This window comes from Agromyces sp. NPDC058104 (assembly GCF_042884835.1).
Lineage (GTDB): Bacteria > Actinomycetota > Actinomycetes > Actinomycetales > Microbacteriaceae > Agromyces.
On the sequence record NZ_JBHVTD010000004.1, the window covers coordinates 114,842 to 171,316 of the forward strand.

General features: G+C 72.8%; 53 protein-coding genes and 1 tRNA gene (2 of these 54 only partly in view). 19 read left to right on the forward strand and 35 right to left on the reverse strand.

Annotated features, from left to right (window positions below; translation table 11 throughout):
- The 10 genes from atpA to ACFVTH_RS18010 form a co-directional block, all read right to left on the reverse strand.
- Nucleotides 1–246: the beginning of a F0F1 ATP synthase subunit alpha gene (gene atpA, locus ACFVTH_RS17965; protein ID WP_387093925.1), read on the reverse strand. The gene continues 1,395 nt to the left of window position 1, outside the view; 246 of the gene's 1,641 nt are visible here — the first part of the coding sequence; the start codon lies at nt 244–246; its stop codon lies off the left edge, out of view.
- Nucleotides 247–338: 92 nt separating this feature from the next.
- On the reverse strand, nt 339–1,133 hold the full coding sequence (locus ACFVTH_RS17970; protein ID WP_387093928.1) for a F0F1 ATP synthase subunit delta: 795 nt from the start codon (nt 1,131–1,133) through the stop codon (nt 339–341).
- Nucleotides 1,134–1,136: 3 nt separating this feature from the next.
- Nucleotides 1,137–1,700, reverse strand: coding sequence for a F0F1 ATP synthase subunit B (locus ACFVTH_RS17975; protein ID WP_386941939.1), 564 nt, complete (start codon nt 1,698–1,700; stop codon nt 1,137–1,139).
- A gap of 28 nt (nt 1,701–1,728) precedes the next feature.
- The gene (atpE, locus tag ACFVTH_RS17980; protein ID WP_122937972.1) at nt 1,729–1,962 is read right to left on the reverse strand and encodes an ATP synthase F0 subunit C; all 234 of its coding nucleotides are present in this window, start codon (nt 1,960–1,962) and stop codon (nt 1,729–1,731) included.
- Nucleotides 1,963–2,007: 45 nt separating this feature from the next.
- A complete protein-coding gene (gene atpB / locus ACFVTH_RS17985) occupies nt 2,008–2,805 on the reverse strand; it encodes a F0F1 ATP synthase subunit A (RefSeq protein ID WP_386942152.1) in 798 nt (265 codons plus the stop codon).
- 163 nt (nt 2,806–2,968) lie between these two features.
- A complete protein-coding gene (locus ACFVTH_RS17990) occupies nt 2,969–3,451 on the reverse strand; it encodes a hypothetical protein (protein ID WP_386941938.1) in 483 nt (160 codons plus the stop codon).
- A gap of 27 nt (nt 3,452–3,478) precedes the next feature.
- Nucleotides 3,479–4,684 (reverse strand): MraY family glycosyltransferase, encoded by a 1,206-nt coding sequence (locus tag ACFVTH_RS17995; RefSeq protein WP_386941937.1) that lies wholly within the window; start codon nt 4,682–4,684, stop codon nt 3,479–3,481.
- Nucleotides 4,681–5,514 (reverse strand): L-threonylcarbamoyladenylate synthase, encoded by an 834-nt coding sequence (locus ACFVTH_RS18000; protein ID WP_387093932.1) that lies wholly within the window; start codon nt 5,512–5,514, stop codon nt 4,681–4,683. The genes ACFVTH_RS17995 and ACFVTH_RS18000 overlap by 4 nt, the downstream gene beginning before the upstream one ends.
- Before the next feature lie 88 nt (nt 5,515–5,602).
- Complete coding sequence (locus ACFVTH_RS18005) at nt 5,603–6,433, reverse strand: ABC transporter permease (RefSeq protein WP_387093935.1); 831 nt, start codon at nt 6,431–6,433, stop codon at nt 5,603–5,605.
- Nucleotides 6,430–7,341: an ATP-binding cassette domain-containing protein gene (locus ACFVTH_RS18010; protein ID WP_387093938.1), complete on the reverse strand. Its 912-nt coding sequence runs from the start codon at nt 7,339–7,341 to the stop codon at nt 6,430–6,432. The genes ACFVTH_RS18005 and ACFVTH_RS18010 overlap by 4 nt, the downstream gene beginning before the upstream one ends.
- A gap of 137 nt (nt 7,342–7,478) precedes the next feature.
- Here ACFVTH_RS18010 and ACFVTH_RS18015 point away from each other — a divergent pair, with 137 nt between their 5' ends.
- On the forward strand, nt 7,479–8,450 hold the full coding sequence (locus ACFVTH_RS18015) for a TetR/AcrR family transcriptional regulator (RefSeq protein WP_387093941.1): 972 nt from the start codon (nt 7,479–7,481) through the stop codon (nt 8,448–8,450).
- A gap of 30 nt (nt 8,451–8,480) precedes the next feature.
- Here ACFVTH_RS18015 and prmC read toward each other — a convergent pair whose 3' ends face one another.
- Entirely contained in the window at nt 8,481–9,329 is an 849-nt protein-coding gene (prmC, locus tag ACFVTH_RS18020) for a peptide chain release factor N(5)-glutamine methyltransferase (RefSeq protein ID WP_387094235.1), read from the reverse strand.
- Between the two features lie 118 nt (nt 9,330–9,447).
- On the opposite strand from prmC, the gene cysK reads away from it, so the two are divergent.
- Both cysK and epsC read left to right on the forward strand, forming a co-directional pair.
- Nucleotides 9,448–10,383: a cysteine synthase A gene (gene cysK, locus ACFVTH_RS18025; RefSeq protein ID WP_386941932.1), complete on the forward strand. Its 936-nt coding sequence runs from the start codon at nt 9,448–9,450 to the stop codon at nt 10,381–10,383.
- A gap of 4 nt (nt 10,384–10,387) precedes the next feature.
- Nucleotides 10,388–10,966 (forward strand): serine O-acetyltransferase EpsC, encoded by a 579-nt coding sequence (gene epsC / locus ACFVTH_RS18030; RefSeq protein WP_387093944.1) that lies wholly within the window; start codon nt 10,388–10,390, stop codon nt 10,964–10,966.
- A 131-nt stretch (nt 10,967–11,097) separates the two neighbouring features.
- On the opposite strand, the gene ACFVTH_RS18035 is transcribed toward epsC, so the two are convergent.
- The 9 genes from ACFVTH_RS18035 to ACFVTH_RS18075 all read right to left on the reverse strand — a co-directional run bounded on the left by ACFVTH_RS18035 (nt 11,098) and on the right by ACFVTH_RS18075 (nt 23,503).
- Nucleotides 11,098–12,252, reverse strand: a complete 1,155-nt coding sequence (locus ACFVTH_RS18035; RefSeq protein ID WP_387093947.1) for a hypothetical protein — start codon at nt 12,250–12,252, stop codon at nt 11,098–11,100.
- Nucleotides 12,253–12,364: 112 nt separating this feature from the next.
- Nucleotides 12,365–13,438: a peptide chain release factor 1 gene (gene prfA / locus ACFVTH_RS18040; protein WP_387093950.1), complete on the reverse strand. Its 1,074-nt coding sequence runs from the start codon at nt 13,436–13,438 to the stop codon at nt 12,365–12,367.
- A gap of 7 nt (nt 13,439–13,445) precedes the next feature.
- The gene (rho, locus tag ACFVTH_RS18045; protein ID WP_387093953.1) at nt 13,446–15,614 is read right to left on the reverse strand and encodes a transcription termination factor Rho; all 2,169 of its coding nucleotides are present in this window, start codon (nt 15,612–15,614) and stop codon (nt 13,446–13,448) included.
- A 476-nt stretch (nt 15,615–16,090) separates the two neighbouring features.
- Nucleotides 16,091–17,041: a homoserine kinase gene (thrB, locus tag ACFVTH_RS18050; protein ID WP_387093956.1), complete on the reverse strand. Its 951-nt coding sequence runs from the start codon at nt 17,039–17,041 to the stop codon at nt 16,091–16,093.
- On the reverse strand, nt 17,038–18,135 hold the full coding sequence (gene thrC, locus ACFVTH_RS18055; protein WP_386941927.1) for a threonine synthase: 1,098 nt from the start codon (nt 18,133–18,135) through the stop codon (nt 17,038–17,040). The genes thrB and thrC overlap by 4 nt, the downstream gene beginning before the upstream one ends.
- Nucleotides 18,132–19,442: a homoserine dehydrogenase gene (locus tag ACFVTH_RS18060; RefSeq protein WP_386941926.1), complete on the reverse strand. Its 1,311-nt coding sequence runs from the start codon at nt 19,440–19,442 to the stop codon at nt 18,132–18,134. The genes thrC and ACFVTH_RS18060 overlap by 4 nt, the downstream gene beginning before the upstream one ends.
- Entirely contained in the window at nt 19,439–20,851 is a 1,413-nt protein-coding gene (gene lysA, locus ACFVTH_RS18065; protein ID WP_387093959.1) for a diaminopimelate decarboxylase, read from the reverse strand. The genes ACFVTH_RS18060 and lysA overlap by 4 nt, the downstream gene beginning before the upstream one ends.
- 144 nt (nt 20,852–20,995) lie before the next feature.
- A complete protein-coding gene (locus ACFVTH_RS18070; RefSeq protein WP_387093962.1) occupies nt 20,996–21,799 on the reverse strand; it encodes a DUF2993 domain-containing protein in 804 nt (267 codons plus the stop codon).
- Nucleotides 21,800–21,829: 30 nt separating this feature from the next.
- Entirely contained in the window at nt 21,830–23,503 is a 1,674-nt protein-coding gene (locus ACFVTH_RS18075) for an arginine--tRNA ligase (RefSeq protein ID WP_387093964.1), read from the reverse strand.
- Between the two features lie 40 nt (nt 23,504–23,543).
- Between ACFVTH_RS18075 and ACFVTH_RS18080 the strand changes: the two genes are divergently transcribed.
- The 9 genes from ACFVTH_RS18080 (at nt 23,544) to ACFVTH_RS18120 (ending at nt 33,071) form a co-directional block, all read left to right on the forward strand.
- Nucleotides 23,544–24,161 (forward strand): iron ABC transporter ATP-binding protein, encoded by a 618-nt coding sequence (locus tag ACFVTH_RS18080; RefSeq protein WP_387093967.1) that lies wholly within the window; start codon nt 23,544–23,546, stop codon nt 24,159–24,161.
- Nucleotides 24,161–25,357, forward strand: a complete 1,197-nt coding sequence (locus tag ACFVTH_RS18085; RefSeq protein ID WP_387093970.1) for an ROK family protein — start codon at nt 24,161–24,163, stop codon at nt 25,355–25,357. Before ACFVTH_RS18080 ends, ACFVTH_RS18085 begins: the two co-directional genes overlap by 1 nt.
- A 77-nt stretch (nt 25,358–25,434) precedes the next feature.
- Nucleotides 25,435–25,507: transfer RNA gene (locus tag ACFVTH_RS18090), tRNA-Arg, on the forward strand.
- Nucleotides 25,508–25,652: 145 nt separating this feature from the next.
- Complete coding sequence (locus ACFVTH_RS18095; protein WP_387093973.1) at nt 25,653–27,197, forward strand: hypothetical protein; 1,545 nt, start codon at nt 25,653–25,655, stop codon at nt 27,195–27,197.
- 41 nt (nt 27,198–27,238) lie between these two features.
- Nucleotides 27,239–29,230: a TPM domain-containing protein gene (locus tag ACFVTH_RS18100; protein ID WP_387093976.1), complete on the forward strand. Its 1,992-nt coding sequence runs from the start codon at nt 27,239–27,241 to the stop codon at nt 29,228–29,230.
- Nucleotides 29,231–29,318: 88 nt separating this feature from the next.
- The gene (locus ACFVTH_RS18105; protein WP_387093978.1) at nt 29,319–30,053 is read left to right on the forward strand and encodes a PspA/IM30 family protein; all 735 of its coding nucleotides are present in this window, start codon (nt 29,319–29,321) and stop codon (nt 30,051–30,053) included.
- A gap of 101 nt (nt 30,054–30,154) precedes the next feature.
- The gene (locus tag ACFVTH_RS18110; RefSeq protein ID WP_387093981.1) at nt 30,155–31,006 is read left to right on the forward strand and encodes an arginase family protein; all 852 of its coding nucleotides are present in this window, start codon (nt 30,155–30,157) and stop codon (nt 31,004–31,006) included.
- Between the two features lie 113 nt (nt 31,007–31,119).
- The gene (locus tag ACFVTH_RS18115) at nt 31,120–32,631 is read left to right on the forward strand and encodes a dihydrolipoyl dehydrogenase family protein (protein ID WP_387093984.1); all 1,512 of its coding nucleotides are present in this window, start codon (nt 31,120–31,122) and stop codon (nt 32,629–32,631) included.
- A complete protein-coding gene (locus tag ACFVTH_RS18120) occupies nt 32,628–33,071 on the forward strand; it encodes a Fe-S oxidoreductase (RefSeq protein WP_387093987.1) in 444 nt (147 codons plus the stop codon). The genes ACFVTH_RS18115 and ACFVTH_RS18120 overlap by 4 nt, the downstream gene beginning before the upstream one ends.
- Here the strand turns inward: ACFVTH_RS18120 and ACFVTH_RS18125 are convergent.
- The 12 genes from ACFVTH_RS18125 to ACFVTH_RS18180 form a co-directional block, all read right to left on the reverse strand.
- Nucleotides 33,034–33,996: a siderophore-interacting protein gene (locus tag ACFVTH_RS18125; RefSeq protein WP_387093990.1), complete on the reverse strand. Its 963-nt coding sequence runs from the start codon at nt 33,994–33,996 to the stop codon at nt 33,034–33,036. The genes ACFVTH_RS18120 and ACFVTH_RS18125 overlap by 38 nt on opposite strands.
- Nucleotides 33,997–34,037: 41 nt before the next feature.
- Entirely contained in the window at nt 34,038–36,152 is a 2,115-nt protein-coding gene (locus ACFVTH_RS18130; RefSeq protein ID WP_387093993.1) for an iron ABC transporter permease, read from the reverse strand.
- Nucleotides 36,124–37,095: an ABC transporter substrate-binding protein gene (locus ACFVTH_RS18135; protein ID WP_387093996.1), complete on the reverse strand. Its 972-nt coding sequence runs from the start codon at nt 37,093–37,095 to the stop codon at nt 36,124–36,126. The genes ACFVTH_RS18130 and ACFVTH_RS18135 overlap by 29 nt, the downstream gene beginning before the upstream one ends.
- 73 nt (nt 37,096–37,168) lie before the next feature.
- Nucleotides 37,169–38,038, reverse strand: a complete 870-nt coding sequence (locus ACFVTH_RS18140; RefSeq protein WP_387093998.1) for an ABC transporter ATP-binding protein — start codon at nt 38,036–38,038, stop codon at nt 37,169–37,171.
- A 57-nt stretch (nt 38,039–38,095) separates the two neighbouring features.
- Nucleotides 38,096–39,520 (reverse strand): amidase, encoded by a 1,425-nt coding sequence (locus tag ACFVTH_RS18145; protein ID WP_387094001.1) that lies wholly within the window; start codon nt 39,518–39,520, stop codon nt 38,096–38,098.
- A gap of 96 nt (nt 39,521–39,616) precedes the next feature.
- Entirely contained in the window at nt 39,617–40,195 is a 579-nt protein-coding gene (locus ACFVTH_RS18150) for a GNAT family N-acetyltransferase (protein WP_387094004.1), read from the reverse strand.
- 63 nt (nt 40,196–40,258) lie between these two features.
- On the reverse strand, nt 40,259–40,954 hold the full coding sequence (locus tag ACFVTH_RS18155) for a uracil-DNA glycosylase (RefSeq protein WP_387094238.1): 696 nt from the start codon (nt 40,952–40,954) through the stop codon (nt 40,259–40,261).
- Nucleotides 40,954–41,670: a Type 1 glutamine amidotransferase-like domain-containing protein gene (locus ACFVTH_RS18160; RefSeq protein ID WP_387094007.1), complete on the reverse strand. Its 717-nt coding sequence runs from the start codon at nt 41,668–41,670 to the stop codon at nt 40,954–40,956. The genes ACFVTH_RS18155 and ACFVTH_RS18160 overlap by 1 nt, the downstream gene beginning before the upstream one ends.
- Nucleotides 41,667–42,182, reverse strand: coding sequence for a phosphoribosyltransferase (locus ACFVTH_RS18165; protein ID WP_386941906.1), 516 nt, complete (start codon nt 42,180–42,182; stop codon nt 41,667–41,669). Before ACFVTH_RS18165 ends, ACFVTH_RS18160 begins: the two co-directional genes overlap by 4 nt.
- A gap of 54 nt (nt 42,183–42,236) precedes the next feature.
- Nucleotides 42,237–43,004, reverse strand: coding sequence for a potassium channel family protein (locus ACFVTH_RS18170; protein ID WP_387094010.1), 768 nt, complete (start codon nt 43,002–43,004; stop codon nt 42,237–42,239).
- A gap of 2 nt (nt 43,005–43,006) precedes the next feature.
- A complete protein-coding gene (locus ACFVTH_RS18175; RefSeq protein ID WP_387094012.1) occupies nt 43,007–43,795 on the reverse strand; it encodes an SDR family oxidoreductase in 789 nt (262 codons plus the stop codon).
- A gap of 112 nt (nt 43,796–43,907) precedes the next feature.
- Nucleotides 43,908–45,413, reverse strand: a complete 1,506-nt coding sequence (locus ACFVTH_RS18180; RefSeq protein ID WP_387094014.1) for an agmatine/peptidylarginine deiminase — start codon at nt 45,411–45,413, stop codon at nt 43,908–43,910.
- A 209-nt stretch (nt 45,414–45,622) separates the two neighbouring features.
- Here ACFVTH_RS18180 and ACFVTH_RS18185 point away from each other — a divergent pair, with 209 nt between their 5' ends.
- The 6 genes from ACFVTH_RS18185 to ACFVTH_RS18210 all read left to right on the forward strand — a co-directional run bounded on the left by ACFVTH_RS18185 (nt 45,623) and on the right by ACFVTH_RS18210 (nt 52,657).
- Nucleotides 45,623–46,723: an acyltransferase family protein gene (locus ACFVTH_RS18185; protein ID WP_387094017.1), complete on the forward strand. Its 1,101-nt coding sequence runs from the start codon at nt 45,623–45,625 to the stop codon at nt 46,721–46,723.
- Between the two features lie 118 nt (nt 46,724–46,841).
- A complete protein-coding gene (locus ACFVTH_RS18190; protein ID WP_387094020.1) occupies nt 46,842–48,164 on the forward strand; it encodes a bifunctional o-acetylhomoserine/o-acetylserine sulfhydrylase in 1,323 nt (440 codons plus the stop codon).
- A 113-nt stretch (nt 48,165–48,277) separates the two neighbouring features.
- Nucleotides 48,278–49,483, forward strand: coding sequence for a homoserine O-acetyltransferase (locus ACFVTH_RS18195; protein WP_387094023.1), 1,206 nt, complete (start codon nt 48,278–48,280; stop codon nt 49,481–49,483).
- 109 nt (nt 49,484–49,592) lie between these two features.
- Nucleotides 49,593–50,750 carry a sensor histidine kinase gene (locus ACFVTH_RS18200; protein ID WP_387094026.1) on the forward strand — a complete coding sequence of 386 codons (1,158 nt, stop codon included), beginning with the start codon at nt 49,593–49,595 and terminating at the stop codon, nt 50,748–50,750.
- Entirely contained in the window at nt 50,747–52,006 is a 1,260-nt protein-coding gene (locus tag ACFVTH_RS18205) for a hypothetical protein (protein ID WP_387094029.1), read from the forward strand. Before ACFVTH_RS18200 ends, ACFVTH_RS18205 begins: the two co-directional genes overlap by 4 nt.
- Nucleotides 52,007–52,657, forward strand: coding sequence for a response regulator (locus tag ACFVTH_RS18210; RefSeq protein WP_386941898.1), 651 nt, complete (start codon nt 52,007–52,009; stop codon nt 52,655–52,657).
- Between the two features lie 89 nt (nt 52,658–52,746).
- On the opposite strand, the gene ACFVTH_RS18215 is transcribed toward ACFVTH_RS18210, so the two are convergent.
- From ACFVTH_RS18215 to ACFVTH_RS18225, 3 genes are all read right to left on the reverse strand, one after another.
- Entirely contained in the window at nt 52,747–54,018 is a 1,272-nt protein-coding gene (locus ACFVTH_RS18215; RefSeq protein ID WP_387094032.1) for an MFS transporter, read from the reverse strand.
- 91 nt (nt 54,019–54,109) lie between these two features.
- On the reverse strand, nt 54,110–54,436 hold the full coding sequence (locus ACFVTH_RS18220) for an MTH1187 family thiamine-binding protein (RefSeq protein WP_387094035.1): 327 nt from the start codon (nt 54,434–54,436) through the stop codon (nt 54,110–54,112).
- Nucleotides 54,437–54,470: 34 nt separating this feature from the next.
- Complete coding sequence (locus ACFVTH_RS18225; protein WP_387094037.1) at nt 54,471–55,730, reverse strand: glycosyltransferase 87 family protein; 1,260 nt, start codon at nt 55,728–55,730, stop codon at nt 54,471–54,473.
- 96 nt (nt 55,731–55,826) lie between these two features.
- On the opposite strand from ACFVTH_RS18225, the gene ACFVTH_RS18230 reads away from it, so the two are divergent.
- Nucleotides 55,827–56,475 carry the 5' portion of a transporter substrate-binding domain-containing protein gene (locus ACFVTH_RS18230; RefSeq protein ID WP_387094040.1) on the forward strand. Its footprint extends 209 nt past the window's final position, so the window shows 649 of its 858 coding nt (coding positions 1–649); the start codon lies at nt 55,827–55,829; its stop codon lies beyond the right edge, outside the window.

A 56,475-nucleotide genomic window follows, 5' to 3' on the forward strand; every position in this document is an offset into this window, starting at 1 on the left:
CTCGCCGAGCACGACGACGCCGATCTCGTCTTCGTCGAGGTTCTGCGCGAGGCCGAGCGTGCCGTCCGCGAAGCGCACGAGCTCGTTCGCCATGACGGAGGGCAGGCCCCCGACGTGGGCGATGCCGTCGCCGGCGTCGGTGACGTAGCCGACTTCGGTCTTCTGCGCCTGGCCCGGCTCGTACGACGAGACGAACTCCGAGAGAGCCGAACGGATCTCGTCGGGGCTGATGGAGAGTTCTGCCATTGCCATTTCCTTTTCTGGGCCGAGCCTCATGGGCACCGGATGCAGTGTGTTTGTCTGGCGGCGCTGGACGCCGGTCGTGGTTTCAACCGGCGTCAGCCGGCAAGCTTCTGCCGCAGGGAGCTGAGGCGGCTGGCGACGCTGCCGTCGATGACGTCGTCGCCGATCTGGACGCGGACCCCGCCGAGGACGGCGGGATCGACGATCGTGTCGAATCGGATGGGGCGGCCGGACTGGGCCGAGAGGCCCTGCTCGAGCCGGGCGAGCTGCTCGGCCGAGAGCGGTGCGGCCGAGGTCACGGTCGCGATGTCGAAGCCGCGCTGGTCGGCGACGACGGATGCCGCGTGCCGAAGGGCTTCGCCGATACGACGACCACGGGGCTGCTGCACGAGGTGCCGCACGATCGCGACGGTCTGCGGTGCGGCCTTGCCGCCGAGCAGCCGGTCGACCACCTTCGTCTTGGCGTCGGCCGCACTGAGCTTCGACCCGAGCGCGAGCTCGAGTTCGGAGTCGGACGCGACCGCACGGTCGAACGCGAAGAGCTCGGCGTCGATGTCGACGCCCTTCGCTGCCGAGTCGGCCGCGATGCGGTAGCCGAGGTCCTCGAGGCCGGCGAGGAAGTCCTCGCCGGAGGACCAGCGGCTCGACGCTGCGGTGACGACCAGCGACACCGCGGCGCCAGGCAGCTGCTCGCCGAAGACGCGCTCGATGAGCGCGCGCTTCTGCGAGGCATCCGCTTCGGCGTCGGTGAGCGCCGTGCGCAGCTGCGACGACGACCCGATCACCCGGCCGGCGGCGAGGAGGCCCTCGGCGACGTCAAGCTCGGCCCGGCCGAGCTCGGCGAGCGCAGCCCGCGACCCGGCCAGGGCCTCTCTCGTAGCGCTACCCATGGGTTACTTCTTCCCTCCGGCGGTGGCCTCTGAGGCCTCCAGGTCGGCGAGGAAGCGGTCGACGACCGCGGTCGCCTTCGCGTCGTCGGAGAGCGACTCGCCGATCACGCCGGAGGCGAGGTCGATCGCCAGGGTGCCGACCTCGGAGCGGAGCGAGACGAGCGCGGTCTGGCGCTCGGCCTCGATCTGCGCCTGGGCGCTCGCGGTGACGCGGGCGGCCTCGGCAGTGGCGGTGTCCTTCGCCTCGGCGACGATCTTCTTGCCGTCCTCGCGGGCCGTCTCGCGGATGCGACCGGCCTCGGTGCGGGCGTCGGCGAGCTGCGCCGTGTACTCCTCGAGGGCGGCCTCGGCCTTGCGCTGGGCCTCGTCGGCCTTCGCGATGTTGCCCTCGATCGCCTCAGCACGCTCGTCGAGCAGCTTCTGGACGCGCGGGAGCACGTACTTCCAGAAGAAGACGAGGATGATGACGAAGCAGACCGACGACCAGATGATGTCGTACCACTCCGGAATCACCGGGCTGTGGGTCTCGCCACCCTCGGTTGCAGCGCTCAGTACTGCATGAAGCACATTGGCCTCCTCAGTTGCGGCGGGTGGATCAGACGAAGATGAAGTAGGTCGCGATGCCGATGAAGGCGAGCGCCTCGGTGAAGGCGATACCGATCCACATCAGGACCTGGAGGCGGCCGGCCAGCTCGGGCTGGCGAGCGACGCCTTCGATGGTCTTGCCGACGACGATGCCCACGCCGATGGCCGGGCCGATCGCCGCGAGGCCGTAACCGACGGTCGCGATGTTTCCATCAAGGGCGGCGAGAACGGTGGTTGCGTCCACGTTGGGTTTCCTTTCTTAGGGAATGTTCTGGGCGGGTGCCCGGGCTCAGTGCTCTTCTGCGACCGCGAGCTGGATGTAGACCGCGGTGAGAAGTGCGAAGACGTAGGCCTGCAGGACGGCGACGAGGACCTCGAACAGCGTGAACGCGAGTCCGAAGGCCAGGGTGCCGGCGCCGACGATGGTCCACCAGCCGCTGAGCTGGAAGACGAAGAACTGCGTGGCTGCGAAGAAGAGCACGAGCAGGAGGTGACCGACGATCATGTTCATCATGAGTCGCAGGGTCAGCGTGATGGGCCGGATGATGAAGGTCGAGATGAACTCGATCGGCGTGACGATGATGTACACCGGCCACGGCACACCCGCGGGGAACAGCGAGTTCTTGAAGAAGTTCTTGGGGCTCTTCTTGACGCCCGCGTAGATGAAGGTGATGTACGCGACGATCGCGAGCACGAGCGGCACGCCGATGACGGAGGTGCCGGCGATGTTCAGGAACGGGATGACACCGGTCAGGTTCATGAACAGGATCATGAAGAACATCGTCGTGAGGATCGGCAGGAACCGCTTGCCGTCCTTCTTGCCGAGCAGGTCGTCGGCGATGTTGACGCGAACCATGTCGAGACCCATCTCGACGAGGCTCTGGAAGCGGCCGGGGACGACCTTCATGCGACGGGTCGCGAGCCAGAACACCAGGAAGAGCGCGATGACCGCGACCCAGCGCACCAGGATGATGCGGTTGATCTCGAAGGGGGTGTCTTCGAAGAGCAACGGACCCGGGAAGAACTCGTCGATCGACGGACCGTGGAACTCACCGTCTTCGGTGGCAGTCGGAACCAGCAGGTTCAGAGCGTGTGCTAGCAGCGCTTTCTCCTGTTTCGGGGCGTGGAGCTCGGCTCTCGCGACGACGAACATGGACCTCGGTTCGCCCATGCGTGATGGCGGCAGAACCGTGGGGGGATCGGGAATACTCTAGCAAGACTTCTACGAGCAGACGAATTCAGAACCCGGTTCAGTCGTCTTCGGGTGCTTTCGGCAGTTCGACGTCGCTCGCGTAGGGCAGACGGGACTTCGCGACGACGAGCACGTCGACCACGAGCGAGGCCAGGACGCCCGCCACGAGGCTCAGGAACAGCACGGTCGTGTCGAGCCACGCGGCATCCCGCAGGAGCACGACGAGCACGATGAAGACGATGAACTTCAGGAGCCACCCGCCGAGCACGATGCCGAAGAACGCGCCCACGAACAGGTCGCTGCCCGAGAAGCGGTTGGCGAGGAGGATGCTCGCCGCGGTGATGCCCATGAACACCACCGCCATGGTGGTGCCGATGAGGGCGCCCCAGAGGCCGGGGAGGCCGGCGAAGACGAGGCCGAGCACCGAGCTCACCACGAGGATCACCGCGGCGAGCAGGCCGCCCCAGGCGAGGGCGCGGCGGAGCACCGGGTTCGAGGTCGGCGTGCGGTCGGCGGGCTGTGCGGGACGTGCGTCGGTCATCATGCTCCAGTCGGGGGTCGCCCGATTCTACCGAGCCGGACCTTCGAGTTCGTCGGCCGCGGCCGGAGTCGTCGCGGGGCGCTCCTCCGCGGCGATCGTGAGGCGCTTGCGACGGCCGAGCGGCGCGAGCGTGATCACGGCGCAGACGAGGAAGCCGACGCCGAGGAAGACGAACGCCCACGCGCTGTCGACGCCGAAGTACGTCGGCAGCACGTAGGTGAGGAGGCACCCGACGCTGGCGACCGCCGTCCACCCGTAGAGGATGAGCACGGCGTTCAGATGCGAGTGCCCCATGTCGAGCAGGCGGTGGTGCAGGTGCTTGCGGTCGGCGGCGAAGGGCGACTTGCCGGCGCTCAGGCGCCGCACGACGGCGAGCCCGAAGTCGAGCAGCGGGATCACGAGCACCACGAACGGCAGCAGGATCGGGATGAAGGCGGCGAACAGGTTCTCGAAGCCGACGCTCGCCGGGTTGATCGTGCCCGTCACGGCGATCGCCGCGGTTGCGGTCAGGAGTCCGATGAGCAGCGCGCCGGCGTCGCCCATGAAGAGCTTGGCCGGGTGCCAGTTCAGCGGCAGGAAGCCCGCGCACGCGCCGACCACGATGACCGCGAGGAGCGACGCGAGGTTGAAGTAGTTGAGCGGCGAGGTCTGCTGCACGAGGAGGTACGTGTAGAGGAAGAACACGCCGTTGGCGATGAGCGAGACGCCCGCCACGAGCCCGTCGAGCCCGTCGATGAAGTTGACCGCGTTCATCACGAGCACGATGACGAAGACGGTGATGGTGGCGCTCAGCCACGACGGGATGAGCGTGATGCCGGCGATCGGCAGCGACACGATCGTGACGCCCTGCCAGGCGATGAGCCCGCCGGCGATGAACTGGCCCGCGAGCTTCGTCGTCCAGTCGAGGTCCCAGATGTCGTCGGCGACGCCCATCGCCACGATGAGGAGCGCGGCCCCGAGGATCGCGAGCATCTGCCCCGGGTTCTCGAAGATGATCGAGACGTTCGAGAACCGCGACACCCCGAGGCTCGACACGAAGGCCGCCGCCCCGATCGCGACGACGATGCCGACGAACATCGCGATGCCGCCGAGCCGCGGGGTCGGCCGGGTGTGCACGTCGCGCTCGCGGATCTTCGGGTACAGCCGGTACTTCAGGCTGAGCTTCCAGACGACGATCGAGCCGCCGAAGGTGACCAGCGCGGCCAGCAGCGCGAGCGAGAGGAAGAGGGTCATGAGGCGGCGGTGCCCGCCTCATCGGCGTCGCCCGCGGGTACGGATGCCTCGGGACCGTCCGACCCGGGGGCGGCCTCAGTCGATGCGGTCCCCTCGGCTGCCGCCGGGTCGGAGCCCGCCTCGGCGACCGCGGCGCGCTCGGGCTCGAGCAGCTCCTCGCCGACGACCGCGGCGATGCGCTCGCGCGAGATCACCCCGGCGCGGACGATCCGCAGCACTCCCCCGTGCTCGCCGAGGCCCGTGGCATCCACGATCGTCGAGGAGGTGTCGCCCGGGCGCTCGCCGATCGCCTCGTAGCCCGAGCCGGCCTCGCCGCCGTCGAGGTAGACGGCGACCGACTCGCCGAGCATCTCCTCCGCGCCGGCGGCCGTCGTCGCCGACGGCAGGCCCGAGAGGTTCGCCGAGGAGACCGCGAGCGGGCCCGTCTCGGAGAGCAGTTCGAGGGCGATCGGGTTGGCGGGCATGCGCAGCGCGACCGTGCCGCGGGTCTCGCCGAGATCCCACTGCAGCGAGGGCTGCGCGCGGAGGATGACCGTGAGCCCGCCCGGCCAGAACTCGCCGACGAGGTCGCGCACGGCGGGCGGCACCTCGCTCGCGAGGGCGTCGAGCGTCGGCAGGCCGGGGATCAGCACCGGCGGCGGCGAGGTGCGCTCGCGACCCTTCGCCTCGAGGAGGCGGGCGACGGCCTTCGCGTCGAAGGCGTCGGCAGCGACGCCGTAGACCGTGTCGGTCGGGATGACGACGAGTTCGCCGCGCCCGATCGCCCCGCGGGCGAGTCGCATGCCGGTGAGCAACTGGGAGTCGACCGAGCAGTCGTAGATGGCAGTCATGACCTGCCGATTCTAGACCAGCCCGGCCGGGCGTTCGGATGCCCCGGGCCGAGTGCGGCCCGGGGCATCCGGCCGGCCGGCGGATCGCTCAGCGACGACCCGCCTTGCGACGGAACAGCCACGCCCCCCAGACCGCCGCGACGACGATGATGAGCGCGCACCAGCCGACCGCCCACCATGCCGAGTCGCCCATCGGGGTGCCGAGCAGGAGCGAGCGGATCGTCTCGATCACCGGCGTGATGGGCTGGTTCTCCGCGATCCACTGGAGCCACTCGGGCATCGTGTCGACCGGCACGAAGGCGCTCGACAGGTAGGGCAGGAACAACAGGATGAAGCCGTAGCCGCTCGCCGCCTCGGGCGAGGCGGCGGCGAGGCCGATCGCCGCGAACAGGTAGGTGATCGCGAGGATGTAGAGCGCGACGACGCCGATGACGCCGAGCCACTCCAGCGGCGTCGCGGTCGGGCTGAACCCGACGAGGAGCGCGACCCCGATCACCACGGCCGTCGCGATGAGGTTGCGCACGAGGCTCTCGACGACGTGGCCCGTCAGCACCGCGCCGCTGCGCAGCGGCATCGTGCGGAAGCGGTCGATGATGCCGGTCGTCATGTCGCGCGACACGGAGATCGCGGTGCCCGAGGCGCCGAATCCGGCGCAGAGCAGGATGATGCCGGGCACGACGTAGTCGACGTAGCCGCCCGAGGGGTCGATCGCGTTGCCGAACACGAAGGTGAACAGCAGCATGAGCATCGTCGGCAGCACGACCGCCATGAGGAGCGCCTCGACGTCGCGGACGGAGTGGATGAGGCTCCGCCCGATGAAGACACGCTCGGCGGCGAGGCCGCGCAGGCGCGGGCGGAGGGCGGGTGCGGTCGCGGGTGCGGGCGGGTGCGCCGTCGTGGGCGCGGTCGCGGTGGTCATCTCGACTCCATGAGCTCGGGGGTGGATGCCTCGGCGCCGGCCGTGATCGCGAGGAACACGTCGTCGAGGCTCGGACGGCGGATCGAGACCTGAACGCCGTCGGCGCCGGTCGCGATCGAGGAACGGTCGAGCTCGTCGACGGCCGCACGCAGGCCGTGCACGGTGCCGTCGGTCGGGATCTCGCGGACGAGCACGCCGTCGGCGTCGCGCAGCTCGACGACGTCGCCGCCGATGCGGGCCTTGAGCTCGTCGGCCGTGCCCTCGGCGGCGACCCGGCCCCGGTCGAGCACGGCGATGCGGTCGGCGAGGCGGTCGGCCTCCTCGAGGTACTGGGTCGTGAGGAACACCGTGGTACCGGCGTCGGCGAGGGTGCGGATGACCGCCCAGAGCTCCTGGCGACTGCGGGTGTCGAGGCCGGTCGTCGGTTCGTCGAGGAACAGCACGGGCACGTCGACGACGAGGCTGAGGGCCAGGTCGAGGCGCCGGCGCATGCCCCCCGAGTAGGTGCCGACGCGGCGGTTCGCGGCCGCCTCGAGGTCGAAGCGCCGCACGAGCTCGTCAGCCCTCGCCTTCGCCGCGCGCCGGGAGAGTCCCGAGAGCCGGCCCAGCATGACGAGGTTCTCGGTGGCGGTGAGCACCTCGTCGACGGCGGCCGACTGGCCGGTGAGCGCGATGCGCTGCTGCACCTCGCCCGGCCGCCGTGCGACGTCGTGCCCCGCGACGACGGCGGTGCCGGCGTCGGGTGCGACGAGGGTCGTGAGGATGTTGATCGTCGTGGTCTTGCCCGCCCCGTTCGGCCCGAGGAGCGCGAAGACGCTCCCCCGCGGCACGGCGAGGTCGAGCCCCGCGAGCACCTCGGTGCGGCCGAACTGCTTGCGGAGACCGCGGACGTCGATGGCGAGTTCCATCGCTGTACTCCGTTCGTCTCGGGTCTGCACCGGAGCCTCAGTCGGCTGCGTATGGCGCAAACTGTTTATGTGATGCACTGTTGTTTAAGTAATACACAGTTCTAGACTGTCGTCAAGCACCCACGAACTGGAGCCCGATGAGCGACGAACTGCGAGCCGACCCCGAACTCCCCCGCGGCGTCGCGCTGGCCTGGGGCGTGGCCGCGCACCCGCAGCGCGGGCCCAAGCGCGAGCTCTCGATCGAGCGCATCGTCGACGCCGCGATCGAGATCGCCGACGCCGAGGGGCTCGGCGCCGTCTCGATGAGCCGCGTCGCGGCCTCCCTCGGCTTCACGACGATGTCGCTCTACCGCTACGTCACGAGCAAGGACGACCTGATCCTGCTCATGCAGGAGGGCGCGGTAGAGCCGCCCGTGCCCGACGAGTCCGTGCAGCGCAGCTGGCGCGAGGGGGTGACCGCCTGGGTGCTCGCGATGCGGGCGGCGTACCGCGAGCACCCGTGGCTCGTCGACATCCCGATCTCCGGGGCGCCGATCACGCCGAACAGCCTGCTCATCGTCGACTGGTTCCTCGGCGAGGTGCGCGAACTCCCGCTGAGCGACGGCGAGAAGATGTCGGCGCTCCTCCTGCTCACGAGCTACGCGCGTGCCACGAGCGCACAGGACCGCGACCTGCGCGCCGCCGCCCTCGCCGCCGACGACCCGGCCGACGTCACCGGCGAGAACGCCTTCGCCGCACTGACCGAGCTCGTCACCCCCGAGCGGTTCCCCCACCTGAGCCCGCTGCTGGCGGCCGGCGGCTACGTCGCCGAGCCGGGCACCCACCCGGGCGACACCGACGACGACTTCTCATTCGGGCTCCTCCGCATCCTCGACGGCATCGAGCATCACGTCGACCGCCTCGGAGGGCCGTCGCCCGAGGCTCCCGAACCGCTCGCCGAGCTGCCCGCGCAGCTCGACCTCCCGCGCGACCCCAAGGTGCGCGAGGCCGCGAAGGCGAGGCGCGAGGCCGAGAAGGCGGTGCGCGAGGCGCAGAAGGCGCTGCGCGAGGCGCAGAAGCGCGAGCGCGAGTCGATCAAGCACGCCCTCGAGCGCGAGAAGCACAGGTAGGCGCCGGCCGAGCGGCGACCGACTCCGCGCTCAGCGGAGCGCGGTCGTCGCGCGGTCGCGCCCCGTCAGGTCGCGGTGATGCGCGACGGCGCGCCATCCGTCGGCCTCGAGCAGCGCCGCGATCTCGGCCGACTGCGCCTCGCCGTGCTCGATCACCAGCATGCCGCCCGGCCGCAGCAGTGCGAGCGCGCGCTGCGAGAGCACCCGCACGACGTCGAGGCCGTCGGCTCCCCCGTAGAGCGCACGCTCGGGGTCGTACAGCCGCACCTCGGGGTCTCGGGGAATCGCGCCCAGCGGGATGTACGGCGGGTTGGAGACCACGACCGACACCCGGCCGTCGAGCTCGGGCAGTGCGGTCGCGAGGTCGCCGAACACGAGCTCGAGGTTCGGCGCGCCGACCTCGTCGACGTTGCGCCGCGTCCACGGGAAGGCCTCGGGCGAGTTCTCGACCGCCCACACCTTCGCGTGCGGCACCTCGGTCGCGAGGGCGAGCGCGATCGCGCCGCTGCCCGAGCCGAGGTCGATGCCGATCGGCTCGGGGTCGGCGACCGCGCGCAGTGCGTCGATGCCGATCTGGGCGACGCCCTCGGTCTCGGGGCGCGGCACGAACACCCCCGGCCCCACCGCGAGCTCGAGCGAACGGAACGCGGCCCGCCCCGTGAGGTGCTGCAGCGGCTCGCGCCGGGCACGACGCTCGGCGAGCGCGGCCAGCTCCGCGGCATCCGCCGCCGAGAGCCCGCCGCCGATCACGAGGCGCGCCTGCACTCCGCCGCGACTGAGTCCGAGCACGTGGCCGATGAGGAGTTCGGCGTCGACCTCGGGGTCGGGCACCCCTGCCGCGGCGAGCGTCCTGACGAGCTCGTCGCGCACCTCGCGCAGCGGTCGGGCGGCCTGGTCCTCTGGTGCATCCACGCAATGGAATGTAACGCACCCCCACCGCCCCGGCCGCCCCAATAGGCTGAAGGCGCCCGCACCGCCCCTCGAGAAAGGCCTGCCCATGGCTCAGATCTACGACAACATCACGCAGGCCTTCGGTCGCACCCCGCTCGTGCGCCTGAACCGCCTCACCGAGGGGGCCGGCGCGACCGTGCTCGCGAAGCTCGAGTTCTACAACCCCTCCGCGAGCGTGAAGGACCGCCTCGGCGTGGGCATCGTCGACGCCGCCGAGGCCTCGGGCGCGCTGCAGCCCGGCGGCACCATCGTCGAGGGCACGAGCGGCAACACGGGCATCGCCCTCGCCCTCATCGGCGCGGCGCGCGGCTACAAGGTGATCCTCGCCATGCCCGAGACCATGTCGAAGGAGCGCAAGTCGCTGCTCAAGGCCTACGGCGCCGAGCTCGTGCTGACGCCCGGCTCCGAGGGCATGAAGGGCGCGGTCGCGAAGGCCGAGGAGATCGCCGCCGCGACTCCCGGCGCGATCCTCGCCCGCCAGTTCGAGAACGAGGCGAACGTCGAGATCCACCGCCGCACGACCGCCGAAGAGGTGTGGAACGACACCGACGGCGGCGTCGACATCTTCGTCTCGGGCATCGGCACCGGCGGCACCCTCTCGGGCACCGGCCAGGTGCTCAAGGAGCGCAAGCCGGGCGTGAAGGTGGTCGGCGTCGAGCCCGCCGAGTCGCCCATCCTCAACGGCGGCGCCCCCGGCCCCCACAAGATCCAGGGCATCGGCGCGAACTTCGTGCCCGACATCCTCGACCGCGACGTCTACGACGAGATCATCGACGTGAACATCGACCAGGCCGTCGCGACGGCGCGCCTGCTCGGCACGCAGGAGGGCATCCTCGGCGGCATCTCCTCGGGTGCGACGGTGCACGCCGCGCTCGAGCTCGCCAAGCGCCCCGAGAACGACGGCAAGACGATCGTCGTCATCGTCGCCAGCTACGGCGAGCGCTACCTGTCGACCGTCCTGTACGAGGGTCTGCTTGACTGATCAGGTGCCGATGTTCAGACGCCTGAGAGAAGACCTCGCGACCGCCCGTGCGCACGACCCCGCTGCACGGAGCGGTCTCGAGGTCTTCCTCGTGTATTCGGGCCTCCACGCGATCTGGGCGTACCGCCTCGCCCATCGCCTGTGGCGGGCGCGGTGGCGGTTCCCGGCCCGGGTGATCTCGCAGCTGACGAGATTCCTCACCGGCATCGAGATCCACCCCGGGGCGACCATCGGCCGTCGCTTCTTCATCGACCACGGCATGGGCGTCGTGATCGGCGAGACGGCCGTCATCGGCGACGACGTCATGCTCTACCACGGGGTCACGCTCGGCGGGAAGGCCCCGCGCAACACCCCGCCCGGCACGAAGCGCCACCCGACCCTCGACGACGGCGTCACCGTCGGCGCCGGCGCTAAGATCCTCGGCGACATCACGATCGGCGCGTGGAGCGCGGTCGGCGCGAATGCCGTCGTCACCCGAAGCGCTCCCCCGCACTCGCTCGTCGTCGGCGTGCCCGCGACGGTGCGACCGCTCTCGCACCAGACCGCCGACGCCGCCCGCGGCGTGCACGACTGGCACATCTGAGGCCCGCGGCCGCCCGTGCGCCTCGCGCATTCGGTCTGCGCCACTTCTGGAGCCTTCGCGCCACGACGGCTGGCGCAGAGGCGGCAGAAGTGGCGCAGACCCCAGACCTCGCGTGCGAGAGCCAATGCGCCTCAACCGTTGATTCGTCGGCCGGTCGACCTGGGCAGACCCGCGTCGATCAGGATGTCGCGAAGCTCGTGCGTGCGCCACGCCTGGCCCCAGTCCCACCGGGCGCATCGCCAGCCCGTTGCGGCGCGCACCTCGTCCTCCCGACGCTTCTCCGCTCCCACGATCTCAGCGACGGAGCGCCGATCGCCCCTACGTCGCGCGGTGCCGAGATACTTGCCGTCGCCATCGGCCTCACCCCAGACCGCGTGTTCGGGCCAGGCGAAATCGAGGTGGGCGATCGCGCCCGTGCGTCGGGTCACTTGGAACTGCAACTGCGGAGGTGGGAAGCCGAGCTCCTCGATCCGATGGCGGCTGAGCGACTCGAGCGGAGTCTCCGAGCGGTCGGTCGCACGATCGAGCACCGCTGCGACCCGCCGACTGCCCGGGAACGGCAGCATCGAAGCGAACGCGGCGCGCAATCGGCCGATCGTGCAGTACGGCTCGCCACCGAACCGGGGAACGTAGAGCGCTGCATCGACCATCGCCAGTGCGGTCAGCAGTGGGCAGCTCCGCGAAACCTCGATCAGCGTGTCGACGAGCCCGGTGACCGTTGCGCCGTCCGCCGAGCGCATGAACTCCGCCTGCGGCCGCCTGACGATCTCCACGACGCCGTTGCGGCGGCGACCGGAGCGTGAAGCCGCGAGCACGACGACGTCTGAAGCCTCTCGTCCCACGACCGGCGATCCGGTGAGCACCGCTGCGGTGATTCCGGCGAACACCACGCCCGGCCGCTGCTCGGCGACCGCGAGCGCCCGCGCACGGTGCATCTCGATCCAGGACAACCGGGCGAGGCGCTCGGATTCGAGGTAGACGCCGCGGCGCACCGGCGTGAGTTCGCCCGCGTCGCGGGCCCCGAGGAGCGCGGCGGACACCCCGACGTCAGCCGCGCGGCGCGAGGTCATCAACCCGCCGGCGCCGCGCGGCAACAGGCCCGCGCGCGATGTCGACATGACCGAAATTCTCGCGCCGCATCGGCGGAGCCGCCCCCGATGCCGTGGCCCCGGCGACCTCCCGCCCCGATCCGCACCTGTGAAGAAGTAGTCCCGGTCGTGGCGATGCGCCAGTTCGGACGCTGCTGCGCCACTTCTGCTGGCGCACGAGTCGTCGAAGTGGCGCACGCAACGCCAGGCGCGAGTGCGCGGGCGCGCTCGCGCCGGCAGGCGGGAGCACGTGCGGAAACGATGGATGCCACGGGGTCAGCCCCGTGGCATCCGATCTGCGTGTGCTCGATCAGTCGTCGCGACCGGCGAGCTGCGCCTCCTCGTCGGCCTGGATGGCCGACTCGATGAGCGGGTCGAGCGCCCCGTTCATCACCTGGTCGAGGTTGTACGCCTTGTATCCCGTGCGGTGATCCGCGATGCGGTTCTCGGGGAAGTTGTACGTGCGGATCCGCTCCGAGCGGTCCATCGAGCGGATCTGCGACTTGCGCGCGTCGGACGCCGCGGCGTCGAGCTCCTCCTGCTGGCGCGCGAGGATGCGGGCGCGCAGCACGCGCATCGCCGCCTCGCGGTTCTGCAGCTGCGACTTCTCGTTCTGCATCGAGACGACGATGCCGGTCGGGAGGTGGGTGATGCGCACGGCCGAGTCGGTCGTGTTCACCGACTGGCCGCCGGGACCCGACGAGCGGTAGACGTCGATCTTGAGGTCGTTCTGGTTGATCTCGACCTCTTCGGGCTCGTCGACCTCGGGGAAGACGAGCACGCCCGTCGTCGAGGTGTGGATGCGGCCCTGCGTCTCGGTGACGGGCACGCGCTGTACGCGGTGCACGCCGCCCTCGTACTTGAGGTGCGCCCAGACGCCCTGCGACGGGTCGCTCGCGTTGGACTTGATCGCGACCTGCACATCTTTATAGCCGCCGAGGTCGGACTCGTTGCGCTCGAGGAGCTCGGTCTTCCAGCCCTTCGACTGCGCGTACTGGATGTACATGCGCAGGAGGTCGGCGGCGAAGAGGGCGCTCTCCGCGCCGCCCTCGCCGCCCTTGATCTCCATGATCACGTCGCGGCCGTCGTCGGGGTCGCGCGGGATCAGGAGTCGCCGGAGCTTCTCCTGCGCCTGCGCAAGCCCCTCCTCCAGGGCCGGCACCTCCTCCGCGAAGGCGTCGTCCTCCTTCGCGAGCTCACGGGCCGCCGCGAGGTCGTCCTGCGCCTCGTGCCAGGCCGTGTTCGCCGCGACGATCCGGCTCAGCTCGGCGTAGCGCCGGTTGACCTTCTTCGCGCGCGCCGCGTCGGCGTGCAGCGCCGGGTCCGCGAGCTCCTCCTGGAGCTGCGCGTGCTCGGCGAGGAGCGGCTGGACCGATTCGAACACGCGAGCCTCAGCGGTGGTCGGTCTCGTGCCCGTGCGAGTTGCCGTGGCCGGCGACCGGCATCGACTTCTGCATGAGCATGAGGAACTCGACGTTCGACTGCGTCTCCTTCAGGCGACCGAGCACGGCCTCGAGGGCCGGCTGCTGGTCGAGGCCCGCGAGGGCGCGACGCAGCTTCCAGGTGATCTTCACCTCGTCGGGGCTCAGCAGCATCTCTTCACGACGCGTCGACGAGGCGTTGACGTCGACGGCCGGGAAGATGCGCTTGTCGGCGAGCTGGCGCGAGAGGCGCAGCTCGCTGTTGCCGGTGCCCTTGAACTCCTCGAAGATCACCTCGTCCATCTTCGACCCGGTCTCGACGAGCGCGGTGGCGAGGATGGTCAGCGAACCGCCGTTCTCGATGTTGCGCGCGGCGCCGAAGAAGCGCTTCGGCGGGTACAGCGCCGAGGCGTCGACACCGCCCGAGAGGATGCGGCCCGACGCGGGCGCGGCCAGGTTGTAGGCGCGACCGAGGCGGGTGATCGAGTCGAGCAGCACGACGACGTCGTGGCCGAGCTCGACGAGGCGCTTCGCGCGCTCGATGGCGAGCTCGGCGACCGTCGTGTGGTCTTCGGCCGGACGGTCGAAGGTCGAGGCGATGACCTCGCCCTTCACCGTGCGCTGCATGTCGGTGACCTCTTCGGGGCGCTCGTCGACGAGCACGACCATGAGGTGGACCTCGGGGTTGTTGATCGAGATGGCGTTCGCGATCTGCTGCAGCACGATCGTCTTGCCCGCCTTCGGGGGCGCGACGATGAGGCCGCGCTGGCCCTTGCCGATCGGTGCGACGAGGTCGATGATGCGCTGCGTGAGCTTCGTCGGCTCGGTCTCGAGGCGCAGGCGCTCCTGCGGGTACAGGGGCGTCAGCTTCTGGAACTCGACGCGAGCGGCCGCCTCGTCGATCGACTGGCCGTTGACCGAGTCGACCTTGACCAGGGCGTTGTACTTCTGGCGGCTGTTCGCCTCGTTGTCGCGCGGCTGCTTGATCGAGCCGACGACCGCGTCGCCCTTGCGCAGGTGGTACTTCTTGACCTGGCCGAGCGAGACGTACACGTCGCTCGGGCCGGGGAGGTACCCGGTCGTGCGCACGAAGGCGTAGTTGTCGAGGACGTCGAGGATGCCCGCGATCGGGATCAGCACGTCGTCGTCGAGGATCTCGGGCTCGAGCTCGTCACCGGCGCCGCCCTGGCCGCGGCGCTTGCGGTCGCGGTAGCGGCTGCGACGGCCGCCTTCGCCCTCGCCCTGCTGCGCGTCGCGGTTCTGGCCGTCGCGGCCCTGGCTCTGGCCCTGGTTCTGGCCGTCGCGGCCGCCCTGGCCGCCGTCGCGGTTCTGGCCGTCGCGGCCCTGGTTCTGGCCGCCCTTGCCCTTCTCGGTCTCGCCCTGGCGCTCGGAGGACTTGCCGCCCTCGTCGCGCTTGCCGCGCTGCTCGCCGCCCTGAGCGTCGTTCTGGCCGCCCTGGCCGTTCTGACGGCGGTCGCCGCCCTGCTTCTGGGCGTCGTCGCCGCGCTCACCGCGGTCGGCGCCGCCGCGCTCGCCGCCACGGCGGCCGCGGTTGCGGCCGCGGCCCTGGCGGGGCTCGTCGGTCGAGGCCTGCTCGCCCTCGCCCTCGGACGCGGCGGGGCGTGCGCCCTCGCCGGTCGCGGCGGCGAGCTCCTCGCGCACGGCGGCGCGGGCGGCCTCGCGGGCCTCGTCGTCGGTCGTGGGCACGAGGCCGAGGCCTGCGCCGCCGCCGTTGACGTGCTGCGCGGCGGCCGTGGTCGCGCTCGTCGCACGACGCGGCTGGCGGCCGCGGCGGGGCGCGGTCTGCTCGGGGGCGGATGCCTCGGGCGCGCCCTGCTCGGCGGCGGGCGCCTCGATCGGCGCCGCCTCCGCCGCCGGGGCGGCGGGGGTCTCGGCCGCGGGGGTCTCGGCGGGCGATGCCTCGGCCGCGACCGCACCGTCGAGGTCGAGCGTCGGGGCGACGTCGCCCGCCTGCTCGGCCTGACGGGCGGTGATCGCCTCGACGAGCTCGCCCTTGCGGAGCTTGGATGCGCCCACGATGCCGAGTGAGACGGCGAGCTCCTGGAGCTCGGCGACCTTGAGGCCGGTGAGGGGGGCGCTGTTCGCCACGCCTGCAGCGTGGTCGGATGCGTTGGTCACTGGGGTGTTTTCCTTTCCCCTGGCGCAAGAGTTGCGCGGCAGGAGAGCTGATCGCTCCTCGAGCGAGGTCGGCGCGCGGTGGCGCAGACATGCGCGAGAGCGAAAGCAAGAGATTGCCGGGAATTGCACGATGCGGCCGGGAGTACGAACAGTGCATGTGTCTGCAGTACGTCGCCTGCCGGGTGCGGTGTCAGTCTAACACCCTGCACCGCGCGGTTCCGCCATGCGACGCGCCCTGTGGAGAACGTGTTTCCGGGATGTCGTGGGCGCGCTCTCCCGGCGCGGTTCCGGGGGCCGAGGCGCACGCTCAGCGGGCGGGGCGGGGCGGGGCGGGGCTGGGCGCCGCGGACGCTGGGGCTGCCGCCTTCGCTCTCCGGTCTTCCGGGAGAGGCGGCGTCACCTCGTGCGGTCTGCCGAGGACGCGTCGCGGCGCCGGGCGCCGCGGACGCTGGGGCTGCCGCCTTTCGCTCCAGTCGTCAACGCTCCGCGTTGACGACCGTCGCGCCCTTGAAGTCCACGGCCAGCGGGAGCGCCTGCCAGACCGTCTCGGCGACGCGCTCGACCAGCGCGGTCGCGGCGGCGCGCTCGCTGGGGTCGCTCGCGAGTACGAGGATCGACGGGCCGGCACCCGAGACGACGGCGGGATGCCCCGCCTCGCGCAGCGCACGGATCAGCCGGTCGGTCTCGGGCATGGCCGCGGCGCGGTAGTGCTGGTGCAGCTTGTCCTCGGTGGCCTGGAAGAGCAGCTCGGGACTCTGGATGAGTGCCGCGACGAGCAGCGCCGAACGAGAGACGTTGAAGACCGCGTCCTCGTGCGGCACCGACTCGGGCTGCAGCGACCGCGCGAGCGCCGTCGACATCTCGTGCTCGGGCACCAGCACGAGCGGCGAGACCCCGCGGTGCACGATGAGCTTCTTGTGCCGGGGGCCCTCGGGGGTCACCCAGGCGATCGTCAGCCCGCCGAACAGCGCCGGTGCGACGTTGTCGGGGTGGCCCTCGAGCTCGGTCGCGAGCTCGAGCAGCTCGTCGGCGGTGAAGTCGACGACGCCCTCGAGCAGCCCCTTCGCCGCGACGACGCCCGCGACGATGGCTGCGCCGGACGAGCCGAGGCCCCGGCCGTGCGGGATCGTGTTGTGCGCGATGAGCTTCAGGCCCGGCAGCGCCACCCCGGCACGCTCGAAGGTGTGCGCGATCGAACGCACGACGAGGTGCGAGGCATCCAGGGGCACCTCGCCCTCGCCGACGCCGTGCACCTCGACGACGACGCCCGCCTCGGTGGCCTCGATCTCGAGTTCGTCGTAGCGCGCGAGCGCGAGGCCGAGGGTGTCGAAGCCGGGGCCGAGGTTGGCCGAGGTCGCCGGCACCTTCACCTGGACGGCGCGGCCCGCGAGCGGGGTCTCGGCCGGAGCGACGAGGGTGCCGGTCACGAGGCGAGCCCGAGCACCGACGCGACCTGCGCGGTGTCGACCGGCACCACGGTCGGCTGCACGTCGGAGCCGTCGGCCGTACGGAGGGCCCACTGCGGGTCCTTCAGGCCGTGGCCGGTGACGGTGAGCACGACGCGGGCGCCCTTGGGCACCACGCCCGCCTCGGCGCGTTCGAGGAGGCCGGCGACCGAGATCGCCGACGCGGGCTCGACGAAGATGCCGACCTCGGCCGAGAGGATGCGCTGCGCCTCGAGGATCTTGGCGTCGTCGATGGCGCCGAAGTAGCCGCCCGACTCGTCGCGCGCCTGGAGCGCGAGCTCCCACGACGCGGGGTTGCCGATGCGGATCGCACTCGCGATCGTGTCGGGGTCGCGCACGACCTCGCCGCGGACGATCGGCGCCGAGCCGGCGGCCTGGAACCCGAACATGCGAGGCAGGCGCGTGGCATTGCCCGCCGCGATGTCCTCGCGGTAGCCGCGGGTGTACGCGGTGTAGTTGCCGGCGTTGCCGACGGGGATGAAGTGGAAGTCGGGCGCGTCGCCGAGCACCTCGACGACCTCGAACGCCGCGGTCTTCTGCCCCTCGATGCGGTCGTTGTTGACCGAGTTCACGAGGTGCACGGGGTAGTTCGCGGCGAGGTCGCGGGCGATGTCGAGGCAGTCGTCGAAGTTGCCCTGCACCTGCAGGAGCTCGGCGTTGTGCGCGATGGCCTGGCTGAGCTTGCCCATCGCGATCTTGCCCTCGGGCACGAGCACCGCGGCCTTGATGCCGGCGTGCGTGGCGTAGGCGGCGGCCGAGGCCGAGGTGTTGCCGGTCGAGGCGCAGATGACGACCTTCGCGCCGTGCTCGACGGCCTTCGTGACGGCCATCGTCATGCCGCGGTCCTTGAAGGAGCCGGTCGGGTTCATGCCCTCGAACTTCACCCAGACGTCGGCGCCGGTGCGCGCCGACAGCGCAGGGGCGGGCAGCAGCGGGGTGCCGCCCTCGCCGAGCGTGACGACCGGGGTGGCGTCGGTGACGTCGAGGCGGTCCGCGTACTCGCGGACGACGCCGCGCCACTGGCGGGAGTTGGCCTTGGGGGTGGGCTGGTTCACAGTGCTCCTTCGACTCGGAGGACGGACGCGACGGATGCGACGACGGGGCTCTGGGCGAGGGCGGCGACGGTCTCGGCGAGCGCGGACTCCTTCGCCTCATGCGTCCCGATCACCAGCGTAGCCCGCTGGCTGCCTTCGCTGACGCTCTGCTGGAGCTGCTCGACCGAGACGCCGTGCAGGGCGAAGATGCGCGCGATCTGCTCGAGCACACCCGGTTCGTCGGTGACCTCGAGAGTGATCGCGTAGCGGGTGGTGATGCGGCCGATCTCGAGCACGGGCACCTCGGCCTGCGTGGACTCGGCCGTGCCGGGGCCGCCGGAGACGCGGCGGCGCGCGATCGCGACGAGGTCGCCGAGCACCGCGGAGGCGGTCTGCACTCCCCCGGCGCCGGCGCCGTAGAACATGAGCGGCCCGGCGGCGGACGCCTCGACGAAGACCGCGTTGTTCGCGCCGTGCACGGCGGCGAGCGGGTGGCTGCGCGGCACGAGGGCGGGGTAGACGCGGGCCGAGACGCCCTCGTCGCCCGTCTCGGGGTCGGTGAGCCGCTCGCAGATCGCGAGGAGCTTCACGACGTAGCCCGCGCGGCGGGCCGACTCGACCTGGTCGGCGGAGACCTCGGTGATGCCCTCGCGGTGCACGGCCTCGACCGGCACGCTCGTGTGGAAGGCGAGGCTCGCGAGGATGGCGGCCTTCTGCGCGGCGTCGTAGCCGCCGATGTCGGCGGTCGGATCGGCTTCGGCGTAGCCGAGCTCGGTCGCGGTCGCGAGGGCGTCCTCGAGGGATGCCCCGGTCGTGTCCATGCGGTCGAGGATGAAGTTCGTGGTGCCGTTCACGATGCCGAGGATGCGGTCGACGCGGTCGCCGGCGAGGCTCTCGCGGAGCGGGCGGATGATCGGGATCGCCCCGGCGACCGCCGCCTCGTACGAGAGCTGCGCGCCGACCTGCTCGGCCGCGGCGAAGAGCTCGGGGCCGTGCGAGGCGAGCAGCGCCTTGTTGCCCGTCACGACGTCGGCGCCGGAGCCGATCGCCTGCAGCACGAGACTGCGCGCGGGCTCGATGCCGCCCACCAGCTCGATCACGATGTCGGAGCCGAGGATGAGCGACTCGGCGTCGGTCGTGAGGAGCTCCGCCGGCAGCTCGACGTCGCGCTTCGCGCTCGTGTCGCGCACGGCGATGCCGACCAGCTCGATGCGGGCGCCGACGCGCTGCGCGAGCTCGTCGGCGTGCTCGAGCAGGAGACGCGCCACCTGCGAGCCCACCGATCCGGCTCCGAGCAGTCCGACTCGGATGGAGCGGTACTCGATCATGCGGGGGTCCCTTCGGTCGCGGATGGCTCGAGCCCGAGATCGCGGCCGAGCAGGTCGTCGATCGTCTCGCCCCGCACGATGAGGCGGGCCTCGCCGCCCTGCACCGCGACGACGGGCGGGCGGGGCACGTGGTTGTAGTTCGAGGCGAGCGACCAGCAATAGGCGCCCGTGGCGGGCACGGCGAGCAGGTCGCCCGGCGCGGTGTCGGCCGGAAGGTACTCGGCGTCGACGACGATGTCGCCCGACTCGCAGTGCTTGCCGACGACCCGCGAGAGCGCAGGCGCGGCCCCAGAGGTGCGCGAGGCGAGCCGGGCCGAGTACTCGGCGCCGTAGAGCGCCGTGCGGGCGTTGTCGCTCATGCCGCCGTCGACGCTCACGTAGCGGCGCTCGCCGCCGTCGATCGGCACCGACTTGATCGTGCCGACCGTGTAGAGCGTGACCCCGGCGGGCCCGATGATCGAGCGGCCCGGTTCGAACGCGAGCCTCGGCAGCGGCAGGCCGCGCTCGTGGCAGCCGGCGACGACGGCGTCGAGGATGCCCCGGGCGATCTCCTCGATCGGCTGCGGCGAGTCGGCCGCGGTGTAGGCGATGCCGAAGCCGCCGCCGAGGTTGAGCTCGGGCACGGCGGCGGCCTCCGAGAGCTCGGCGTGCGCCTCGAGCAGCCGGGACGCGGACTCGGCGAAGCCCTCGGCGTCGAAGATCTGCGAGCCGATGTGGCAGTGCAGGCCGAGGAACTGGAGGCTGCCGTGGCTGCGGATGCGGGCGCCGAGCTCGGCGGCGCGTTCGAGCGGCACGCCGAACTTCTGGTCCTCGTGGGCGGTGGCGAGGAACTCGTGGGTCGAGGCGTGCACGCCGCTGTTCACCCGGAGGCGCACCGGCTGGCGGCGCCCGGCCCGTGCGGCCGCGGCGGCCACGCGCTCGATCTCGATCTCGCTGTCGATGACGATGGCGCCGACGCCCGCGGCGATCGCCGCGTCGATCTCGGCGACCGACTTGTTGTTGCCGTGGAAGCCGAGGCGTGCGGGGTCGGCGCCCGCGCCGAGCGCCACCGCGAGTTCGCCGCCGGTGCAGACGTCGACCGCGAGGCCCTCGTCGAGGACCCACCGCACGACCGCACCCGAGAGGAACGCCTTGCCCGCGTAATACACCGTCACATCGGTGCCCGCGGCTCGCGCCGCAGTCTCGAACGCCTCCCGCGTCCGGCGGGCGCGCCCGCGCGCCTCGGCCTCGTCGACGACGTAGAGCGGCGTGCCGAACCGGGCGGCGAGCGATGCCGCGTCGACCCCGCCGAGGACCAGCCGGCCCGCGTCGTCGCGATGCGCGGAATCGGGCCAGACGCGCGGGACGAGTCCGTTGACGTCGTCGGGCACGGCGGGGCCCGAGGGGACGGCGATGGAGACGGATGCCACGGAGAAACCTCACGGAGGGGACGAATCGACGGTCGCTCGCGGCGAGCGAACCCGGATCGGTTCCTGAAGCCTGATGCGTGCCGACCTTGTGGGTCGGCGTACGGCGAGTCTACCGAGGCCGCACGGCGAGGCCGAATCGGCGCGTCAGTCGCAGCTTCCGGTCTGCTGCAGGTGCGCCTCGTCGAGCGTGATCCCCGAGCCCTCGAGCTCGACCCTGACGACGCCGGGGGCTGCGGCGATGTCGGTGACCTCGATGCCCTCGGGCAGGTGCTCGGCGACGCAGACCGCGATCGGGTCGCCGCCGAGCACCCGCTCGACGATGCCCGAGAGGTCGAGCGAGCCGCCGCCCGCGCCGACCTCGACGCCGACGGGCTCGAGCAGCACCTCGGTGCCCGCCGCGGTCGGCGTCGCGGTCACCTGGTAGGCGATCGACTGGCCGAGGAACTCGATCGCGCCCTCGTAGCCGACGGTGGCGTCGCCCAGGGTGATCGACCCCGTGGAGTTCGGCACCTGGACGAGGCTGTTCACCGCGTCCTGCTCGGCCGTGACGGTGGCCTCGAGCCGGTCGACGGGGCTGCCGAGGTCGACGGGCACCCCCATGAGCGACACCTCGACGTCGAGCGGCGCGCCCTCGACGATGAGCTCGGGGGCGCTGAGCGAGACCTGCTCCATGGTGCCCGAGAGGTACTGCGCGATCACCGAGAAGCCGCCGATCGTCACCTCGACGTCGCCCTCCACCCCGGCGGGCAGGCTCGCGCGCACCTCGTCGGCGACGCGCTGCTCGGCGATGCCGCGGGCGACCACGTCGGCGACCACGAGGAGGGCGGCGAGACCGACGACGCACCCGGCGACGATGAGCCCGATGCGAGCGCCCCGGCCGAGTCGGCGGCGCGGCTCGGGCCCGGGATCCGTGACATCCAGCTCGACCGTCGCGTGCTCGTCGGACATCGCTGCTCCTTCGGGATCGTTGCGGATGGACTACATGCGTTCGGGCGCCGAGACGCCGATGAGCCCGAGGCCGTTGCGGATGACCTGGCCCGTGGCGTCGTTCAGCCAGAGGCGCGTGCGGTGCAGCTCGCCGACCGGCTCGTCGCCGAGCGGCAGCACGCGGCAGTTGTCGTACCAGCGATGGTAGAGGCCCGCGAGCTCCTCGACGTAGCGCGCGACGCGGTGCGGCTCGCGCAGCTCGGCCGACTGGGCGACGATGCGCGGGAACTCCTGCAGCGCGCCGAGGAGCGCCGACTCGGTCTCGTGCGTGAGCAGCTCGGGGGCGAACGACGAGCGGTCGACACCGGATGCCGCGGCGTTGCGCGCGACCGCCGAGGTACGGGCGTGCGCGTACTGCACGTAGAAGACGGGGTTGTCGTTCGTGCGGCGCTGCAGGATCTCGGGGTCGATCGTCAGCGGCGAGTCGGCCGGGTAGCGGCCCAGCGTGTAGCGGAGCGCGTCGGTGCCGAGCCAGGCCTGCAGGTCGTCGAGCTCGATGATGTTGCCGGCGCGCTTGGAGAGCTTCGCGCCGTTCACGCTCACGAGCTGCCCGATGAGCACCTCGATGTCGCGCTCGGGGTCGTCGCCCGCCGCGCCGGCGAGCGCCTTGAGGCGGTGGACGTAGCCGTGGTGGTCGGCGCCGAGCAGGTAGATCTTGTGCTTGAACCCGCGATCGCCCTTGTCGAGGTACAGGGCGGCGTCGGCGGCGAAGTAAGTCGGCACTCCGTTGCCGCGCACGAACACGCGGTCCTTGTCGTCGCCGAAGTCGGTCGTCTTCACCCACACGGCGTCGTCGGCGTCGTAGACGTGGCCCTGCGCGCGCAGCCGGCCGAGCGCCGTGTCGATGTCGTTCAGGCCGTCGTCGCCGCGGGCATGCAGGCGGCGCTCGCTCGTCCACACGTCGAAGTGGACGTTGAAGCGCTCGAGCGAGGCGCGGATCTCGGCGAGCTGGAGCTCGTACGCGATCTCGGTCGCGGTGTGCAGCGCGACGTCGTGGTCGAGCTCGGCGAGCTTGGGCTCGCGCTCGAGCACGCGGGTCGCGAGGTCGGCGATGTAGCTGCCCGGGTACCCGCCCTCGGGAGTGGGCTCGCCCTTGGCCGCGGCGAGCACGGAGGCGCCGAAGATCTCCATCTGGTTGCCGGCGTCGTTGATGTAGTACTCGTTCGCCACCTCGGCCCCGGCGGCACGGAGCACCCGGCTGATCGAGTCGCCGAGCGCCGCCCAGCGGGTGTGCCCGATGTGGAGCGGGCCGGTCGGGTTGGCCGACACGAACTCGAGGTTGATGACGCTGCCCGCGAGCGAGTCGCTGCGCCCGTACTCGGCGCCCGCCTCGACGATCGTCTTCGCGAGCGCGCCGGCCGCGGCGGCCTCGAGACGGATGTTGATGAAGCCGGGACCGGCGACCTCTGCGCTCGCGACGCCGTCGAGACCGGCGATCGCCTCGGCGAGCTCGCCGGCGAGCTCGCGGGGGTTCTGGCCGAACGGCTTCGCGACGCGCATGGCGATGTTCGACGCCCAGTCGCCGTGCTCGCGCAGCTTCGGACGCTCGAGCGTCACATCGCCGGGGGCGAGGGCGAGTTCGACCTCCGCACCGGCGGACCGGCGTCGCTCGGCGAGGGCGAGGACGAGGTCGTACAGGGCCAGTGAGAGGTCGGTGGGAGTCACCCGCAAATCCTACCGGGTGGCGATTGGTAAGGTTCGTCACATGCCGCGCCTCCACCGTCTGCCCCGACTGCGATCGACGGGCGTCGCGCTCGCCGTCGCGGCATCCGTCCTCGCCCTCGCGGGCTGCGCCGAGCCCGCGCCCGCGCCCGCCGAGCCGACCGCCGAGGCGACCGGGGAGCCCGGCGCGACCGCCGCGCCCGGCGAGAGCGAGGCGCCCGCAGAGGAGCCGACGCCGTTCGAGATCGACTGCGCGGTGCTGCTCTCCCCCGACGACGTCTACGCGTACAACCCGAACCTCGGCACCGCCCCCGACTACGAGCCGGCCGCCGCAGGAGTCCTCGGCGTCGCCGAGGAGGAGGGCACGACGTGCGGCCTCCTCAACCAGACGAGCGGCGCCCTCATCGAGTTCGGCGTCGCGACCCCGCCCGAGGGGGCGCTCGAGGCGCGCAAGGACGACGCCGCGCTCGGCTCGAAGCCGGTGCCCACGTACGGCACGCCGCCCGAGGTCGAGGGGTACTTCACGGTCTCGGGAGAGCACGGCGAGGCCCAGGTCTTCTCCGGGCCCTACTGGATCGTCATGGACTCGGTCGACCTCGTCGAGCCCGGTGACGCCCAGGTGCTCGTCGCCGCGATCCTCGAGAACCTGGCGGCCGCCTGATGGACGCACCGGCCACGCGACGGAACCAGGGCACCCCGTCGTGGCTCGGCGCGGTCAACGACCGGGTCGGGCTCTCGGCCCTCCTCGACCACGGGCCGCTCACCCGCAACCGCATCTGCGAGCTCGTGGGCGTCTCGAAGCCGACCGCCTCGATGATGATGACCCGGCTCATCGCCGCCGGTGTCGTCGAGGAGAGCGGGCAGCTCGCGGGCAGCCCCGGGCGCAACGCGGTGCTCTACTCGGCGCGCACCGACCGCCCCCTCGGCGTCGCCATCGCGATCGACGCGTTCCGGCTGCGGGCGCGCATCGTCGACGCCGCCGGCGGCGACCGGCCCGCCGTCACCATCGTGCTGCCCCGCGACGCGTCCGAGCGTTCGGCCGTCGACGAGGTGTCGGCCGCGATCCGCGAGGCGAGCGCGGCCGCAGGGACCGACCCCTCGACGGTGCACACGGTCTGCATCGGCACGGCCGGCTACGTCGACCCGGGCGGCGAGGGCGAGCTGTTCAGCGAGACCCTGCCCGGCTGGCCGACCACGGGGCTGCGCGGCGTGCTCGAGCAGGCGCTCGGCATCACCGTGTTCATCGAGAACGACGTGAACCTCGCCGCCCTCGCCGAGCGTGAGAGCGGCGCGGGCGCCGGGCGCGACGTGTTCGCGCTGCTCTGGCTCGGCAACGGCGTCGGCACCTCCTTCGACGTCGCCGGCGACCTGCACCGGGGCACCTTCGGCGGCGCCGGCGAGATCGGCTTCCTCCCGCTCTCGGTCGAGGCGCACGCGCTCGACGAGCACGCCACCACCAGCACCGACCTCGTGGGCGCCGCGGCCGTCCGCCGCATCGCCGCCGCGCACGGCATCGGCGGCGCCGAGTTCCCCGCCGTGCTCGAGTCGATCGCCGCGAGCGGCGCTCGCGACGAGATCATCGACGAGATCGGGCTGCGCATCGCCCACATCTCGCTGCCGCTCCTCGCGACCCTCGACCCCGGTCTGCTCGTGCTCGCGGGCCCGACCGCCGCGGTCGGCGGCGCCCGGCTCGCCGAGGCCGTCGAACGTGACATCCGCCGTCTCAGCCGCTGGTACCCCGAGGTCGTCGCGACGCACATCGTCGGCGACGCCGTCCTGCAGGGCGCGCACGCGTTCCTCACGGCGAAGGTGCGCGAAGAGCTGCTCGGCCGGGTCGCCCGTCTCGCCGTGCCCTGACCGCACCCGGCCGCCCGTCCGGCCGTCCGCGCGCGACGATCGAGCGCGTCCGGGAGTGGTAGGGTTTTCAATTGTGCGCCTCCGTAGCTCAGGGGATAGAGCGCCGGTTTCCGGTACCGTAGGTCGGGGGTTCGAATCCCTCCGGGGGCACGTTTGCAAGTGGTGAAGTCGACGCCTCGCGTCGGCCTCCGGATTCGAGAAGCCTCGGCCGCGGCCGGGGCTTTTCGCATCCCCGGGTCGGGCCGCGACCATAGACTCGGCTGACCCCGATCACTCGATGAGGAAGGCCTCGCGCATGCGCCTCGGCACCGGAGACGTCCCGCTCGCCGCCATGCCGCCCGGGTTCGCGCCCGAATGGAACTCCGGCCCGGCCCTGATCGTGCTCCTCGTCGCGGCCGCGATCGTCGCCATGAGCGTGCTCCGGATCCTCGACGCACGGGCGAAGCGCCGCGAATCGCTGCCCCCTCCGCGTCGTGCGACGGCGCGTGCCGCATCGCACGCCCCGGCCGTCGGGCTCGCCGAGCTCGAGCGTCGCGCGGGCCTCGCCCTCGTGGCATCCGACGACCGCGTGGCCGCCGAGGCCGCCGAGACCGACTACGCCCGCGCGATCGACGGCGACGACGTCGCCGACGCGCTCGCCGCGAACCTCGACGGCGCGCGCGAGCAGCTCGCCGCGGCCTTCGCGCTGCAGCGCGAGGCCGGCTCCGCGATCGCGGACGAGCAGACCAGACGACGCGCGTTCGAGCGCATCCTGCAGCTCACCGCCGAGGTCGACGCCTCGCTCGACGAGGCCAGCAGCTCGCTCGAGCGACTCCGCGGGCTCGGCGCCCGGGCGCCCCAGGAGTCGGCCACGCTCGCCGCCGAGCTCGAGACGCTCGAGGTTGCGGCCGCCGCGGCCGCCGCACGGCTCGACGACGCCGGGCGCAGCTACGCGGCCGACGCCGTCGAGCCCGGCATCGCAGCGCTCGGCGAGGCGCGCGCCGCGCTCGCCCGCGCACGCGCGCGGCTCACCGCGATCGGTCCGACCGGGGTCGGGAGCGCCGCCCTGGCGGGCCTGCAGCTCGAGTCGGCGCGCGGCGAGCTGCGACGGGCGGCGGCAGGCATCACGACCGGCGAGGCGCACCGCGCCGAACTCGCCGCCGCCGACCTCGCCGTCGCCGAGGGCATCGCGGCGCTCGAGCGCGACGTCGCGCACGCGCGCGCCCTCGGCAGCACGCGGCTCGCCGAGGTCGCCGATCGCTTCGAGGCCGAGGCCCTCGAGCTCCGCGGCGCGCTCGCCTCGATCGGCCGCGACCCGGCCGGGCTCGGGCGGCGCGTCGTCCGGGCGGATGCCGCGATCGACGCGGAGATCCGCGCTGCGGCCGACTCGGCCCGCGCCGTCGAGCGCACCGTCGCCGAGCGTTCGAGCGCCCTCGCCGGAGCGCGGATGCTCGTCAGCACGGCGGCCAACTCGCTCGCCGCGGAGCCGGCCGACGCCGCTGCCCGCATCCGCCGCGACGAGGCGCGCGGGCTCCTCGCCGAAGCGCGGGAGGCGCTCGCCCAGGCCTCGCGCGCCGACCTGCCGCCCGCCGACGCCCGCGACCGCGCAGACGCGGCCTCGCACCTCGCTCGTCGGGCGATGGCCATCGCACGCGACGGCGTCGCCGACACCCCGTCCGCCGACGGGCGGATGTTCGACCTCGCCTCCGGTGGCGACGGGCGCGTCTCCGAGTTCCTCGCGGGGCTCCTCGACCGCGCCTCCGCCGCGATCGACGCGGCCGAACAGTCCGACGGCGCGCGGCCGGGCGACCGACCCCATCACGACGGCACGTCGTGGACGTGGCGGTCGGGGTCGCCCTAGACTCGGAGGCGTCCGTCCGGACGGGGGAAAGGCACTGGTGCATGCGCGCAGGACGCAGATGGCTCGTGACGGCCGCGGTGATCGCGGGGTCGATCGGAGTCGGAGCGGCCGGCGCCGCCTGGGCTGAGGACCCGGTCTCCTTCGGTTCCTCCCCCGTCGTCGACACCGCGGGCGCGCTCGGCGCCCGCACCGCCGAGGTCGAGTCCGCGCTCGCGGCCGACGCCGAGCGCAGCGGACGCCAGCTCTTCGTCGCCTACGTCGACGAGTTCGAGAACCCCTCGGCGGCCGACGCCTGGGCCGAGCAGACGGCGATCGACAACGGCCTCGGCAACGAGGACTACCTGCTCGCGGTCGCGGTCGAGGGGCGCCAGTACTTCCTCTCCGCGGCCAGCGACGCCTCGCTCTCCGACGAGGAGCTCGACCGCATCAGCCTCGAGGTCATCGAACCCGAGCTGCGCGACGAGGACTGGGCGGGCGCCGCGATCGCCGGCTCCGCGGCGATCGCCGGCGACGACGCCGGCAGCGGGGCCTGGGGCGCCGGCTTCATCTGGTTCCTGGTCATCGCCGCCGCCGTCGTCGTGATCGTCTGGATCGTGCTCGCCCGTCGCAAGAAGCGGAAGCCGGCCGAGGGCGCCGGGCCCCCGCAGCCGTCGATCGAGGAGCTGCGACGCCAGGCCGGCGGCGCGCTCGTGCAGGCCGACGACGCGCTGAAGACGAGCGAGGAGGAGCTCGGCTTCGCCGTCGCCTCCTACGGCGACGAGGCCACCGCAGACTTCCGCGCCGCACTCGAGGGCGCGAAGGCGAAGATCGCCGAGGCCTTCGCGCTGCAGCAGCGGCTCGACGACGCCGAGCCCGACACCGACGAGCAGCGTCGCGCCTGGTACGGCGGCATCATCACCCTCACCGGCGAGGCCGACGCCCTGCTCGACGAGCAGGCCGCCCGTTTCGACGAGCTCCGCGACCTCGAACGCAACGCGCCCGAGGCGCTGGCCCGGGTCGACGCGCTCGCCGCGACCGTCGAGCGCGGCATCGCCCCGGCGGCCCAGCGTCTCGCCGCCCTCCAGTCGCAGTACGCCGCCTCGGCGCTCGCCCCGGTCGCCGACAACCCGGCCCAGGCCCAGACGCGCATGGCCTTCGCCCGCGAGGCGCTGAACGAGGCCAGGGCCGCGGTCGGCCGCGGCGAGGGCGGCCCCGCCGCCGTCGAGATCCGCGCGGCGGAGGAGGCGGTCGACCAGGCCCAGCTGCTCTCGGTGTCGATCGAGCGGCTCGCGGCGGAGCTCGCCGCCGCCGACCGGGCGGTCGCCGCCGGGGCCGACGAACTCGACCGCGACGTGCAGACCGCCCGCGGCCTCGCCGGCGACGGCACGAGCGCGCTCGCCGATCGGGTCGCGGGCGAGGCATCCGAGCTGCGTCGAGCGATCGTCGCCCCGGGCCGCGACCCCCTCGCGCTGCAGGCGCGCCTCGAGCAGGTCGACGGCGAGATCGACGCCGCCATCCAGGGCGCACGGGACGCCGCCGAGCAGGCCGCGCGCACGCAGGCGCAGCTCGGGCGGAGCCTGCAGTCCGCGCGCAGCCAGGTGCAGGCGGCAGAGGACTACCTCGTCGCGCGGCGCGGCGCCGTCGGAGCCGAGGCCCGAACGCGCCTCGCCGAGGCCGGCCGCCTGCTGGTGCAGGCCGAGCAGACCGCGCAGGGCGATGCCGCGGCGGCCCTCGCGGCGGCCCAGCGTTCCGAGCAGCTCGCCCGATCGGCGATGCAGCTCGCCCAGCAGGACGTCGGCGGCTTCGGCGGCTACGGCGGCGCAGGCCCCGCGCAGGGCGGCTCGGGCGGAGGCGGCGACCTCTTCGGCGCGGTGCTCGGCGGCATCCTCATCAACTCGGTGCTCGGCGGCGGCGGAGGCGGCGGCTTCGGCGGCAGCGGAGGCGGCGGCTTCGGCGGAGGCGGCGGCGGCTTCGGCGGAGGGGGTCGACGCTCCCCCGGCAGCTTCGGCGGCTCGTCGACCCGCTCGCGCCGCGGAAGCGGGGGCCGATTCTGAACGACGACGACCGCCACCGCGACGACCGCGCACGACCCCGCCCGCATCGACCATCGACCGACCGCAGAACCACGAACAGGGAGCAACCATGACCAAGCAGTCCATCTTCGGGCGGATCTCGCAGCTCGTCCGAGCCAATATCAACGCCCTCATCGACCAGGCGGAAGACCCGCAGCTCATGCTCGACCAGATGGTGCGCGACTACACCAACTCGATCGCCGACGCCGAGGCCGCGATCGCCGAGACGATCGGCAACCTGCGCCTGCTCGAGGACGACCACCGCGAGGACGTCGAGGCGGCGCGCGAGTGGGGCGAGAAGGCCGTCGCGGCGAGCCGCAAGGGCGACGAGCTGCGCGCCGCCGGCGACGCCTCGGGCGGCGACAAGTTCGACAACCTCGCGAAGGTCGCGCTGAGCCGCCAGATCTCGGCCGAGAACGAGGCGAAGGCGGCCGAGCCGCAGATCGCCGCGCAGACCGAGGTCGTCGACAAGCTGAAGTCGGGCCTCAACGGCATGAAGGAGAAGCTCGTCCAGCTGCAGAACAAGCGCTCCGAGCTCGTCGCGCGTGCCAAGACGGCGCAGGCGCAGAAGCAGGTGCAGGACGCGGTCAAGTCGATCGACATCCTCGACCCGACCAGCGACATCGGCCGCTTCGAGGACAAGATCCGGCGCGAGGAGGCCGTCGTGCGCGGCCAGGCCGAGCTGGCCGCCTCGAGCCTCGACGCCCAGTTCAACGAGCTCGACGACCTCGGCGAGCTGACCGAGGTCGACGCACGCCTCGCCGCGCTGAAGGCCGGCGGCTCGCAGGGCGCGATCGGCGGCTGAGCGCCGCCTCCCGGCACGAATCGGATGCCGCGACCGCCCGTCGGTCGCGGCATCCGTCGTCTCCGGTGGTCGAGCGACGGTCCGGGCGCGATACTGGTGTCATGCCCGCCACCTTCGTCGTCGTTCCGCTCTGGCAGGGATCGGTCTCCTCGCGCGCCATGAGCCTCGCCGACGGGGCCGAGGCCATCCGGGGCGACCTGCCCTCCTCCTCGACCGTCGTCGTCGAAGTGCCCGTCGAGGCCGGTGAGTCGCTCGGCACGGGCGTGCACCGGTACAGCACGATCCGCCGGGTGCGCGAGTCGACCGCGCAGGCGCTCTCGCAGGTGCCCGACTGGGCGCTCACGATCGGCGGCGACTGCGGCAGCTCGCTGGCCTCCGTCGCGCACGCGGTCGAGCGGACGGGCGGAGACCTCGCGGTGCTCTGGCTCGACGCCCACCCCGACCTCAACACGCCCGAGACCTCGCCGTCCGGCGGGTTCGGGGGCATGACCCTCCGGGCGATCACCGGCGACGGCGCCGACGGCCTCGCCCTCGACGAGGCGAGCCGCGTCGCGCCCGGCCGGCTCGTGCTCGGCGGCGTGCGGGCGATCGACGAGGAGGAGCGGCGCTTCATCGACGAGCACGGCGTCTCGGTGCTGACCGTCGAGGACCTCTCCGATCCGACCGCCGTCATCGCCGAGCTCGAGGCGACGGGGGCGTCGAACGTCTTCGTGCACATCGATCTCGACGTGCTCGACCCCTCGGCGCTCGCCGGCCTCTCGTATCCGATGCCGTTCGGCATCGGGGCGGGCGAGCTCGCCGCCCTCGTCCGCGAGGTGGTGGCGCGCTTCACGGTCGCGGGCGCGGCGATCGCGGGGTTCACCCCGTCGAGCCCCGAGTCCGCGGTCGACGACCTCCCCACGATCCTCCGGCTCGTCGGGGCGCTCACTTCGGGCGCGCGGACGCGCGGCTGACCCGCGCACCGTCGCCCGCCCCTAGGCTGGTCGGACGGCGCGGCGTCAGGACGACCGCGCGGCGGACGGGCGGCATCGCGGCCCGTCCCGACGACTCATGACAGGGGGCGGCGATGCAGCGCGAGACCGATGTGATCGTGATCGGAGCGGGCCCGGTGGGCGAGAACGTCGCCGATCGGGCGCGGGCGGCCGGGCTCGAGGTCGTCGTCGTCGAACACGAGCTCGTCGGCGGCGAGTGCTCCTACTGGGCGTGCGTGCCGTCGAAGACGCTCCTGCGGAGCGCAGCGGCGCTGCGTGCGGCCCGCCGGGTCCCCGGGGCCGCCGAGGCGGCCACGGGCGAGCTCGACGTCGACGCGGTGCTGCGGCGACGCGACTACTGGGTCTCCGATTGGGACGACCACGGCGCGGTGGGCTGGCTCGACAGCGTCGGCATCGAGCTGGAACGCGGGCACGGCCGGCTCGACGGCCCCCGCCGCGTCGTCGTCGAGCGCGCCGACGGCGAGACCGTGACGCTCGTCGCGCGACACGCGGTCGTGCTGTCGACGGGCTCCGCCCCGGTCATCCCGCCCATCGACGGGCTCGCCCTGGCGGCGCCGTGGGCGAGTCGCGAGGCCACGAGCGTCAAGACTCCCCCGCGACGACTCGCCGTCATCGGCGGCGGAGCGGTCGCCGTCGAGATGGCCACGGTCTTCGCGGGCTTCGGCACCGAGGTCGCCGTGCTCGCCCGGCACGGGCTGCTCGGCGGCATGGAGCCCTTCGCGGGCGAAGCCGTCGTCGACGGACTCCGCGGGATCGGGGCATCCGTGCACCTCGACGTCGACGTGGTGCGCGTCGACCGGGAGCCGAACGGCGAGGTCCGGCTGGAGCTCGGCGACGGCGAGCTGCTCCACGCCGACGAGGTGCTCGTCGCGACCGGCCGGCGCCCCCGCACCGACGAGGTGGGCCTCGAGACCGTTGGCCTCGAGCCCGGCGCGTGGCTCGACGTCGACGACAGCCTGCTCGTGCGCGCGTCGACGAACGACGAGGCGCCGTGGCTCTACGCCGTCGGCGACGTCAACCACCGTGCGCTGCTCACCCACCAGGGCAAGTACCAGGCGCGCGCTGCGGGCGACCTCATCGGGGCTCGCGCGACCGGCCGCCCGCTCGAGCTGGAGCCGTGGGGTGCGCACACGGCGACGGCCGACCACTCCGCCGTGCCCGAGATCGTGTTCGCCGAACCCGAGTGCGCCGCCGTCGGATTGACCGCCGAGGCGGCCCGGCGCTCGGGCAGGGCGGTGCGCGTCGCCGACGTCGACTTCGCCTCCGTGAGCGGCGCGGGCATCCACGCCGACGGCTTCACCGGCCGGGCCCGCCTCGTCGTCGACGCGGCGCTCGGCACCGTGATCGGCGCCACGTTCGTCGGGCCGGATGTCTCGGAGCTCGCGCACGCGGCGACCATCGCGATCGTCGGGGAGGTGCCGGTGGATCGGCTGTGGCACGCGGTGCCGGCCTTCCCGACCATGAGCGAGGTGTGGCTGCGCCTGCTCGAGGCGCTCGGCCGCCCGGGCGCCGCCGAGGCCGCGGCCGCGGGCTCGGAGCCCGGCGACGCCCCCGACCGCGCCGACGACGAGGAGCCCGCGGCGTGAGCGGCACGAAGCCGGGCACGACCGTGCGGATCCGGCTGACGGACTCGCCGATCAGCCGGCTCGGCTACTGGTGGGCCACGGCCGTCGGCTTCACGTGGGGCTTCATCTGGAGCACCGGGCCGATCCGCCGCCGCAACGGGCTGATCGTGTTCACCGGCATGCCGAACTGGACATTCGGGCGCGGCGGGTCGTGCGTCGGCGGCTGCTACCTGACGGGGGCGAACGACGGCGACCGGGTGCTCGGGCACGAGGCCGTGCACCGCGAGCAGTGGCGCCGGTACGGCATGCTCTTCCCGCTCCTGTACCTGATCGCCGGCCGCGACCCGCTGCGGAACCGCTTCGAGATCGAGGCGGGCCTCGAAGCGGGCGGCTACCTGCCGCGCGGCTCCGCCCCGCGGCGGGCTACCCCTCGGCCCGGCCGAGCTTCCAGTACCCCATGAACGCGACCCGCTTGCGATCGACGCCGAGGCCCTTGACGAGGTGGCGGCGCAGCGTCGTGATCGCGGTGGCCTCACCGGCGAGCCAGGCGTAGAAGCCGCCGTCGCGGGCGGGCTCGGGCACCTCCCAGAGGATCTCGTCCTCGGCGAGCGCCGGGAGCTCGGTCTCCGGCCCGTCGGCGGGCGCGGCCGCGACCGGCGAGCCCTCGACGCCGTCGATCCCGTCGCGCCGGGCCGTCTCGGCCCAGGCGTCGGCCCACGTGCGGACCGCCTCGACGAGGCAGCCGCCGTACTCCTGCACGGGCCCCGCGTCGCCGCCGCGATCGAACCACTGCACGGAGACGCCGGCGGGCGCCCGCAGCTCGAGGGCGTCGGCCGCGTCGGGCACCTCGAGGAAGACCGCGCCCTGCGCGTCGTCGGGCAGCTGCTCGAGGATCGCGGAGACCGCGGGCACCGCGGTCTCGTCGCCCGCGATCAGCAGGGTGCTCGCATCGCCGGGATGCCACTCCCAGCCGCCCGACGGCTCGTCGGCCGTCGCGTCGGGGGCGATCAGGAGCATCCGCTCGCCCGCCTCGGCGCGCGCGATCCACCTCGACGCCGGGCCGCTGTCGCCGTGGGCGACGAAGTCGACGTCGAGCTCGCCCTGCCCGGGCCGCGCGTCGCGGATCGTGTAGGTGCGGATCGGGTTGCGGCGCTCGTCGGGGAGCGCCCGCCACGAGCCGAACCAGTCGTCGCCGGTCGGGAAGTGACCGAAGCCGTCGCCATCGCCGTCGCCCAACGGGAGGATCACCTTGATCCGCTGGTCGGGACCGTCCCAGCCGAGGTCCCGCAGCTCGTCGCCGCGGAACGTCACCCGCACGAAGTGGGGGCTGAGCCGGCGGATCTCGCCGACGGCGGTCTCGAAGACGCGGTATCCGGGCTTGGCCATGCTGGGGCTCCTGTCGTAGGGATCGGTGGAGGGCGTTCGGGTCAGGCCGTTCGGCGCGAGCGCCAGAGCAGCCAGACGAAGTAGGGCGCGCCGACGACCGCGGTGACGAGACCGGCGGGCAGCTGGCCGGGCGCGATCACGGTGCGGCCGATGGTGTCGGCCACGGTGACGAGCAGCGCGCCGAGCAGCGCGGCGAGCGGCAGGACGAGGCCGTGCCGGGCGCCGACGAGGGCCCGCGCGGCGTGCGGCGCCACGAGGCCGACGAACCCGACGACGCCGACGGCCGACACCGCGGTCGCGGTCAGGGCGACGGCGATCGCGAGCAGGCCGAGGCGGGCGCTCCCGAGCCGGACGCCGAGCACCCGGGGGGTGTCGTCGTCGAAGGCGAGCAGGTCGAGCTCGCGGCGCATGCCGGCGAGCACCGGCAGCGAGACCGCGAGCACGACGAGCAGCGGGATCAGCTGCGGGAAGGTGCGGCCGTAGGTCGACCCCGACATCCAGGTCAGCGCCTTCGCCGCGTTGTACGGGTCGGTGGCGATGATGAGCATCGCGACGATCGCCGAGGCCGCGGCGGAGACGCCGAGCCCGACGAGGATCAGCCGGCTGGTGGCGAGCCCTCCGCGCAGCGAGAGCCCGAAGACGATGAGCGCGGCGACCGCGGCGCCGGCGAAGCCGCCGGTCGTGACGCCGACGAACGTCGCGAGCGGCCAGAACGTGATGACGAGCACGGCCCCGACCCCGGCGCCGCCGGTCACGCCGAGGATCGCCGGCTCGGCGAGCGGGTTGCGGGAGACGGCCTGCACCACGGTGCCGGCGACCGCGAGTGCGGCGCCGGCGAGGATCGCGGCGGCCACGCGCGGGGCGCGGGTGTTCATGACGAACTCGACGAGCGGGCCGGCCTGGCCCGTGAGCCAGTTGAGCACGTCGCCGCCGAGCAGCTTCGCGTCGCCGAGCAGGAGCGAGACGAACGCGAGCACGACGAGGAGGACGACGGAGCCGCCGATGACGAGGCGGCGCCCGCGCTGCGACAGCCCGGCGCCGATCACGAAGCCGCTCGCCGCCTCGGAGGTGGCGCGCGAGCGCAGCGCGAGCGCCACCAGGAACACCGCGCCGAAGATCGTGGTCACGATGCCGGTGGGCACCTCGACGCCGGCCTGGCCGCCGAACGCGAGCCGCAGCAGCACGTCGGCCCCGAGCACCACGATGACGCCCATGACGGCAGCGGCCGGGATGAGGAGCACGTGCTTCTGCATGCCGGGGACGCGCACCGCGATGAGCCGGACGATCGCCGGCGCCGAGAGGCCGACGAACCCGATGGGGCCGACCAGGGCGACCGCGGCCGCCGAGAGCAGCACGGCGATCAGGACGCCGATGAGGCGCGTGCGCCGAACGTGGACGCCGAGCACGGTCGCGGTGTCGTCGCCGAGCGCGACGAGGTCGAACTGGCGGGCGAAGACGAGGAGCGCCACGACGGCGACGATCACGACGGGCGCGAGCTGCGCGGCCGGTCCGATGCCGGTCTGGGCGAGGGTGCCCTGGCTCCAGGCGTAGAGGCCGTTGGTGCGCTCGGGGAAGAGGAGCAGCAGCATGGTCGTGAGCGCGGTGAGCGCGAGCGCGATGGCCGAGCCCGCGAGCACGAGCCTGACGGTGCCGCCGCCCGAGCCCGACGAGCGCGAGCCGCCCGCCGAGAGTGCGAGCACGAGGCCGGCCGCCGCGAGTCCGCCGAGGAACGCGACCGCTCCCCCGCCGAGCACGGGCAGCGAGATGCCGAAGGCGGCGACCACGACGACCGCGAGGTACGAGCCGGCGTTCACAGCGAGGGTGTCGGGCGAGGCGAGCACGTTGCGCGACACCGACTGCAGGACGAGGCCCGCGACGCCGAGCGCGATGCCGACGACGACGCCCGCGACCATCCGCGGCATGCGCGACGCGAGGAAGACCGCGGCCGACTGCTCGTCGCCGCCGGTGCCGGTGAGCAGGCCGAGGAGCTCGGGGAGCCCCACGTCGGCCGATCCCTGGGTGACGTGGACGGCGGCGAGCAGCGTCGCGACCACGAGCCCCAGGGCGATGAGCAGCACGGCGCCGAGCCGGGGGCGGCGTTCGCCCCCGGCCGGCGCCGCGACCGTCTCAGCCCGCGAGGGTGCTGACGACCGCATCGATGTAGTCGTTCATCGACGACGGGCCGCCGAACATCCAGATGCCGTCGGGCAGGCGGTGCACGTTGCCGTTCGCGACGAACGGCAGCGACTTCCAGACCGCGTTGTCGGCGAGGTCGACGCCGTACGCGTCGACGCCGTCACCGGTGATGTAGAGGAACTCGAGGTCGCCGAGCCCGGTCAGTCCCTCGACGTCGGTCGAGCCGAGGCCGTAGTCGGCGTCGCCCTCGCCCGTCCACGCGTTCTCGAGGCCGAGCTCCTCGGTCACGGCGGTGAGCAGGGCGCCCTCGGTGAACGGGCGGATCGAGACCTGGCCGCCGCTCGCCCAGGCGTCGCTCATCATGAACTGGGTGCCGGCGAGCCCGGCCTCATCGAGCGCGGCCTTGCCCTCGTCGATCTTCGCGTGGAACTCGGCGAGCAGCTCCTCGCCCTCCTCCTCGGTGCCGGTGAGGGTGGCGATCCGCTCGAGGTTCGTCTCCATCTGGCCGATGGGGTTCGACGCGTCGGCGCCGCGCACCACGAGCACGGGTGCGAACTCCTCGATCTGCGAGATCACGGTCTCGGGCAGGTCGCTCGTGGTGAGCACCACGTCGGGCGCGAGCCCGGCGATCGCGTCGACCGAGGGCTCGCCGCGCATGCCGACGTCGGTCACGCTGTCGTCGAGCTCCTCGGACTGCACCCAGGTGGTGTAGCCGGCCACATCGGCGACACCGGTCGGCATCACGCCGAGCGCGACGAGGTTCTCAGCGGTGTTCCACTCGAGGGCGACGACCTTCTCGGCCGGGGCGTCGAGCGAGATCTCCTCGCCGCGGTCGTCCGTCAGCGTGATCGCGGCGGCGTCGCCACCGGTCGACGCCTCGGGCGTCTCGGTGGTGCCGCAGCCGGTCAGGAGCAGAAGCGACGCCGCAGCGACCGCGCCCAGGGTGATGGCGGGTGTTCTCATGGGGGAGGTTTCCTCACGGATCGGCGCGCGGGCATGACTGACCGCGCGTTGGGGGTGGTGGATGGCGTCGCCGCTAGGCGACGACGAGCCGGTCGGTGCGCTGCCGCGTGTTGTAGCGACCGATGGGACAGGTGGTGATGCAACCGCGCTCGTCGACGTCGACGTCGACGCGGATGCCGTAGGCCGAGCTCAGCACGTCGCTCACGAGCACCTCGGCGGGGGTGCCGACCGCGCGCACGCGACCCGACTCGAGCAGCACGATGCGGTCGGCGATCGCGGCGGCCTGGTCGAGGTCGTGCAGCACCACGCCGATCGTCACGCCGTGCTCGTCGGCGAGTTCTCGGATGAGGTCGAGCAGTTCGACCTGGTAGCGGAGGTCGAGGTACGTGGTCGGCTCGTCGAGCAGCAGCACGCCCGTGTCCTGCGCGAGGCAGGCGGCGAGCCACACCCGCTGCAGTTGCCCGCCCGAGAGCTGGTCGACCGCGTTGCCGGCGAGGTTCGCCACTCCGGTCAGCTCCATGGCGCGGTCGACGATCGCGGCGCCGCCCGCGTCGCCCGTGATGAAGCGCCCGCGGTGCGGGTGGCGGCCGAACTCGACGAGCTCGCGCACCGTCAGGCCGCCGGGCGTGGGCCGGCTCTGCGCGAGGAGCGTGACTCGGCGCGCGAACTCGCGTGCGCTCAGCGTGGCCGCGTCGACGCCGTGCTCGGCGAGGTGGCCGGCCGTCGTGGCGCCGCCCTCGGAGACGGTGTGCGCGTCGCCGTCGGCGAGCAGCACCCGGCCGGAGTCGGGCTGGTGCAGACGCGCGAGCGCCCGCAGCAACGTCGACTTGCCGCTGCCGTTCGGGCCGACGAGCGCGGTGACCTTGCCCGGTTCGAGGTGGAGCTCCGCGCCGTGCACGACGGGCGTGCCGTTGTAGGAGATCGTGAGGTCGAGACCGAGCATGCCTCCACTATAGGTGAGGCTTACCTAAGTGCGTCAACTCGACGTCGTCGCCCGACGTCACCAGAGGGCCGGATGCAGCGCCGCACGACGCACGCGGCGCTCGAGCTGCGCCCCGATCGCGAAGAGCACCGCCTCCCCGCCGGGTCGTCCGATGAGCTGCACGCCGAGCGGCACGCCCGACTCGGTCTCCGTGACCGGAACCGTGATCGCGGGCAGCCCCGAGACGTTCACGAAGGAGGTGAACGGGGTGAACTGCACCTGCTGGGCGAAGTTCCGCTCCCCGTCCTCGGGGTCGTACCAGCCGACCGGTCGCGGCGTGAGCGCGAGGGCCGGCGTCAGCACCGCGTCGTAGGAGGCGAAGCGCCGGATGACGCGTTGCTCGAAGCCCGCGAGCCAGGCCAGGGCCTCGGCGAGCTGCCGGGCCGGCACGGCGCGGCCGCGCCCGAGCAGCCACCGCGTGAGCGGATCGAGGAGCGCCTCGCGCTCGCCGTCGACGGGAATCGTCGCGGCGCCCGCCTGCCAGATCGTGCGGAACGCCTCGGCGTAGCCGGGCTCGGGCGCGGATGCCAGCTCCTCGATGCCGTGGCCGCGGCCCGCGAGCACGTCGACCGCCAGGTCGAGCGCCCCCCGCGATGGCTCGTCGATCGCGATGTCGTAGGCCTCGTCCCACGGGCTGTCGAGCAGCACCCCGAGCTGGAACCGCCCTTCGCCGCGCACCGCGGCGCCGAGGAAGGGCCCGTCGTCGCCGGGCGCACGCACGGCGAAGCGGTGGGCGGCCGGGTAGCCCTCGGGGGCGATGAGCCCGTCGAGGAGCAGCGCCGCGTCGGCGACCGTGCGCGCGATCGGCCCGGCCACGCCGAGTCCGGCGAGGCTCGCGAGCCCCGACCCGCCCGGCACCCGCCCGCGCGAGGGCTTGACCCCGACGAGCCCGCACACCGCGGCCGGGATGCGGATCGAGCCGCCGCCGTCGGAGCCCGGCGCGAACGGCAGCATGCCCGCGGCGACGGCCGCCGCCGCGCCGCCGCTCGATCCGCCGGCGCCGAGCGAGAGGTCCCACGGGTTGCGTGCGGGCGGAGCGGCGAGTCCCTCGGTGTAGGACGGCAGGCCGAACTCGGGCGTCGCCGTCTTGCCGAGGCTCACCGCACCGGCGGCGTCGACCGCCTGCACGAGCTCGTCCGACTCGTCGGGGACGAAGTCGGCGAAGGCGCGCGAGCCGAAGCGCGCCGGCACCCCGGCCCGTCGCTGCAGGTCCTTGTCGGCGAGCGGCATGCCCCAGAGCGGCCTCGCGCGCGGCACCTCGCGCTCGACGAGCCAGGCGCGCTCGAGGGCGGCTTCTCCCGTCACCGTCTCGAAGGCGCCGACCTCGGGGTTCAGCCGCTCGATGCGTTCGAGGTAGTGGCTCGCGAGCTCGACCGGCGACACCCCGCCCCGCTGCAGCAGCTGATGGAGCTCGAGGGCGGTGTGGTCGTGCAGCTCGGTCATGCCGTCGAGCCTACGGCGCGGCGCCCGGCGGAGCGGCACCGGGCGGCGCGGGCGCCCGGCACGGCCGGCCGACGGCGGCGGCCCGTGGCATCCGGCCTACTTCAGCGAGCGCTGCAGCAGCACCGTGCCGAGCCAGCGGTCGAACTTGAACCCGACGCGGCCCATGCGGCCGATCTCGGTGAATCCGAACTTCTCGTGCAGCGCGATCGACGCCTCGGCCCCCTGGTCGGCGATGACCGCGATCATCTCCTTCAGCCCGGCGGCCTTCGAACGCTCGATGAGCTGGCCGAGCAGCACCCGTCCGAGGCCCTTGCCCGACGCGGCGGGGCCCAGGTAGATCGAGTTCTCGACGGTGTAGCGGTAGGCCCGCTTCGGCTTCCAGGGCGCGACGAGGGCGTAGCCGAGCAGCTGCCCCGAGGGCGACTCGGCCACGAGGAACGGCATACCGAGCTCGGTGAGCTGCGCGAACTTCGCGCGCCACTCGGCGAGGGTCATCGCGTCCTCGTCGAAGGTGACCGTGGAGTTCGCGACGTAGTAGTTGTAGATCTCGCGCACCGAGGGCAGGTCGGCCGCCACGGCGTCGCGGATGGCGTACTCGAACGGCGCCTCGGCCGGCGGCTGCGGTCGCAGGTGCCGCGGCAGCACCCGCCGTTCCTGGTATTCCTCTTCGAGCATTCCGCCAGCCTACGTCGCCGAGATCACGCGCGTGTTTCGCGAACCGGATGCCCCGCCGCCGCCTCAGTCCGGCAGGCTCCAGTCGATCGGGGCGGCGCCCTGCTCGACGAGCAGCGCGTTCGCCCGGCTGAACGGGCGCGAGCCGAAGAAGCCGCGCGACGCCGACAGCGGACTCGGATGCGCGGACTCGATCACGGGCGTCGTTCCGAGGAGCGGACGCAACTGCTGCGCGTCGCGCCCCCACAGGATCGCGACGAGGGGGCCGCCGCGCCCCGCGAGCGTGCGGATCGCGTGGTCGGTCACCGGCTCCCAACCCTTGCCGCGGTGCGAGGCCGCCGCGCCGGGGCGCACGGTGAGCACGCGGTTCAGCAGCAGCACGCCGTTCCGGCTCCAGTGGGTGAGGTCGCCATGCGCGGGCGTCTCGACGCCGAGGTCGTCGCGCAGCTCGCGATAGATGTTCTGCAGGCTCCGCGGCAGGGGGCGCACGTGCGGGTCGACCGCGAACGAGAGCCCGATCGGATGCCCCGGGGTGGGGTACGGGTCCTGTCCGACGATGAGCACCCTGACGTCGGCGAGCGGCGCGGCGAAGGCCCGCAGCACGTGCTCGTCGGCCGGCAGCACGGCGTGGCCCGCGGCGCGTTCGGTCTGCACGAACTCGCTCATGCGCGCGAGCTGCGGGGCGACGGGCTCGAGCGCCCCGGCCCAGCCGGGGTCGATGCGGCTCGCGGCGGCGAGCTCGTCGAGCCGCATCGCCGCCATCACGCGCCGATCGTCGAGACCAGCACCCCGCCGTCGGCCGGCAGGACGCGCCAGACGCTGCCCGAGCCCTCGACGCGGAGCCCGCCCTCGCCGACGATGAGCGCCGTGCGCTCGTCGATGCCGAGCGCGCCCTCGACGAGGCCCGACTCGACGGCCGCGACGAGGCGCGACAGCGAGCCGCGCTGGGCGACGTGGGCGTCGATCGACACGTCGACGAGGCCGATGCCCTGCTCGATCTCGAACTCCTCGGCGGGCTGCTCCGGGTCCTCGGGCGCGAGCTGCACCCCGTCGATGCGCGTGCCGCCGCCGAGCGAGCCCTCGGCCGCGACCATCGCGCCGGCGGAGACGCCGAGGTACGGCACTCCCCCGGCGACCTGCCGGCGGAGTTCGCCGAACACCGGTTCGAGCCCGGCCCGCACCTGCTCGACGATGCCGCCGCCGACGACGATGCCGTCGACGTCGGCGAGCGCGGTCGGCGCGACCGGTGCGCCGCCCGGCTGCGCGGTCACGTGCGCGTCGAAGGCGCCGGCCGCGGTGAGGACGTCGACGAGCACGCCGGCCCGCTCGGCGGCCTCGGGGTGGAGGGAGATCACCGCGATGCGCGGGCGCGCACGGCCGGCCGCTCGCGCACGCGCGGCGGCCTCGTCGAGGAACGGTGCGTACAGCGGCGCATCCGCGATCGCGAGGGCGCCGCCCCCGACGAGATGCACGCTCATGCGTCGACCCGAACCGGCGGCTTCGACGACCAGGGGAAGACGATCCAGTCGTCGGTGTCGCGGTAGCTGAAGTCGGGCACGAGGATCGTGCGGGACTTCGTGTAGAGGGTCGCGGTGCGCACCTCGGCGCCGACCTCGGTCAGGAGGTCGAGCACCTTCGCGAGCGTGCGCCCCGAGTCGGAGACATCGTCGACGAGGAGCACGCGCTTGCCTGCGAGCGCCGGGGCGTCGAGCATCGGCGGGTGGACGACGGGCTCGGGCAGCACCTTCTCGATGTCGGTGTAGAACTCGACGTTGATCGAGCCGCACTGCTTCGTGCCGAGGGCGTACGAGATCGCCCCGGCGAGCAGCAGTCCCCCGCGGGCGATGGCGATGACCACGTCGGGCCGGAAGCCCGAGAGGAGCACCTCCCCCGCGAGCGAGCGCGCCGCCTCGCCGAACTGGTCCCAATCGAGGATCTCGCGACGGATGCCGGGGTCGCCGGTCGCCGCGTCATTCGCATCGAACGTCATGGGACAAGGCTAGCCCGCGCGCGTCGTGACGGCGTCAGCGACGGCGCGGGCCGGTCAGCGGCCGGTCTCGTCCGCCGGCGGCTGCCCGGCGTCCTCGATCGCCTCCTGGATCGCGCGCCCCGGGGCCTCCATACCGGTCTCCGCGGCCGCCACGTCGGCGTCGTGGTGGCGCGAGTGGACGCGCCCCACCCGCTCGCCGATGTACGAGATGATCGTCGCCGACGCCGTGCCGACGATGGCGACGCCGCCGAACATCAGGAAGACGGCGTAGAAGCGGCCCTCCGCCGTGATCGGGTACATGTCGCCGTAGCCGACCGTCGCGATCGTGACGATCGCCCACCAGATCGAGTCGCCGAACGTCGTGATGGTCGCGCCGGGGGCGTTGCGCTCGGCCTGCAGGGTGGCGAGGGCGATGAAGTAGATGAAGACGACGGCGTAGGTCGAACCGTAGATGATGATGTTCGCGCGCACCGCCGCTCCGCTGCGACGTTGCAGGTACGGGATGTTGTGCAGGAGGGCCAGTACGCGGAAGGCGCGGAACAGCGGGATGATCGCCGAGAGCATGTCGATCGGGTGCGACCGCACGAACGCCCACCGCCCGCCGCGGGGGGTCAGGGAGATGCGCACGACGACGTCGACGACGAAGACGATCCACGCGGCGAGGAGCGCGATGAAGAGCGGCGAGCCGGGGCCGCGCGGGATCCACGGCGCGAGCACGTAGATCGTGTAGGCGACGATGAAGACCATGCCGAGCACCACGAGCGGAACCGTGGTGCGGCGCTCCCAGGCCTCGCGACGGGGTGCAGGCGCCTCAGCGGCCACGCTCACCCCTCCTCGTCCGAGCGGACCGCGAGCCGGCCCTTGGCCAGGCGGTACGGCGCGGCCTGGGCGACCGGCTTCACGACGATGAGGTCGAGGTCGACGTGGCGGGGCTTCTGCACCGCGTCGGCGACGACGCCCGCGATGTCCTCGGCGGTCAGCGGCTCGGGCACGTCGTCGTACACGGCGTCGGCGCGGGCCCGGTCGCCGCCGAACCGCACGAGGGCGAACTCGTCGGTCTTGACCATGCCGGGCGCCACCTCGATGACCCGCAGCGGCTCGCCGTTGAGTTCGAGGCGCAGCACCTCGGTGAGCGCATGGGCGGCGAACTTGGCCGCGTTGTAGCCGCCGCCGCCGGCGTAGGCGACGTGCCCGGCGATGGAGGTGATGTTGACGATGTCGGCGACGCCGCGCTCGACGGCGCCACGGCGCAGCAGCGGTAGGAGCGCGCTCGTCACCCGCTTGAGCGCGAGCACGTTCACCTCGAACATCCACGCCCAGTCGTCGATCGAGGAGGCCTCGACCGAGTCGAGCCCCTTCGCCCCGCCCGCGTTGTTGACGAGTGCGTGCACGGGCCCGGTCGCGGCGAGGTGGTCGCGCAGCGCGTCGACGTCGGCCTGCTTCGTGAGGTCGGCGACGAACACGGATGCCCCGGTCTCGGCTGCGAGCTCGCGCAGCCGGTCTTCGCGGCGGGCGACGCCCACCACGTCCCATCCGGCGTCGCGCAGCGCGGTGACGGTCGCACGACCGATGCCCGAACTCGCACCCGTCACGACCGCCCGCAGATTCGCCATGCGCCCATTCTGCCCGCATTCGGGGCGCCGGCGCGGGAACGCCGGCGACCGATCCGCGACCCCGTCGCACGCCGAGGGGTACGGATCGGCGCCGGCGCGGAGCCGTGCGGGATCAGGTCACCTGGAATGTGGCGCTCTTGGCGAGCCGGGTGTACCCGTCGTCCGCGAAGAAGCGGAACTCGTATGTCCCGCGCGAGTACGGCGCGGTGAACGCGATCGTGGCCGAGATGAGCCCGGTCGCGGGCGGGGTGGTGGTCGAGCCGTCGAGGTACTTCTCGACGACGCCGCCGGCCTGATCGGAGTCGCTCGCGCGGTACAGCCCCACCCAGTCGCGCCGGCCGCCGGGCCCGCCCGTCACGGTCGCCCGGATCGTGCCGCCGCGAACGACCGAGGTGCGATCAGCCGTGACGGCGGCGCCCGGCGTCGGGGTCGGCGTGGGCGTCGGCCCGCCGGAGCTCATGGGCTCCTCCATCGTCACGCAGTGCGCCCCGCCCCCGCCCTCGCCCATGAGGACGTCGAGGTTCAGCTGCACGCACGGGCGCCCGAAGGCCGCGGCGAGCGCGTCGCGCGCCGCCGCGTCGGTGGTCGCGTCGCCGAACTGGGCGGTGATGACCGATCCTGAGGCCACGATGCAGTTGAGATATCCGTCGAAGAACGTCGACTGCTGGGCCTGCGGGATGCGCGGGAGCGAGGCGGGCCCGTAGATGGTGGTGACCTGCAGCTGCCGCCCTTTGGCGTCGGTCGACGAGGCGAGGAGGTTGCGGGTCGCGATCGCCGACTGCGACCAGACACTGGTCGGCCGTGCGGGGTTGCTGAGCTGGACGATCACCTTGCCCGGCGCGGTGAAGAGCACGGTCGCGTCGATGTGGTCGTCGGTGATGTCCTGCCCGGAGACTCCCTGGCACCAGATCATCTTGGTCGCGCCGTACACGCGGAGGAGCTCGGCCTCGATCTGGGCCTCCGTCTTGCCCGGGTTCCGCGCCGAGTCGACCCACGAGCTGCGGTTGGCGATGAGGGTGCCGTCGCCGTCGGCGATGACGCCGCCGCCCTCGCCGACGACGCTCGCCGCGGTGAAGGCGATGCCGTTGTAGGCGGCCATCCGCTCGGCCACGAGCGCGTCCTTGGCGTGCGTCTGCTCGTTGCCCCATCCGTTGAAGTTCAGTCCGATGGCATCGAGGCCTCCCGCGCCGTCGGTGCGGAACACCGCGCCGGAGTCGCGCATCCAGCAGTCGTTGACCGGGATCGAGCTGATCACCGTGACGGCGGCGCTCACCCGGCTGCGCGCGGCGCTCGCGGCGGTCGCGCCGTCGGCGAGCATGATGACGGGGGTGGTCTTCACGATCTCGTCGGCGATCTTGGCGATGTCGCCCTGGATGCCCGAGAGGAGGCTCCCCCAGATCGAGGTGCTGGAGGGCCAGGCCATCCAGATCCGCTTGAGCGGGCCGGCCTCGCCGGGCACGGCGAACGAGCCCGCCGCCTGCGCGGGGTCGACCGCCGTCAGGAGCCTGGCACTCGTCGCCGCCGCCATGACGCCGAGCGCCGCGAGCCCGGCGCCGGCCAGGAACCGCCTGCGCGGATGGCCCGTGGTGGTGCGGTCGTCGCTGTCGTGTTCGGTCACGCTGCTTCCTTCCCTCGTCCACGCCGTCGTGGAGGTCGAGCCCGGCATCCGGGCATTAATTGGATTTCATCCAACTAATGCGACCACACTCACGCCGATTCGCGGCGATGTCAAGCGATTCGGAGAATCCGGCCCGCCGACCGGCCGTGGAGCAGGCCGACCGACCGCTTCGCGGCGGCGCCCGCGGCGCCGTGCGGTTGAATGGACTGATGCACACGAGGCTCGAACCCCGGAAGCCGACGCGCAAGCGGGTCCCCCTCTGGGACAACGCGAGGTGGATCGCGATCACGCTCGTCGTGATCGGCCACGGCATCCTCCCCCTCATCGCCGAGTCGGACTCGGCGTACAGCGTCTACCTGTTCATCTATTCGTTCCACGTCGCCGTGTTCGTCACGGTGAGCGGCTACTTCGCGAAGTCCGGCCCGCCGAACGCCCGAGCGCTCAAGCAGGTCCTCACCGACATCGTCTTCCCGTTCCTGATCTTCGAGACGATCTGGACGGTGATCAGGTGGATCCTCGGCGGTGGGTTCGACCTCGACTACACGACCGCGTCGTGGACGCTGTGGTTCCTCATCGCGCTCGCGATCTGGCGCATCGTCCTGCCGTACCTCGTGCTGCTGCGGTTCCCGCTCCTCATCGCGATCGTCATCTCGATCGGCGCCGGGTACACCGAGACGATCGACTCGACCTTCGCCCTCACGCGCACCTTCGGCATGCTGCCCTTCTTCGTCTTCGGGTGGAAGGTCCGGCAGTGGCAGCTCACGGGCCGCTGGCTCGAGCTCCGGGCCGCCGTCGCCTGGCGCTGGCGGGCCGGCGCGATCGCGCTCTTCGCGCTCGTGCTGGCGTTCATGCCGATGACGATCGAGACGCTGCGCGACCTGAAGCTGCGGCGCTTCATGCTCTACGACGAGTCGTACGAGGCGATCGGCTACGACGAGCCCTGGTCCGGCGGCATCCGCCTCGTCCTGCTCCTCTCCGCGATGGTGCTCGCCGTCGCCTTTCTCGTGCTGATGCCGCGGAGCGCGCACTGGTTCACCCCGTTCGGCGGCGCGACGATGTACATCTACCTGCTGCACACCTTCGTGCTCTTCCCCTTCCGCGAGACCGAGCTGCTCGCGGGCGATCAGCCGTTCTGGGTGCTTCCCGCGATGATCCTGTTCTGCATCGGCATCTCGGTCGTGCTCTCCCTGAAGCCGGTGCGCCGGGTGTTCCGGCCGCTCGTCGAGCCGCGGGCACGCTGGCTCTTCCGCCCCGAGCCGTCGACCGCGACCGGAACGCTCGTGCTGCCGCCCGACCCCGAGCGGCACTGAGGTCGCGCCGCTGCCCGTGACGCCGTGTTGCGGGGTCCGTTGCCCGCGCCGCCGCGCCCGCCTAACGTGACTGCAACACCCGCGGCCCCGCCGCCACCCGACTTCTGAGGAGCCACCCATGAGCGACACCGCCGCCTGGCGTTTCGAGACCAAGCAGGTCCACTCGGGCGCCGCCCCCGACCCCGTGACGAAGGCGCGCGCGACGCCGATCTACCAGACCACCTCGTACGTGTTCGACAGCGCCGAGCACGCGCAGAACCTGTTCGCGCTCGCCGAGTTCGGCAACATCTACACCCGCATCCAGAACCCGACCCAGGCGGTCGCCGAAGAGCGCATCGCCGCGCTCGAGGGCGGCACGGGCGCACTCCTCGTCGCCTCGGGCCAGGCGGCCGAGACCTTCGCCGTGCTGAACATCGCGCAGGCCGGCGACCACATCGTCTCGTCGTCGTCGATCTACGGCGGCACCTACAACCTCTTCAAGTACACGCTCGCGAAGCTCGGCATCGAGACGACCTTCGTCGAGAACCAGGACGACGCCGAGGAGTGGCGTCGCGCGGTGCGGCCCAACACGAAGCTCTTCTTCGCCGAGACCATCGGCAACCCGAAGATCAACGTGCTCGACATCGGCCTCGTCTCGACCGTCGCCCACGAGGCCGGCCTGCCCCTCATCGTCGACAACACCATCGCGACGCCCTACCTCATCCGCCCGTTCGAGCACGGCGCCGATATCGTCGTCCACTCGGCGACGAAGTTCCTCGGCGGTCACGGCACCGTCGTCGGGGGCGTCATCGTCGACGGCGGCAAGTTCGAGTGGTCGAAGAACGTCGAGAAGTTCCCCGGACTCACGGAGCCCGACCCCTCGTATCACGGCGCGAGCTACACCGCGGCGGTCGGCGACGGCCTCGCCTACATCATCAAGGCGCGCGTGCAGCTGCTCCGCGACCTCGGCGCGGCGATCGCGCCGAACAACGCGTGGCAGCTCATCCAGGGCATCGAGACGCTCTCGCTGCGCGTCGAGCGCCACGTGCAGAACGCGCAGGAGATCGCCGAGTGGCTCGACGACCACGCCGACGTCGCGAGCGTGAACTACTCGGGCCTGCCGTCGAGCCCCTGGTACGCGGCCGCCAACACCTACGCCCCCAAGGGCGTCGGCGCGGTGCTCTCGTTCGAGCTCAAGGGCGGCGTCGACGCCGGTCGCGCGCTCGTCGACAACCTCTCGCTGTTCTCGCACCTCGCGAACATCGGCGACGTCCGTTCGCTCGTCATCCACCCGGCGTCGACGACGCACTCGCAGCTGACCCCCGAGCAGCAGCTCACGACCGGCGTCACGCCGGGCCTCGTGCGTCTCTCGGTCGGCATCGAGAACATCGACGACCTCAAGGCCGACCTCGAGGCCGGCTTCGCGGCGGCCCGCGCGGCGACCGAGGCGGCGCGCGTCTGACGCGCCCCGAACGCACGGCGGATGCCGCGAGCCGACCCCGGCTCGCGGCATCCGCCGTCTCGGGCGGCGTAACAATGGGGCGCCGGGCGCCGGGGACGCGGGAGAATCGACACATGGATTGGCAGACGACGGCCGACGCGGTTCCCGCGAGCATCGTGCCCGCTGCGGGCGCCCTCGCGCTGCTCGGCCGCGCCCCTGCGACGGGCGCGTGGCGCGAGGGCGACGCGGTCGGCGACCGCCGGTTCGTCGGCATCGGCGACCTCGCGCTCGAGTCCGGGCGCGAGCTCCCCGGGGTCCGCATCGCCTACGAGCAGTGGGGGGCGCTCTCGCCCGAGCGCGACAACGCCGTGCTCGTCCTGCACGCCCTCACCGGCGACAGCCACGTGATCGGGCAGGCCGGCCCTGGGCACCCCAGTGCGGGCTGGTGGCGCGGCGTCGTCGGCCCCGGACTCGCGATCGACACCGACCGCTACTTCGTGGTGGCGCCGAACGTGCTCGGGGGCTGCCAGGGCTCGACCGGCCCGGCCTCGCTCGCGCCCGACCGCAGCGAGTGGGGCGCCCGGTTCCCGTTCCTCACCATCCGCGACCAGGTGCGGGCGCAGATCGCCTTCGCCCGGGCGATCGGCATCGATCGATTCGCCGCCGTCGTGGGCGGCTCGATGGGCGCCATGCACGTGCTCGAGTGGGCGATCGAGGCCCCCGAGGCCGTCGAACGCATCGCGGTGCTCGCCGCGCCGGCCGCGACCACCGCCGACCAGATCGCCCTGAACTCGGTGCAGATCGAGGCCGTCCGCACCGATCCGGCGTTCGCCGCCGGCGCGTTCTACGACGCGCCCGACGGCGAGGGCCCCACCCGCGGGCTCGCGCTCGCCCGCCGCATGGCGATGCTGAACTACCGCACCGCCGCCGAGCTCAACGACCGGTTCGAGCGCAGCTGGCAGTCCGAGCTCGACCCGCTCGGCGGCGACGGGCGCTTCGCGGTCGAGTCGTACCTCGACTTCCACGGCAACAAGTTCACCCGGCGCTTCGACGCGAACAGCTACATCGTGCTCACCGAGTCGATGAACTCGCACGACGTCGGGCGCGGGCGCGGCGGGGTGGCGGCGGCGCTCGCGCAGGTGCAGGCGAAGAGCCTCGTCCTCGGCATCGACAGCGACCGCTACTTCCCGCTCGCCGGGCAGCGCGAGATCGCCGCACTCCTTCCGCACAGCGTGCACGGGCCCGAGCCGGTCGTCATCGCCTCGGAGTTCGGCCACGACGCCTTCCTCATCGAGGACGATGCGGTCGGCGCCGAGCTCGCCCGGCTGCTCGCCGCCTAGTCGCCGGCGTCTCGAAACGCCTCGATCCGCGCCGATCGGGGCGCGACTCGACTACAGTTCGAGGTGACGGACGCCCCGAGCTGCGAACCGTCGTCGCCGAGGGGGTGACATGAAGCGCATCCACAAGGAGCGCGACCGGCTGCTGCGCAGGCTCGCGCGCATCGCCGGACTCACCGGTGCGCTCGGCACGCTCGCATGCATGTTCATCCCCGGTGCGTCGACGACGCTCGAGTTCGCGCTCGTCGTGCTGCTGTCGCTGGCCGCCGCCGTGCTGGTCGTCGTGCACTCGCTGCACGGAAACGTGATGGCCGCGCTCGGCGTCGTCGCGGCGGCGCTCGCCACGGTCGCCGTCCTCGGCAGCGCCCCGGTCATCGATCCGGTCGCGATCGCCGCGATCTCGCTCGCCTCCGCGGTCACGGCGCCCTCCGTCGCGATCACGCTCGTCGTCCGGCGCGACGGCGTGCCGCTCGTGGGCGGCCTCGCCGCACTGTTCCTCGTCGCCGTGGGCCTCATCGCCCTCGCCGGGCACCCGATGACGACGGTCGTGCTCGCGACCGTCGCGGGCTGGGCCGTCGGAGCCACCCTCGGAACCGTCGTCGATCACGCCATCGCCGGAGCCGCCGAGCGCATCGAGGAGGTCGGGCGCGCGCACGAGGCCGAACGCCTGGCGAGCGAGCTCGAGTCGCGACAGCGCCAGGACGCGCGGGTGCTGCACGACACGGTGCTCGCCACGCTCAGCCTGCTCGCCCACTCGGGTGTCGGAGTCGGCTCCGCGGCGCTCCGCCAGCAGGCGGGCGACGACGCACGCCTGCTCAAGCAGCTGCGCCTCGGCGCACCGCTCGACAACGCCTCGAACGCGATCTTCTCCCCCGACTCCGACGACGACATGCTCAGCACCACCTTCGAGTCGGTCAGGCAGCGTTTCGCCCGGATGGGGCTCGACGTGAACTGGCACGGCGTCGGGCAGCTCGCGCTGCCCCGAGAGACCCTGGACGCGCTGCTCGGCGCGCTCGGCGAGTGCCTCGAGAACGTCCGCAGGCACTCGGGCGTCAACGAGGCGGATGTCACGGTCAGCGACGACGACCGCACGGTGCGGGCGATGGTGACCGACGCCGGGCACGGCTTCGAGCCCGAGTCGATCGGGGCCGCGCGCCTCGGCTACGCCGAGTCGGTCGTGGGCCGCCTGAACACCGTCGGCGGGCGGGCGCGCATCTTCTCCTCGCCCGGCTCGGGCACCACGGTGATGCTGGAGGTGCCGAAGCCGTGAGCACCGGGACGATCGAGACGGGCGGGCTCCCGGGCTTCCGCCGCCCGAGGCGCACCGCGCGCGCCGTCGGCGACGTGCGCGAGCGCCACGGCGGACGACGCCTGGCGACCGGCATCACGATCGCCGCGGCGATCATCATCCTGTGGCACCTGACGCGCGCGATCCTGCTCGCGCCGGTCTTCCCGCCCGGGGCGAGCCCGTGGGGCGCCTGGCTCGCGGTCCTCGCGATCCTCGCCGCGGGCGTCGTCTCGCGCATCTTCTCCCGCGCCCAGCCGTTGCCCGACGTGCTCTACGCAGTGCTGCTCGCCGCGCTCGCCGTTCCCGTGTGGCTCGACGTCTCGGCGACCTGGGGGTCGCTCCACCTCGGCATCACGCCGACCGCCGCGGCGGCGACGGGCGCCGTGCTGATGCCCGTGGCCGCGATCCGCGGCACCCGCGTCTCCCTCGTCGTCGCCTCCGCCATCGGCACGGTGCTCCTGATCGCGACGCTCCTGCAGGCCTCGTCGGCGGGGCCCTACACGGCGACCGGCATCTCCGTCGCCGCCTCGGCGGTGCTCCCGCTCGTCCTCGCCGTGGTCGCGACCCGCGGCTTCCGCCGGCTCGTCGGGCGCGAGCTCGACCTCTCGATCGTGCAGTCCACGGTCTCGACGCCGCGTGCCGCGTTCGGCATGCGCGCCTCGGAGGAACTGGCGCAGCTCGACTTCGATGCCGAGACGCTGCTCGACGATGTCGGCTCGGGGCGCATCGCCATCCCGCTGCCCGCGGCCGATGCCGAGCGCGCCGGCCGCCTCGCCGCGGCGCTGCGACTCCGCCTCATCGCCGGCCGCACCGACACGTGGCTCCGCCACGCGGTGACGGAGTCGGCCTACCTGAACGATCGGGTCGTCGTCGACGACCCGGAAGGCTCGGCGGGCCTCCTCGCGCAGGAGCAGCGCGACAACCTGCTGCTCGCGCTGTGGCTCCTCGTCGGCGAGCGCCGCAAGGGCCAGCCCGAGCCGATCCAGGTCGTCGTCTCCACGCCCGACGGCGACGACGACGGCGAGCACCATTCCCCCGTGGTGCGTCTCGTGATCGAGGTCTCCGGCGTCGTCCGACGACGTCTGGACCCCGCGACGTGGGATGCTGTCGGTAGTGTCGGATCACACGACGTCGTCGCGGGGTCCGATTCCTTCCGCATCGAAATCGAATGCCGGACGGACCCGACCGTTCCGGTGAGTGCGTCGGCCGACGAGTCGGCCCGTCCGAGGGGAAGCTGAATGCCCGACATCGCTCCACCGATCCGCCTGGCGATCGTCGACGATCACCGCATGCTGCTCGGCGCCCTGACCGAGTGGCTCCGCGGTGCCTCCGCCGAGATCGAACTCGTCGCCGCCGTCCCCTCGTGGTCCGAACTGCTCGCCCACCCCGACTTCCCCGTCGACGTGGTGCTGCTCGACCTCGACCTGCGCGACAACATCCCGATCTCGCTGAAGCTCTCCATGCTGAAGTCGGCCGAGGTGCAGACGATGCTCATGAGCAACTACTCCGAGCCGGCCGTCGTGCGCGAGGCGCTGAGCGCGGGCGCGATGGGGTACCTCATCAAGTCCGAGCCCGTCGAGTCGATCATCGAGGCGATCCGGTCGGCGCGCCAGGGCGAGTCGTACCTGACCCCCGAGCTCGAGGCGGCGCTGCTCGACGACGGCACCCTGCCGAAGCTGTCCGCCCAGGAGCGCCGCGTGATGGCGCTGTACGGCGCCGGCCAGCCGGTGAAGGCCGTCGCGTTCCAGCTGGGCATCTCGGAGGAGACGGCGAAGAGCTACCTCAAGCGCATCCGCGAGAAGTACCGCGCGGCCGGCTACGACGTCGGCACCAAGGTGGCGCTGCGCAAGCGGGCGATCGCCGACGGCATCCTGCTGCAGTCCGACTGACGCTCGCGCACGGACGGTCCGAGCGCGCCGCGCCGGCGGTTGCTCTGCTGAGCCGGCGCGCCGCCTGCGCTGCCTGCGCTGCGCGAGGCTCAGTCGATCGCGGGGGTCGCTCCCGTCGCGTACGGCACCGCGTGGCCGCGCCGCTGGCGCGAGCGGTCGAGGGCGAAGCTCGCGAGCGCGAGCGCGATCCCGGCGATGGTCAGCACGAGGCCGACCCAGATCGGCGCAACGTAGCCGAATCCGGCGGCGATCACGGTGCCGCCGAGCAGCGCGCCGAGGCTGTTGCCGACGTTGAGGGCCGAGTGGTTCAGCGCCGCGGCGATCGATTGGCTGTCGCGGGCGACGTCCATGAGGCGGGTCTGGATGGTCGGCGCGAGCGCCGAGGAGGTCGCGCCGATGAGGAACGCACCGGCGAAGAGGCCCGCGGCCCACTGCGCGGTGAGCGCGAGCAGGGCGAGCGAGAGCGCGAGCGCGACGAAGGCGCCGTACATCGTGCGCCGCACGCTCCAGTCGGCCAGGCGTCCGCCGACGAGGTTGCCGACCGTCATGCCGAGGCCGGTCGAGACGAGCACGAGCGGCACGGCAGCGGCCGCGAGGCCCGTGACCTCGGTCGCGAGCGGCGCGATGTAGCTGTACATCGCGAAGAAGCCGCCGAAGCCGATGGCGCCGATCGCGATCGCGAACCACACCTGGGGCCGCGTGAACGCGCCGAGCTCGCGCCGGACGCTGGCGTCGGGGTCGCCCGGCTGCCAGGGCACCGCGGCGAGCACGGCCACGAAGGTGAGCGCGAAGATCGCGGCGACCGCGAGGTAGGCGATGCGCCAGCCGGCCGCCTGCCCGAGCCAGGTGATCGCGGGCACGCCGATGACGTTGGCGATGGTGAGACCCGAGAGCACGAGGGCGACGCCGCGGGCGCGCTTGCCCGGGCCCATGAGGCTCGCCGCGACGAGGGAGGCGATGCCGAAGTAGGCGCCGTGCGGCAGCGCGGAGAGGAACCGGGCGACGAGCACGAGCTCGAAGCTCGGCAGCAGCGCCGAGGCGATGGTGCCGAGGGTGAACGCGGCGACGAGGGCGAGCAGGAGCCGCCGGCGCGGCCAGCGTGCGGCCACCGCCGCGATCGTCGGCGCGCCGACGACCACGCCGAGCGCATAGGCCGAGATGATCCATCCGGCGGTCGCGTTCGCCGCGTCGGGCGAGGCCGCGTAGGTGCCGGGCAGCAGGTCGGCCGCGATGTTCGGCAGGAGCCCCATGGCGACGAACTCGGTCGATCCGATGCCGAATCCGCCCAGGGCGAGCGCGAGCAGCGCGAAGCGGGTGCGTGCCGGCGACAGGGTCGTCGGTTCGTCGGGGGCGTGGGTCACCGAGCGATTCTCTCACAGAAATCGAATCGATTCGAGCCCGCCGTCGACGACGACGCGGACGACGCATCCCCGACGTCGCCGCCCGATCGCCTCAGCCCCGCGCGTCGGCTGCGTCGGCCGCGTCGATCGCGGTCTCGAGCCGATCGATCTTCGCGTCGAGCTCGCCCGAGTAGCCCGGACGGAGGTCGGCCTTCAGCACGAGCGAGACCCGGGAGCCGTACTCGCCGACGGCCTCGGTCGCGCGACGCACGACGTCGAACACCTCGTCCCACTCGCCCTCGATCTCGGTGAACATCGAGGTCGTGCGGTTCGGCAGCCCCGATTCGCGGACGATCCTGACCGCCGCGGCGACGGCGTCGTGCACTGAGCCGTCGGCGCGGCCCGTGCCGCTCGGCGCGACGGAGAACGCCACCAGCATGCTGCCTCCCCGGCGGGTGCGATCGATCGGTCGCTCAGCTCGTCGTGAGCGCGGCATCCCGCCTGCTGCCAGCCTGCCACACGACGACGAGCGACCAGACGAGCAGGGCGACGAGCAGCGCGACCTTCATCGTGAGCAGGAACACGAACGCCGGGTCGGCGATGAGGAGCCACCCGTACCAGTAGGGGTAGATGATCTGCGTGAGCAGCGCGACCGCGGCGGCGAGCAGCGCGGGTGCGGCGAAGCGCGCCGGTCGCAGCACGAGCCCGAGGATGACGGGTGCCGCGAGCCAGGTGGCGAACTGGGGCGAGCCGACCTTGTTGGCGAGCATCAGCACGACGACGAAGGCGAGCGAGAGCGGGGCCATGAGCACGACGAATCGCGCACCGCGACGGACCGCCCGTGCGCCGAGCCCGGCGACGACGAGCGCCGCGACGAGCATGAGGGGCGTCGTGAGCGCGGCTGCGACGTCGGCCCCCGGTCCGACGATCTGGAAGGTGAGGATGTCCCGCGAGTACTCGATCGAGACGTCCTGCGCGCCGGCGACGATCCGCCAGAGCCAGAACACCGCGGCGGGAGCCTCGATCTGGAGCCCGCGACCGGTCTGCTCGGCGATGAAGCCGAACGCGTTCGTGCCGGCACCGGCGAGCAGGCTGACGCCGATGATCGCGGCGCTCAGCGAGAGCGCGATCGTCACGACCTCGCCGCGCCGGCGCGAGACGACGACGAGCGCGGCCACGAGCGCGGCCGGCCACACCTTGATCCACGCCCCGATCGTCAGCAGCGTCGCCGCGACCCGGGGCCGGCCGCCGGCCCACAGGAGCCCGGCGATCGCGAACGGCACGGTCACCGCGTCGATCCGGCCGAGCGCGATCGGCCCGAGGAGGGCGAGGAACCCGAGCCACCACCACGCCGCCGCCCGTCGCGGACGGGAGAGCGCCGCGCGGCCGAGCAGGATCGAGAAGGCGATGGCGTCGAGGAGGATGACGATGGCGAGCCATGACTGGGCCATGTACGCCTCGCCGAACGCGAGCGCCGCCGCCATCGGCGCGAACGCGAGGATCGGGTAGACCCAGGGCGCGTCGATGCCCATGCGCAGCCAGCCGTGCGAGGCGTTCTCGGCCCAGAGCCGATAGACGCCCGTGACGTCGCCCATCGGGTAGCCCGGGGCCGAGAGGTTCAGCCAGGCCAGCAGCAGGTGCACGGCGGCGAAGGCCGTCCAGAGGGCGCCGCGGCCGGCGAGGGCACGTCGGACTCGGGCAGCGGATGTCTCGCGCTCGCCTCCCCCGGTCACGCGTCGAGCCTAGCCGAGCGTCATATTCCGCCACGCGCACCCGCCGCGTGGGCGGGATCGGGGATGCTGGACGACGACGGACCCCGGGAGGCCACCATGACTCGACGCACGAACACCCGACGCACGCTCGCCGCATTCGCCCTGGTCGCGTCGTCGGCGCTCGCGCTCGCGGGCTGCGCCTCCGCCGGCTCGGGCGACGACGGAGCACCGGCGGCGGGCGACGGCCACGTCACGGCGGGCAAGCTCACGATCGGCACGGGCGAGCCCGCCTACTTCCCGTGGGTGGTCGACGACGCCCCCGAGAACGGCGAGGGCTTCGAGGCGGCCGTGGCCTACGCCGTCGCCGAGCAGCTCGGCTACGACGACGACGACGTCGTCTGGGTGCGCACGACCTTCGACCAGGCCATCGCGCCGGGCCCGAAGGCGTTCGACCTCAACCTCCAGCAGTTCTCGATCACCGAGGAGCGCGCGGCGAACGTCGACTTCTCGTCGCCGTACTACGCAACGACCCAGGTCGTCATCACGGTCACCGGCTCTCCCGCCTCGGGCGCCACGTCGATCGCCGAGCTGAAGGAGCTCAACGTCGGCGCGCAGACCGGCACGACGAGCCTCGACGCCGTCGAGGAGATCATCGAGCCGACCGCCGGTGCGAGCGTCTTCAACACGAACGACGACGCGAAGCTCGCGCTGCAGAACGGCACCGTCGACGCCATCGTCGTCGACCTGCCGACCGCGTTCTACCTGA

Bases quoted from the DNA above. Each gene is read 5' to 3' on its own strand.
- ACFVTH_RS17970 (WP_387093928.1), bottom strand. From the start codon at position 1,133: ATGGGTAGCGCTACGAGAGAGGCCCTGGCCGGGTCGCGGGCTGCGCTC.
- ACFVTH_RS17990 (WP_386941938.1), bottom strand. From the start codon at position 3,451: ATGACCGACGCACGTCCCGCACAGCCCGCCGACCGCACGCCGACCTCG.
- ACFVTH_RS17995 (WP_386941937.1), bottom strand. From the start codon at position 4,684: ATGACCCTCTTCCTCTCGCTCGCGCTGCTGGCCGCGCTGGTCACCTTC.
- ACFVTH_RS18000 (WP_387093932.1), bottom strand. From the start codon at position 5,514: ATGACTGCCATCTACGACTGCTCGGTCGACTCCCAGTTGCTCACCGGC.
- ACFVTH_RS18005 (WP_387093935.1), bottom strand. From the start codon at position 6,433: ATGACCACCGCGACCGCGCCCACGACGGCGCACCCGCCCGCACCCGCG.
- ACFVTH_RS18010 (WP_387093938.1), bottom strand. From the start codon at position 7,341: ATGGAACTCGCCATCGACGTCCGCGGTCTCCGCAAGCAGTTCGGCCGC.
- ACFVTH_RS18015 (WP_387093941.1), top strand. From the start codon at position 7,479: ATGAGCGACGAACTGCGAGCCGACCCCGAACTCCCCCGCGGCGTCGCG.
- cysK (WP_386941932.1), top strand. From the start codon at position 9,448: ATGGCTCAGATCTACGACAACATCACGCAGGCCTTCGGTCGCACCCCG.
- ACFVTH_RS18060 (WP_386941926.1), bottom strand. From the start codon at position 19,442: ATGATCGAGTACCGCTCCATCCGAGTCGGACTGCTCGGAGCCGGATCG.
- ACFVTH_RS18070 (WP_387093962.1), bottom strand. From the start codon at position 21,799: ATGTCCGACGAGCACGCGACGGTCGAGCTGGATGTCACGGATCCCGGG.
- ACFVTH_RS18080 (WP_387093967.1), top strand. From the start codon at position 23,544: ATGCCGCGCCTCCACCGTCTGCCCCGACTGCGATCGACGGGCGTCGCG.
- ACFVTH_RS18085 (WP_387093970.1), top strand. From the start codon at position 24,161: ATGGACGCACCGGCCACGCGACGGAACCAGGGCACCCCGTCGTGGCTC.
- ACFVTH_RS18095 (WP_387093973.1), top strand. From the start codon at position 25,653: ATGCGCCTCGGCACCGGAGACGTCCCGCTCGCCGCCATGCCGCCCGGG.
- ACFVTH_RS18100 (WP_387093976.1), top strand. From the start codon at position 27,239: ATGCGCGCAGGACGCAGATGGCTCGTGACGGCCGCGGTGATCGCGGGG.
- ACFVTH_RS18105 (WP_387093978.1), top strand. From the start codon at position 29,319: ATGACCAAGCAGTCCATCTTCGGGCGGATCTCGCAGCTCGTCCGAGCC.
- ACFVTH_RS18110 (WP_387093981.1), top strand. From the start codon at position 30,155: ATGCCCGCCACCTTCGTCGTCGTTCCGCTCTGGCAGGGATCGGTCTCC.
- ACFVTH_RS18115 (WP_387093984.1), top strand. From the start codon at position 31,120: ATGCAGCGCGAGACCGATGTGATCGTGATCGGAGCGGGCCCGGTGGGC.
- ACFVTH_RS18125 (WP_387093990.1), bottom strand. From the start codon at position 33,996: ATGGCCAAGCCCGGATACCGCGTCTTCGAGACCGCCGTCGGCGAGATC.
- ACFVTH_RS18130 (WP_387093993.1), bottom strand. From the start codon at position 36,152: ATGCGGTCGTCAGCACCCTCGCGGGCTGAGACGGTCGCGGCGCCGGCC.
- ACFVTH_RS18135 (WP_387093996.1), bottom strand. From the start codon at position 37,095: ATGAGAACACCCGCCATCACCCTGGGCGCGGTCGCTGCGGCGTCGCTT.
- ACFVTH_RS18140 (WP_387093998.1), bottom strand. From the start codon at position 38,038: ATGCTCGGTCTCGACCTCACGATCTCCTACAACGGCACGCCCGTCGTG.
- ACFVTH_RS18145 (WP_387094001.1), bottom strand. From the start codon at position 39,520: ATGACCGAGCTGCACGACCACACCGCCCTCGAGCTCCATCAGCTGCTG.
- ACFVTH_RS18150 (WP_387094004.1), bottom strand. From the start codon at position 40,195: ATGCTCGAAGAGGAATACCAGGAACGGCGGGTGCTGCCGCGGCACCTG.
- ACFVTH_RS18155 (WP_387094238.1), bottom strand. From the start codon at position 40,954: ATGGCGGCGATGCGGCTCGACGAGCTCGCCGCCGCGAGCCGCATCGAC.
- ACFVTH_RS18160 (WP_387094007.1), bottom strand. From the start codon at position 41,670: ATGAGCGTGCATCTCGTCGGGGGCGGCGCCCTCGCGATCGCGGATGCG.
- ACFVTH_RS18165 (WP_386941906.1), bottom strand. From the start codon at position 42,182: ATGACGTTCGATGCGAATGACGCGGCGACCGGCGACCCCGGCATCCGT.
- ACFVTH_RS18175 (WP_387094012.1), bottom strand. From the start codon at position 43,795: ATGGCGAATCTGCGGGCGGTCGTGACGGGTGCGAGTTCGGGCATCGGT.
- ACFVTH_RS18185 (WP_387094017.1), top strand. From the start codon at position 45,623: ATGCACACGAGGCTCGAACCCCGGAAGCCGACGCGCAAGCGGGTCCCC.
- ACFVTH_RS18190 (WP_387094020.1), top strand. From the start codon at position 46,842: ATGAGCGACACCGCCGCCTGGCGTTTCGAGACCAAGCAGGTCCACTCG.
- ACFVTH_RS18195 (WP_387094023.1), top strand. From the start codon at position 48,278: ATGGATTGGCAGACGACGGCCGACGCGGTTCCCGCGAGCATCGTGCCC.
- ACFVTH_RS18200 (WP_387094026.1), top strand. From the start codon at position 49,593: ATGAAGCGCATCCACAAGGAGCGCGACCGGCTGCTGCGCAGGCTCGCG.
- ACFVTH_RS18210 (WP_386941898.1), top strand. From the start codon at position 52,007: ATGCCCGACATCGCTCCACCGATCCGCCTGGCGATCGTCGACGATCAC.
- ACFVTH_RS18220 (WP_387094035.1), bottom strand. From the start codon at position 54,436: ATGCTGGTGGCGTTCTCCGTCGCGCCGAGCGGCACGGGCCGCGCCGAC.